The sequence below is a fragment of the Kocuria sp. CPCC 205297 genome (assembly GCF_040981035.1).
In the GTDB taxonomy this organism is placed as follows: domain Bacteria; phylum Actinomycetota; class Actinomycetes; order Actinomycetales; family Micrococcaceae; genus Kocuria; species Kocuria marina.
Window position 1 is genome coordinate 171,753 of sequence record NZ_JAVKPY010000006.1, and the last position, 57,671, is coordinate 229,423.

General features: G+C 69.4%; 51 protein-coding genes and 3 pseudogenes (2 of these 54 cut by a window edge). 33 read left to right on the forward strand and 21 right to left on the reverse strand.

The features are described from left to right. The 4 genes from alr to tsaD form a co-directional block, all read left to right on the forward strand. Window positions 1-928 carry the 3' end of an alanine racemase gene (alr, locus tag RF650_RS07435; protein WP_368814532.1) on the forward strand. The gene continues 1,025 nt to the left of window position 1, outside the view, so the window shows 928 of its 1,953 coding nt (coding positions 1,026-1,953); its start codon lies off the left edge, out of view; the stop codon is at window positions 926-928. A gap of 106 nt (window positions 929-1,034) precedes the next feature. Further along, window positions 1,035-1,721 (forward strand): tRNA (adenosine(37)-N6)-threonylcarbamoyltransferase complex dimerization subunit type 1 TsaB, encoded by a 687-nt coding sequence (gene tsaB, locus RF650_RS07440; RefSeq protein WP_368814533.1) that lies wholly within the window; start codon window positions 1,035-1,037, stop codon window positions 1,719-1,721. Window positions 1,722-1,732: 11 nt separating this feature from the next. Then, complete coding sequence (gene rimI / locus RF650_RS07445) at window positions 1,733-2,278, forward strand: ribosomal protein S18-alanine N-acetyltransferase (RefSeq protein ID WP_098054356.1); 546 nt, start codon at window positions 1,733-1,735, stop codon at window positions 2,276-2,278. Then, window positions 2,265-3,344, forward strand: a complete 1,080-nt coding sequence (gene tsaD, locus RF650_RS07450; RefSeq protein ID WP_368814534.1) for a tRNA (adenosine(37)-N6)-threonylcarbamoyltransferase complex transferase subunit TsaD — start codon at window positions 2,265-2,267, stop codon at window positions 3,342-3,344. The genes rimI and tsaD overlap by 14 nt, the downstream gene beginning before the upstream one ends. Window positions 3,345-3,365: 21 nt before the next feature. Here the strand turns inward: tsaD and RF650_RS07455 are convergent, their stop codons facing one another. Then, window positions 3,366-4,511: a glutamate--cysteine ligase gene (locus tag RF650_RS07455; RefSeq protein WP_131332491.1), complete on the reverse strand. Its 1,146-nt coding sequence runs from the start codon at window positions 4,509-4,511 to the stop codon at window positions 3,366-3,368. Between the two features lie 103 nt (window positions 4,512-4,614). After that, complete coding sequence (locus RF650_RS07460; RefSeq protein WP_368814535.1) at window positions 4,615-5,985, reverse strand: SAM-dependent methyltransferase; 1,371 nt, start codon at window positions 5,983-5,985, stop codon at window positions 4,615-4,617. A gap of 161 nt (window positions 5,986-6,146) precedes the next feature. On the opposite strand from RF650_RS07460, the gene RF650_RS07465 reads away from it, so the two are divergent. From RF650_RS07465 to RF650_RS07530, 14 genes are all read left to right on the forward strand, one after another. Then, a complete protein-coding gene (locus RF650_RS07465; RefSeq protein WP_368814536.1) occupies window positions 6,147-7,127 on the forward strand; it encodes a siderophore ABC transporter substrate-binding protein in 981 nt (326 codons plus the stop codon). 79 nt (window positions 7,128-7,206) lie between these two features. Next, window positions 7,207-8,184: an iron chelate uptake ABC transporter family permease subunit gene (locus RF650_RS07470; protein WP_312918207.1), complete on the forward strand. Its 978-nt coding sequence runs from the start codon at window positions 7,207-7,209 to the stop codon at window positions 8,182-8,184. Next, complete coding sequence (locus tag RF650_RS07475) at window positions 8,177-9,214, forward strand: iron chelate uptake ABC transporter family permease subunit (RefSeq protein ID WP_131332494.1); 1,038 nt, start codon at window positions 8,177-8,179, stop codon at window positions 9,212-9,214. Before RF650_RS07470 ends, RF650_RS07475 begins: the two co-directional genes overlap by 8 nt. Next, on the forward strand, window positions 9,211-9,966 hold the full coding sequence (locus tag RF650_RS07480) for an ABC transporter ATP-binding protein (RefSeq protein ID WP_144998357.1): 756 nt from the start codon (window positions 9,211-9,213) through the stop codon (window positions 9,964-9,966). Before RF650_RS07475 ends, RF650_RS07480 begins: the two co-directional genes overlap by 4 nt. Before the next feature lie 292 nt (window positions 9,967-10,258). Further along, window positions 10,259-10,555, forward strand: a complete 297-nt coding sequence (gene groES / locus RF650_RS07485; RefSeq protein ID WP_035959438.1) for a co-chaperone GroES — start codon at window positions 10,259-10,261, stop codon at window positions 10,553-10,555. Between the two features lie 107 nt (window positions 10,556-10,662). Further along, complete coding sequence (groL, locus tag RF650_RS07490; protein ID WP_064847323.1) at window positions 10,663-12,246, forward strand: chaperonin GroEL; 1,584 nt, start codon at window positions 10,663-10,665, stop codon at window positions 12,244-12,246. A 231-nt stretch (window positions 12,247-12,477) separates the two neighbouring features. Beyond that, the gene (locus tag RF650_RS07495) at window positions 12,478-14,589 is read left to right on the forward strand and encodes an acyltransferase family protein (protein ID WP_368814537.1); all 2,112 of its coding nucleotides are present in this window, start codon (window positions 12,478-12,480) and stop codon (window positions 14,587-14,589) included. Between the two features lie 83 nt (window positions 14,590-14,672). Next, entirely contained in the window at window positions 14,673-16,169 is a 1,497-nt protein-coding gene (gene guaB / locus RF650_RS07500; protein WP_368814566.1) for an IMP dehydrogenase, read from the forward strand. Between the two features lie 43 nt (window positions 16,170-16,212). Then, complete coding sequence (locus RF650_RS07505; RefSeq protein ID WP_131332497.1) at window positions 16,213-17,334, forward strand: GuaB3 family IMP dehydrogenase-related protein; 1,122 nt, start codon at window positions 16,213-16,215, stop codon at window positions 17,332-17,334. Window positions 17,335-17,486: 152 nt separating this feature from the next. Further along, window positions 17,487-18,464, forward strand: coding sequence for an SURF1 family protein (locus RF650_RS07510; RefSeq protein WP_312918996.1), 978 nt, complete (start codon window positions 17,487-17,489; stop codon window positions 18,462-18,464). Then, window positions 18,457-19,050, forward strand: coding sequence for a DUF3817 domain-containing protein (locus RF650_RS07515; protein ID WP_035965872.1), 594 nt, complete (start codon window positions 18,457-18,459; stop codon window positions 19,048-19,050). Before RF650_RS07510 ends, RF650_RS07515 begins: the two co-directional genes overlap by 8 nt. Before the next feature lie 42 nt (window positions 19,051-19,092). Then, a complete protein-coding gene (gene guaA / locus RF650_RS07520; protein ID WP_368814538.1) occupies window positions 19,093-20,691 on the forward strand; it encodes a glutamine-hydrolyzing GMP synthase in 1,599 nt (532 codons plus the stop codon). A 96-nt stretch (window positions 20,692-20,787) separates the two neighbouring features. Next, complete coding sequence (locus RF650_RS07525) at window positions 20,788-24,621, forward strand: hypothetical protein (protein ID WP_368814539.1); 3,834 nt, start codon at window positions 20,788-20,790, stop codon at window positions 24,619-24,621. Beyond that, complete coding sequence (locus tag RF650_RS07530) at window positions 24,611-25,012, forward strand: hypothetical protein (protein ID WP_368814540.1); 402 nt, start codon at window positions 24,611-24,613, stop codon at window positions 25,010-25,012. Before RF650_RS07525 ends, RF650_RS07530 begins: the two co-directional genes overlap by 11 nt. An 88-nt stretch (window positions 25,013-25,100) precedes the next feature. Here RF650_RS07530 and cpaB read toward each other — a convergent pair whose 3' ends face one another. The 3 genes from cpaB to RF650_RS07545 form a co-directional block, all read right to left on the reverse strand. After that, window positions 25,101-25,775, reverse strand: coding sequence for a Flp pilus assembly protein CpaB (gene cpaB, locus RF650_RS07535; RefSeq protein ID WP_098054052.1), 675 nt, complete (start codon window positions 25,773-25,775; stop codon window positions 25,101-25,103). 222 nt (window positions 25,776-25,997) lie between these two features. Next, window positions 25,998-26,351 carry an FmdB family zinc ribbon protein gene (locus RF650_RS07540; protein ID WP_131332502.1) on the reverse strand — a complete coding sequence of 118 codons (354 nt, stop codon included), beginning with the start codon at window positions 26,349-26,351 and terminating at the stop codon, window positions 25,998-26,000. A gap of 68 nt (window positions 26,352-26,419) precedes the next feature. Continuing rightward, window positions 26,420-27,058, reverse strand: a complete 639-nt coding sequence (locus RF650_RS07545; protein WP_312919007.1) for a 5-formyltetrahydrofolate cyclo-ligase — start codon at window positions 27,056-27,058, stop codon at window positions 26,420-26,422. A gap of 122 nt (window positions 27,059-27,180) precedes the next feature. Here RF650_RS07545 and galU point away from each other — a divergent pair, with 122 nt between their 5' ends. The 4 genes from galU (at window position 27,181) to RF650_RS07565 (ending at window position 31,762) form a co-directional block, all read left to right on the forward strand. Continuing rightward, window positions 27,181-28,089, forward strand: coding sequence for a UTP--glucose-1-phosphate uridylyltransferase GalU (gene galU, locus RF650_RS07550; protein WP_035965884.1), 909 nt, complete (start codon window positions 27,181-27,183; stop codon window positions 28,087-28,089). Between the two features lie 13 nt (window positions 28,090-28,102). Then, a complete protein-coding gene (locus RF650_RS07555) occupies window positions 28,103-28,747 on the forward strand; it encodes a GNAT family N-acetyltransferase (protein ID WP_368814541.1) in 645 nt (214 codons plus the stop codon). A 112-nt stretch (window positions 28,748-28,859) separates the two neighbouring features. After that, complete coding sequence (locus RF650_RS07560) at window positions 28,860-29,792, forward strand: hypothetical protein (RefSeq protein WP_368814542.1); 933 nt, start codon at window positions 28,860-28,862, stop codon at window positions 29,790-29,792. A gap of 80 nt (window positions 29,793-29,872) precedes the next feature. Then, window positions 29,873-31,762, forward strand: a complete 1,890-nt coding sequence (locus RF650_RS07565; protein WP_368814543.1) for a CHAD domain-containing protein — start codon at window positions 29,873-29,875, stop codon at window positions 31,760-31,762. Between the two features lie 187 nt (window positions 31,763-31,949). Here the strand turns inward: RF650_RS07565 and RF650_RS07570 are convergent, their stop codons facing one another. Continuing rightward, entirely contained in the window at window positions 31,950-33,728 is a 1,779-nt protein-coding gene (locus RF650_RS07570) for an MDR family MFS transporter (RefSeq protein WP_206399408.1), read from the reverse strand. Further along, window positions 33,725-34,345, reverse strand: coding sequence for a TetR/AcrR family transcriptional regulator (locus RF650_RS07575; protein ID WP_144931415.1), 621 nt, complete (start codon window positions 34,343-34,345; stop codon window positions 33,725-33,727). The genes RF650_RS07570 and RF650_RS07575 overlap by 4 nt, the downstream gene beginning before the upstream one ends. Before the next feature lie 305 nt (window positions 34,346-34,650). On the opposite strand from RF650_RS07575, the gene RF650_RS07580 reads away from it, so the two are divergent. The 6 genes and pseudogenes from RF650_RS07580 to RF650_RS07605 form a co-directional block, all read left to right on the forward strand. Beyond that, window positions 34,651-35,676 carry a hypothetical protein gene (locus RF650_RS07580; RefSeq protein WP_368814544.1) on the forward strand — a complete coding sequence of 342 codons (1,026 nt, stop codon included), beginning with the start codon at window positions 34,651-34,653 and terminating at the stop codon, window positions 35,674-35,676. Beyond that, the gene (locus RF650_RS07585; RefSeq protein WP_312919020.1) at window positions 35,673-36,896 is read left to right on the forward strand and encodes a glycosyltransferase; all 1,224 of its coding nucleotides are present in this window, start codon (window positions 35,673-35,675) and stop codon (window positions 36,894-36,896) included. Before RF650_RS07580 ends, RF650_RS07585 begins: the two co-directional genes overlap by 4 nt. Then, window positions 36,886-37,851 carry a WcbI family polysaccharide biosynthesis putative acetyltransferase gene (locus RF650_RS07590; RefSeq protein WP_368814545.1) on the forward strand — a complete coding sequence of 322 codons (966 nt, stop codon included), beginning with the start codon at window positions 36,886-36,888 and terminating at the stop codon, window positions 37,849-37,851. The genes RF650_RS07585 and RF650_RS07590 overlap by 11 nt, the downstream gene beginning before the upstream one ends. Next, window positions 37,848-38,099 (forward strand): hypothetical protein, encoded by a 252-nt coding sequence (locus RF650_RS07595; protein WP_368814546.1) that lies wholly within the window; start codon window positions 37,848-37,850, stop codon window positions 38,097-38,099. Before RF650_RS07590 ends, RF650_RS07595 begins: the two co-directional genes overlap by 4 nt. 21 nt (window positions 38,100-38,120) lie before the next feature. After that, window positions 38,121-38,390, forward strand: coding sequence for a DUF3253 domain-containing protein (locus RF650_RS07600; RefSeq protein ID WP_368814567.1), 270 nt, complete (start codon window positions 38,121-38,123; stop codon window positions 38,388-38,390). A gap of 28 nt (window positions 38,391-38,418) precedes the next feature. Continuing rightward, window positions 38,419-38,577: pseudogene (locus RF650_RS07605) on the forward strand (M20/M25/M40 family metallo-hydrolase); the annotation flags it as partial. 84 nt (window positions 38,578-38,661) lie between these two features. Here RF650_RS07605 and RF650_RS07610 read toward each other — a convergent pair. The 13 genes and pseudogenes from RF650_RS07610 to RF650_RS07670 form a co-directional block, all read right to left on the reverse strand. After that, on the reverse strand, window positions 38,662-39,021 hold the full coding sequence (locus RF650_RS07610; RefSeq protein ID WP_368814568.1) for an amidohydrolase family protein: 360 nt from the start codon (window positions 39,019-39,021) through the stop codon (window positions 38,662-38,664). A gap of 58 nt (window positions 39,022-39,079) precedes the next feature. Next, window positions 39,080-39,748 (reverse strand): annotated as a pseudogene (locus RF650_RS07615) (amidohydrolase family protein); the annotation flags it as partial. Window positions 39,749-39,758: 10 nt separating this feature from the next. Beyond that, window positions 39,759-40,691, reverse strand: coding sequence for a cation diffusion facilitator family transporter (locus tag RF650_RS07620; RefSeq protein WP_085106452.1), 933 nt, complete (start codon window positions 40,689-40,691; stop codon window positions 39,759-39,761). Continuing rightward, entirely contained in the window at window positions 40,691-41,119 is a 429-nt protein-coding gene (locus RF650_RS07625) for an ArsR/SmtB family transcription factor (protein ID WP_368814547.1), read from the reverse strand. Before RF650_RS07625 ends, RF650_RS07620 begins: the two co-directional genes overlap by 1 nt. A gap of 430 nt (window positions 41,120-41,549) precedes the next feature. Continuing rightward, entirely contained in the window at window positions 41,550-42,191 is a 642-nt protein-coding gene (locus RF650_RS07630) for a pyroglutamyl-peptidase I (protein WP_368814548.1), read from the reverse strand. 27 nt (window positions 42,192-42,218) lie between these two features. After that, window positions 42,219-42,461 carry a DUF2200 family protein gene (locus tag RF650_RS07635; RefSeq protein ID WP_368814569.1) on the reverse strand — a complete coding sequence of 81 codons (243 nt, stop codon included), beginning with the start codon at window positions 42,459-42,461 and terminating at the stop codon, window positions 42,219-42,221. A 32-nt stretch (window positions 42,462-42,493) separates the two neighbouring features. Beyond that, window positions 42,494-42,568 (reverse strand): annotated as a pseudogene (locus RF650_RS07640) (DUF2200 domain-containing protein); the annotation flags it as partial. A gap of 659 nt (window positions 42,569-43,227) precedes the next feature. After that, a complete protein-coding gene (locus tag RF650_RS07645; protein WP_368814549.1) occupies window positions 43,228-44,001 on the reverse strand; it encodes a TatD family hydrolase in 774 nt (257 codons plus the stop codon). Next, on the reverse strand, window positions 43,998-45,107 hold the full coding sequence (locus RF650_RS07650) for a hypothetical protein (protein WP_368814550.1): 1,110 nt from the start codon (window positions 45,105-45,107) through the stop codon (window positions 43,998-44,000). Before RF650_RS07650 ends, RF650_RS07645 begins: the two co-directional genes overlap by 4 nt. Window positions 45,108-45,284: 177 nt before the next feature. Next, window positions 45,285-45,899, reverse strand: coding sequence for a hypothetical protein (locus RF650_RS07655; RefSeq protein WP_368814551.1), 615 nt, complete (start codon window positions 45,897-45,899; stop codon window positions 45,285-45,287). A gap of 173 nt (window positions 45,900-46,072) precedes the next feature. Beyond that, on the reverse strand, window positions 46,073-48,076 hold the full coding sequence (locus RF650_RS07660; protein WP_368814552.1) for a P-loop NTPase fold protein: 2,004 nt from the start codon (window positions 48,074-48,076) through the stop codon (window positions 46,073-46,075). A 186-nt stretch (window positions 48,077-48,262) separates the two neighbouring features. Then, window positions 48,263-48,664: a recombinase family protein gene (locus tag RF650_RS07665; protein ID WP_368814553.1), complete on the reverse strand. Its 402-nt coding sequence runs from the start codon at window positions 48,662-48,664 to the stop codon at window positions 48,263-48,265. 121 nt (window positions 48,665-48,785) lie between these two features. Then, window positions 48,786-49,070, reverse strand: coding sequence for a hypothetical protein (locus RF650_RS07670; RefSeq protein ID WP_368814554.1), 285 nt, complete (start codon window positions 49,068-49,070; stop codon window positions 48,786-48,788). Window positions 49,071-49,284: 214 nt separating this feature from the next. Between RF650_RS07670 and RF650_RS07675 the strand changes: the two genes are divergently transcribed. Next, window positions 49,285-50,289: a DNA-processing protein DprA gene (locus RF650_RS07675; protein ID WP_368814555.1), complete on the forward strand. Its 1,005-nt coding sequence runs from the start codon at window positions 49,285-49,287 to the stop codon at window positions 50,287-50,289. Window positions 50,290-50,298: 9 nt separating this feature from the next. On the opposite strand, the gene mobF is transcribed toward RF650_RS07675, so the two are convergent. After that, on the reverse strand, window positions 50,299-53,865 hold the full coding sequence (mobF, locus tag RF650_RS07680) for a MobF family relaxase (RefSeq protein WP_368814556.1): 3,567 nt from the start codon (window positions 53,863-53,865) through the stop codon (window positions 50,299-50,301). 259 nt (window positions 53,866-54,124) lie between these two features. On the opposite strand from mobF, the gene RF650_RS07685 reads away from it, so the two are divergent. From RF650_RS07685 to RF650_RS07700, 4 genes are all read left to right on the forward strand, one after another. Continuing rightward, the gene (locus RF650_RS07685) at window positions 54,125-55,255 is read left to right on the forward strand and encodes a sensor histidine kinase (RefSeq protein ID WP_368814557.1); all 1,131 of its coding nucleotides are present in this window, start codon (window positions 54,125-54,127) and stop codon (window positions 55,253-55,255) included. Continuing rightward, on the forward strand, window positions 55,255-55,938 hold the full coding sequence (locus RF650_RS07690; RefSeq protein WP_368814558.1) for a response regulator: 684 nt from the start codon (window positions 55,255-55,257) through the stop codon (window positions 55,936-55,938). The genes RF650_RS07685 and RF650_RS07690 overlap by 1 nt, the downstream gene beginning before the upstream one ends. Before the next feature lie 123 nt (window positions 55,939-56,061). Then, window positions 56,062-56,970: an ABC transporter ATP-binding protein gene (locus tag RF650_RS07695; protein ID WP_368814559.1), complete on the forward strand. Its 909-nt coding sequence runs from the start codon at window positions 56,062-56,064 to the stop codon at window positions 56,968-56,970. Further along, window positions 56,967-57,671, forward strand: the 5' portion of a protein-coding gene (locus tag RF650_RS07700) for an ABC transporter permease (RefSeq protein ID WP_368814560.1). The gene runs 45 nt beyond the window's last position; the window shows 705 of its 750 coding nt (coding positions 1-705); the start codon lies at window positions 56,967-56,969; its stop codon lies beyond the right edge, outside the window. Before RF650_RS07695 ends, RF650_RS07700 begins: the two co-directional genes overlap by 4 nt.

Below are 57,671 nucleotides of genomic sequence, written 5' to 3' on the forward strand. Positions count from 1 at the left end.
GTCGTCCGGATCGGAACCGCCCGGAGTGGACTCGTCCGCGGCGGAACCGCCCGTGCGCGTGGGGGACGAGGCCGTGCTGTTCGGGGCGGGGGAGGACCCGTCCGCCACGCGGTGGGCGGATGCCGCGGGGACGATCAACTACGAGATCGTCACGAGGATCTCGCCGCGCGTACCCCGGGAGTACGTGAACGCTCCCGATGCCGACGGCGTCGGAACAGCCGGGAGCGCGACGGACAGTGCCGCCTGGACCGTGACTCGGCATCCCGACACCGCTCATGACACCCGGGTGCTCGGCGAGCGGGTGGCCGAGCACCTGCGGGCCGGGGACCTGGTCATGCTCAACGGTGACCTCGGCGCCGGGAAGACCACGTTCACCCAGGGGCTCGGCCGGGGCCTCGGCGTGCGCGACGGGATCATATCCCCCACGTTCGTGTTGAGCCGCGTGCACCCCAACGATCCGGACGGGCCCCGCCCGGGCGGACCCGATCTCGTGCACGTGGACGCCTATCGCTTGGACTCCGCGGCGGACGTGGACGACATCGACCTCGAGGACACCGTGGACACGTGCGTGACCGTCGTGGAGTGGGGGACCGGCAAGGTGGAACACCTCAGCGATTCCCGGTTGGTGATCGACATCGTCCGGGCGCGGGGTACGCAGGACGGGCCCGGCTCGGCGGATCCGGTGTCGGACGCGACGGGTGCGGAGTCCACCGTGGGGACCACGGACGGTGAGGACCCCGCGGATCTCCGTGGGGCGGTGCTCTCCGGCGGATCAGGTTCCGACGGAGAGGGCCATTCCCCCTCCGCGGCGGACGTGATCCGCGCCCTCAACGACGAGTGGAAATCCGCGGAGCAACTCAGCGATGAACCGCGCGCGGTGATCGTGCGCGGCTACGGACCCCGTTGGGCGGACCCCCTCCAGTTGTGACCTCGCCACGCAGCGCCGGGGCGAGGGGCGTCCGGAGCCCGGAGAGATGGCGGCGGGCGGTCGCCGGGGCCCGGAGCGGTTGCGGGGCCGGGCTTAGACTGTTCGGGTGCTTGTGCTGAGTCTGGATTCCTCGTCGATCGCGTCCGTGGCACTGTCCCGGGACGGTGAGGTCTTGAGCAGGTTCGACACCGTCGACACCCGATCCCACGCCGAGGCCCTGGCTCCCGCCGTGCACGACCTCATGGCGGAGGCGGGCCTCACCGGCACCGACCTGGACGCCGTTCTCGTGGGCACCGGTCCCGGACCGTTCACGGGTCTGCGCGCGGGACTTGTGACCGGTCGCACCTTGGGCTTTGCATGGGCCCTGCCTGTGCATGGGGTGTGTTCCCTGGACGCGGCGGCGTTCCACGTGGCCCCGGAGGCGCTCGCCGCGGGTCATGCGGAGTTCGTGGTGGTCACCGATGCGCGCCGCAAGGAGCTCTACCGCAGGAGCTACCGGGTGCGCGAGGACGAGCTCGGACCCGTGATCACCCCGCTGGGCGATCCCCGGGTTGGCCCCCCGGAGGACGTTCCCGCGCTGCCGTGCTACGGCTCCGGTGCGGGGCTCTACCCCGATCGGTTGTCGCACGCGGTCCCGGGATTCTCGGACCTGCACCCCTCCGCCGCAGATCTCGCCCGGGCGGCGTGGGCGATCACGAGCCGTGGTCAGGAACTGAGCACCGACACGTCCCCCCTGTACCTGCGCGATTCCGACGCCAAGGTGCCCGCAACCCCCAAGCGGGCCACCCGATGACGGGCCACCCCATGACGGGAGGGCACGCGGCTGCGGTGGGAGCGGCGTCGTCGTTACCGGCGGGCTACGCGCTGCGCCCCATGCAACCTGGGGACCTCGAGGACGTGTACGCGCTGGAGACCGTCCTGTTCCCCGAGGACGCCTGGCCCCGGCACATGTTCCACGAGGAACTGACCCACCCCACGCGGCAGTACTGGGTGCTCACCCGGGACCGGGAGATCGTGGGCTACGCGGGGATGATGAGCATCCCGCCGGTCGCGGATGTGCAGACCATCGCGGTCGCGAAGGACCACGAGGGCAAGGGCCTGGGCAGTGCCCTGCTGCGCGTGCTGCACGAGGCCGCGATCCGCAGCGGCGCCACCGAGATGATGCTCGAGGTGCGGGCGGACAATCCGCGGGCACAAGAGCTGTACCGCCACTTCGGCTATCACCACATCCACACCCGGGCGCACTACTACGGGCCCGGCCACGACGCGCTGATCATGCGCTGCGAACTGGTCCCCGCGAAGGAGCCCACCCGCAGCGCGGACGGAAGGACCATTCATGAACACCGCTGAACCGCTCGTCATGGGCATCGAGTCCTCGTGCGACGAGACGGGTATCGGGATCGTGCGGGGCACTGAGCTGCTCACCAACACGGTGTCCTCGTCCATGGCCGAACACGTGCGCTTCGGCGGGGTGATCCCCGAGATCGCCTCGCGCGCGCACCTCGAGGCGTTCGTCCCCGCGGTGCGTGCTGCGCTCGACGACGCCGGTGTGACCCTGGACCAGCTCGACGCGATCGCCGTGACCTCCGGGCCCGGGCTCGCCGGGGCGCTCATGGTAGGGGTCGCGGCGGCCAAGGCACTCGCGGTGGCCACGGGCAAACCCTTGTACGCGATCAACCACCTCGTGGCCCACGTGGGGGTGGGTCTGCTCGACGACCGCGGTGAGCTGCCCGACGGCCTGGGCGCGCTGCTCGTCTCCGGGGGCCACACCGAGATCCTGGCCGTCCCCGACATCACGAGTGACGTGCGGCTACTGGGCGCCACGATCGACGACGCCGCCGGCGAGGCCTACGACAAGGTCGCCCGCCTGCTCGGACTCTCCTACCCCGGTGGACCGGCGATCGACAAGGCCGCGAAGGACGGCGACCCGACGGCTTTCGCGTTCCCCCGGGGGCTGACGGCGGGCAAGTACATGGGGTCGGCCGAGAATCCCGGTCCGCACCGTTTCGACATGTCCTTCTCCGGCTTGAAGACGGCCGTGGCCCGCGTGGTCGAGGCGTTCGACGCCGCCGGTCAACCCGTCCCCGTGGCGGACGTGGCCGCAAGCTTCCAGGAGTCGGTCGTGGACGTGATCGCGCGCAAGACCGTGCTGGCGTGCACCGAACACGGGATCACCACGCTTCTCATGGGCGGGGGCGTGGCCGCCAATTCCCGGTTGCGGGAGGTCGTGACCGCGCGGTGCGGTGAGCACGGGATTCCCGTGGTGATCCCGCCGCTGTCCCTGTGCACCGACAACGGCGCGATGGTGGCCGCCCTGGGCTCCCGGTTGGTGTCACAGCGCCGTCAGCCCACCGGGATCTCGTTCACCGCGGACCCCGGTCTGCCGGTGTCCACGGTGTCGGTGCCCGCCGCGTAGCCCTGCCGGGCCGTATCCGGATCAGCGTTCCGAGCGGTTGCGCTCCACGATGTCCATGACCACGGCGCGCAGGTCCCCGCCGTTCTCCCGGGCCACGCGCCGTTGGCGCTGATAGCCCACGGCCCCGCTCATCATGGTCTCCACGTGGGCGAGCTCGCGGGTGCAGCCGAGCTCGTCCGCGAGGGGTTCCAGGTCGGTGAGCAGATCCGCGAGGTCCTCCGTGACCAGGCGCTCGCGATTGCGGGTGTCCCGGATCACCACGGCCTCGAGACCGTAGCGCGCGGCGCGCCACTTGTTCTCCTGGTGGTGCCACGGGGGCATCACGGGGATCGTCCCGCCGTCGTTGAGGGAACGGGAGAAGGACTCCACCAGGCACTGCGTCAGTGCGGCGATCGCGCCCACCTCCCGCAGGGTCGAGGGACCGTCGCACACGCGCATCTCCACGGTCCCGAAGCGGGGGACGGGGCGGATGTCCCAGCGGTTCTCGGAGATCTCCTCGATCACGCCGGTCTCGATGAGGTCGTTGACGTAGGACTCGTACTCGCCCCACGTGTCGAAGTGGAAGGGCAGCCCCGCCGTGGACAGCTGCTGGAAGATCAGTGCCCGGTGGGACGCGTACCCCGTGTCCTGGCCGCACCAGTACGGCGAGTTCGCGGACAGCGCGAGCAGGTGGGGGTAGTAGTTGAGCAGGCCCTCCAGGACGGGCAGGGCCTTGTCCCGGTGGTCGATGCCCACGTGCACGTGGGCCCCGAAGATCACCATCTGCCGGCCCCAGTACTGCGCGCGGTCCAGGACCTTGAAGTAGCGTTCCTTGTCCACCACGGGCTGGTCCGCCCACTGGGAGAACGGGTGGGTCCCCGCGCCGAAGATCTCGAGGGACCGAGGATCCGTGATTTCCCGGATCCGGTCCTGGGTGTCCGCGAGCTGGTCCACGGCCTCGCCCACGGTGTCGCACACACCGGTCACCATCTCCACGGTGTTCTGCAGGAACTCGCCCGTGACATGGGGGTGGTCCCCCTCCTCACCGAACTGCGGGTGCTGCGCCACGAGGGCATCAAGGACCTCCTGGCCGCGCGGGGCGAGCTCGCCGCTCTCGCGCTCGACCAGGGCGACCTCCCACTCCACACCCAGGGTGGAACGTTCGGAGCTGTGGAAATCAATCTGCACGGCGTGGTCCTCTCATGGGTGCACCGGGATCGGCGGTCGTGACCTGAACCGGGACGTCGTTGCCGACCACCGGGGTGTCGCGCGCGGTCCGAATACAGGGGTATCAGTGTACGAGGTTTACGGCGAGCACCACGCGCCGTTCCTTCCCCGCCTGCTCGAGTCGCGTCATGACCAGGGTCGCTCGCTGTGTGCCCCGGGGTGCAAGTTGCTTACGCAGTTGCTCGGGGGTCACGTCCGTGCCGCGTTTCTTGATCTCCAGCGTTCCCACGTCCTGCTCCCGCACCCACTTCTTGAGGGTCTTCACGGTGTGGGGCAGCACCTCGCGCACCTCGTACGCGGTGGCCAGCGGGGTGTGCACGAGCGTGTCCGAGCTCAGGTACGCGATCGCGGGATGGATCAGCCGCGCTCCGATGCGCTGCGCGAGATCGGTCACGAGCCCCGCGCGGATCACCGCGCCGTCGGGCTCGTAGAAGTACTGCCCCACCGCGCCCAGCAGATCCCCTTCCGCCGCGGGCGACTCCCACGTCGCGGAGGTCAGTTCGGCCGCCGCCGACGCCGCGGCACCGTCCCGGGATGCGTCACCGCTCCGGCCGTCCCCGGCACCCGGCGCGTCGCCACCCGGCACGAGCGTGTCGTCGGCGGCGCCGGGAAGGCGGGGTGCGCCGTCGTGTCCGAGGATCAGGGCGGCGCGCGCGACGTCCGGGCGGCGCACGGCGTTGAACCACAGCGCGGCCTCCACGACGTCACCGTGCTGTGAGATCCATTGGGCCTCCGCGGCGCGCGGGACGTGCTCGTGGGGGATGCCGGGACCGAGCTTGGCGCCCACGGCGAGCCCCCGGTCCGCGAGGTCCGTGACGAAGGACAGGGGAGGGGAGAAGTCCTCGGGGTCGAACAACCGCCGCGTGCGGCCGTGACCCGAGACCCGGCGCGCGGGGTCCAGCCACACGCCCTGCGCGGGACCGGACTCGAGGGCGTCCAGGTTCAAGGACTGCGCGTCCGCGCATACGACGCGAGCGCGCGGCCAGCCCGTGAGGTTGACGGTCGCCACGGCCGCGGTGACCGGGTCCCGCTCGACCGCGGTGACCGTGCGCTCGAGCGCGGCCAGGGCCAGCGAGTCCGCGCCGATCCCACATCCCAGGTCCACCACGTGCCCGATCCCCGCTTGCGCGAACCGCTGGGCGTGCAGGGCGGCCACCGGCCACCGGGTGGCCTGCTCCACACCGTCGCGCGTGAAGACCATGTGACGGGCGAAGTCCCCGAACTTGGCGTGGGCCTTGGCGCGCAACCGGGACTGGGTGAGGACCGCGGCCACGAGCTCCGGGTCATGGCCCTGTGCTCGCAGGGACTGGGAGAGCGCGAGCGTGGCGTCCGGGTCGTAGGGGCCCAGCGAATCCAGCAGCCGCATCCCCCGCGGGGTCAGCAGCTGGGCGAGGCTGCGGGTCTCGGCGTCGTCGGGGGCGGTGGAGGCGTTCACGCGTCCATCACATCACGGCGCGGGGAAGCCGCGGCGAACGCGCGGGCCGCGACGCCCGTCACAGAGCCATTTACATTACGATCCGCATCCCTAATTAGGTTAGGCTCACCTAGTGGCTGGCCGCCCGTAACAGACGACCCCGCGAGATTGCGAGAAGATCCATGTCCATGAACCGATTGCTCCCCGGTGTGGCGCTGAGTGCCGTGGCGGCGCTGGCCCTCGTGGGGTGCGGTGCCAACGCCCAGAACGCCTCCGACACCCAGGCGTCCTCGGCCACCGTGACCGTCACGGACAACAAGGGCGAGCAGACCGTTCCCGCACCGCCGCAGTCCGTGGTGGCCACCGACAACCGGGTGTTCGAGACGCTCGCGGACTGGGGCGTACAGCTCAAGGCCGCCCCCAAGCAGCTGATCCCGAACGGCATCTCCTATGCGAACGACGACGCCGTGGTGGACCTGGGTTCGCACCGTGAACCGAATCTCGAGGCGATCGCCGGGGTGGACCCGGACCTCGTGATCAACGGGCAGCGCTTCGCGCAGTACTACGACGACATCAAAAAGCTCGTCCCGGACGCCGCCATGCTGGAACTGGATCCGCGCGACGATCAGCCGCTGGACGAGGAACTCAAGCGCCAGACCACGGCCCTGGGTGAGGTCTTCGGCAAGCAGGAGGAAGCCCGCCGACTCACCGACGGGCTCGACCAGGCCGCCCAGCGCGCCAAGGACGCCTACGACGGCCAGTCCACGATGGGCGTGATCGTCTCCGGTGGTGACATCGGGTACGTGGCACCGAGCAAGGGACGCACGATCGGCCCGCTGTTCGACATGGTGGGGCTGCAGCCTGCGCTGAAGGTCGAGGGCTCCGACAACCACCAGGGGGACGACATCTCCGTGGAGGCCATCGCCCAGTCCCGCCCGGAACTGCTCATCGTGCTGGACCGTGACGCGGGCGTGAAGACCTCCGAGGGTGCCAGCCCGGCGTCCGAGGTGATCGAGAAGTCCGAGGCCCTCAAGGACGTCCCCGCGGTGAAGAACGGCAACGTGGTCTACCTGCCCGCGGACACCTACACGAACGAGGGGATCCAGACCTACACCGAGATCCTCGACGACATCGCGGAGAAACTGGGAGGCCGGAGCAACTGATCCCTCCCACCCCGCACGACCACCGACGCCCCGCGGGAGCCTCCCGCGGGGCTTCGGCATGATCCAGGAAGCACACGTGATGGTCTCCACTGCACAACGTCCGACCCGCACGGGGGTGGCCCGGGACTGGAAGTTCTGGCTCGCCCTGCTGGTGGTCCTGGGACTGCTCTGGCTGTCCCTGGTCACGGGGATGGCGGACCTTTCGGACGCCCAGGGTGAACAGTTCCTGGGTCTGACCCGGATTCCCCGCACGGTGGCCCTGGTCCTGGCCGGTGCCGCGATGGCCATGTCCGGGCTGGTCATGCAGTTGCTCACCCAGAACCGGTTCGTGGAACCCACGACCACGGGCACCACCGAGTGGGCCGGGCTGGGGTTGTTGCTCATGATGATCCTGGCCCCGGACGCCGGGTTGAGCGCGCGGATGATCGGCGCGATCGTGGCCGCGTTCGTGGGGACCATGGTGTTCTTCGCGTTCCTGCGCCGGGTTACGCTGCGTTCCTCCCTGATCGTGCCGATCGTGGGGATCATGCTCGGGGCCGTGGTGGGGTCGATCTCCACCTACCTGGCGCTCGTCACGGACCGGTTGCAGAACCTGGGCGTGTGGTTCGCCGGCAGTTTCACGTCCGTGCTGCGCGGCCAGTACGAGACCCTCTGGGTCGTGGCACTCGTGGCGGTGCTCGTGGTCATCACCGCGGACCGGCTCACCGTGGCGGGACTCGGCGAGGACATCGCGACCAACGTGGGATTGAACTACAACCGGATCATCCTGATCGGCACCGGACTCGTGGCCGCGGCCACCGGCGTGGTCACGGTGGTCGTGGGCAATCTGCCGTTCCTGGGGTTGATCGTGCCCAACGTGGTGTCCCTGTTCCGGGGCGACGACCTGCGCTCCAACCTGCCGTGGGTGTGCCTGCTCGGGATCGGCCTGGTCACGGTGTGTGACCTGATCGGGCGCACGATCATCGCGCCGTTCGAGGTCCCCGTGTCCCTGATCCTGGGCATCGTGGGCGCTGCGGTGTTCATCGCCCTGTTGCTGCGAAGCCGGCGCCATGTCTGAGGTGACCGCGCTGCGCCACGACCGGGCGCGCACTGGATCGGGGGCCTTCGTCTCCCCGGCCCACCGCCGCCGCTACTGGATCACCGCGCTGTCCCTGCTCGTGGCGGGACTCGTGTTCTGCGCGGGCATCCTCACGTGGGACAACCCCCTGCCGTTCGGCACCCCGGGGTTCTGGCGGATCGCCGAGTCCCGGGCCACGAGCGTGGTGGTGATCCTGATCGTGGCGGTGAGCCAAGCCATGGCCACGGTCGCGTTCCAGACCGCCGCGAACAACCGGATCATCACGCCGTCGATCATGGGTTTCGAGTCCCTGTACGTGCTCATCCAGACCTCGGCGGTCTACTTCCTGGGTGCGGTGGGGGTCAGTGCGGTGCAGGGGCTGCCGCAGTACGCCCTGCAGGTGAGCCTCATGATCGTGTTCGCGCTGGGGCTCTACAGTTGGCTGCTCTCGGGCAAGTACGCCAACGTGCAGGTGATGCTGCTGATCGGCATCGTCCTGGGCGGCGGGCTCGGCGCGGTGTCCACCTTCATGCAGCGCTTGCTCTCACCGAGCGAGTTCGACGTGCTCAGCGCCCGCTTGTTCGGCTCGGTGGCCAACGCGGATCCCGGGTACTTCCCGCTGGCCGTGCCGCTGTGCGTGGTGGCCACGGTGGCCCTGTACGTGCACTCCCGCACGCTCAATGTCATGGCTATGGGGCGGGACGTGGCCACGAACCTGGGCATGGACCACCGCCGGGAGCTGCTGCTCACCCTGTTCTGGGTGTCCATTCTGATGGCGGTCTCCACGTCCCTGATCGGGCCCATGACGTTCCTGGGGTTCCTCGTGGCGATCCTGGCGTACCAGTTCGCGGACACCCACGACCACCGCTACGTGTTCCCCATGGCCGCGCTGATCGGTTTCGCGGTGCTGTCCGGGGCCTATTTCGTCCTGAAGAACGTCTTCTATGCGGAGGGCGCTGTGTCCATCATCATCGAGCTGGTGGGTGGCAGTGTCTTCCTCTTCGTGATCCTGAGGAGGGGCAGACTGTGATCCAGTTGACCGGACTGGTCAAGGAGTACGGCACGGACTTGGCGATCGGGCCGGTGGATCTGCAGATCCCCGCCGGTGGCGTGACCGCGCTCGTGGGGCCCAACGGCGCGGGGAAGTCCACGCTGTTGACCATGATGGGTCACCTGCTGGGTCCCGAGGCCGGCACCGTGGAGATCGGCGGTCACGACGTGAGCAGGACGCCGCCGCGTGAACTCGCCAAGGTGGTCTCCACGCTGCGCCAGGAGAACCACTTCACCGCGCGGCTCACCGTGCGCCAGCTCGTGGCGCTGGGTCGCTTCCCCTACACGCGTGGGCGGATCACCCGGGACGACGAGCGGATCATCTCCGAGTCGATCGACTTCTTCGACCTGGGACCCCTGCAGAACCGCTACCTGGACCAGCTCTCGGGCGGTCAGCGCCAGCGCGCCTACGTGGCCATGGTGCTGTGCCAGGACACCGAGTACCTCCTGCTGGACGAGCCCCTGAACAACCTGGACATGCGCCACTCGGTGCACATGATGCATCACTTGCGCCGCGTCGCGGACGAGCTCGGACGCACCGTGCTGATCGTTCTGCACGACATCAACTTCGCGAGCCACTACTCGGACTGGATCTGTGCCGTGAAGGACGGTCGCGTGGTGGAGTTCGGCCCGCCCGAGCAGATCATGACGGACGAGACCCTCACGCGCGTGTTCGACACCCCGGTCACGTGCCACGACGGTCCCCACGGGCGGCTCGCGGTCTACTACTGACGCGGCACGGACGGCTCGCCGGCCGCGACTGACGCGGCCGCGGGGACGGCGGCGTCGTACCCGCGGATTGTGCCCAGAGACGAGCGCGGCGGGCGCGCCTTGACCGCGCGCGGCCCGTCTCCCTACAGTGATGATTAGCACTCTCATGGTGAGGGTGCTAAAGGCCAGGCGCTCAATCGGCACCGCGACGACGGTTGGCACGCCAACTGGCCTGTGGCGGACGCGGTCATGGGACCCCATGACACGGCGCGTTCGCACACCGTCTCACACGCCTAGAAGAAAGGGAGAGATCGTGTCGGTCTCCATCAAGCCTCTCGAGGATCGCATCGTGGTTCAGCCGCTGGCCGCTGAACAGACCACCGCTTCCGGTCTGGTCATCCCGGACACCGCCAAGGAGAAGCCGCAGGAAGGCACCGTCCTGGCCGTGGGCCCGGGCCGCGTGGACGACAAGGGCAACCGCATCCCCGTGGACGTCAAGGAGGGTGACGTGGTCATCTTCTCCAAGTACGGCGGGACCGAGGTCAAGTACAACGGCGAGGAGTACCTGGTGCTCCCCGCGCGGGACGTGCTGGCCGTGATCGAGAAGTAATCCCCGCAACGACTTTCGTGCGCGGTGCCCGGACGTTCGCCCGAGAACGGGCCACGGGGGCACCGCGCCGTCATTTCCACACCCTTCTCGTTTCGTAAGGAGCACACATGCCCAAGCAGTTGGTGTTCAACGACGCCGCTCGCAAAGCGCTCGAATCCGGTGTCAACCGACTGGCCGACACCGTCAAGGTCACGCTGGGCCCCCGCGGGCGCAACGTGGTACTGGACAAGAAGTGGGGCGCACCCACCATCACCAACGACGGCGTGACCATCGCCCGTGAGGTGGAGCTCGAGGATCCGTACGAGAACCTCGGCGCCCAGCTGGCCAAGGAAGTGGCCACCAAGACCAATGACGTCGCCGGTGACGGCACCACCACGGCGACCGTCCTCGCGCAGGCCATCGTCAAGGAGGGTCTGCGCAACGTGGCCGCCGGAGCGGCCCCGGGCGACATCAAGCGCGGCGTGGAAGCGGCCGTGGCCACCGTGGCCCAGCGTTTGCTCGACAACGCCCGCCCCGTGGAGGGCAAGGACGTGGCCCACGTGGCCGCGATCTCCGCGCAGTCCATGGAGATCGGCGAACTGATCGCCCGCGCCTTCGAGACCGTGGGCACGGACGGTGTGATCACCATCGAGGACGGTTCCTCCACCGAGGTGGAGCTGGACGTCACCGAGGGCATGCAGTTCGACAAGGGCTACCTGTCCCCGTCCTTCGTCACGGACCCGGAGCGCCAGGAAGCCGTCCTGGACGACACCTTCGTGCTGCTGTTCCAGGGCAAGATCTCCTCGGTCCAGGACCTCATGCCCGTGCTCGAGAAGGTGCTGCAGGCCAAGAAGCCGCTGACCATCATCGCCGAGGACGTCGAGGGCGAGGCCCTGTCCACCCTGGTGGTCAACAAGCTGCGCGGCACGCTCGACGTCGTGGCCCTGAAGGCCCCCGGTTTCGGTGACCGCCGCAAGGCGATCATGCAGGACCTGGCCGTGCTCACGGATGCGACCGTGATCACCCCCGAGCTCGGCATCTCGCTCGAGGGCGTGGACGTGTCCCAGCTGGGCAACGCCCGCCGGATCACCGTGACCAAGAACCAGACCACGCTCGTGGACGGTGCGGGCTCCTCGGAGGCCGTGGCCGAGCGCGTGGCGGAGATCAAGGCGGAGATCGCCCGCACGGACTCCGAGTGGGACCGTGAGAAGCTCCAGGAGCGCCTCGCGCGCCTGGCCGGTGGCATCTCGGTGATCAAGGTCGGTGCCGCGACCGAGGTCGAGCAGAAGGAACGCAAGCACCGCATCGAGGACGCCGTGTCCTCGACCCGCGCGGCCCTCGAGGAGGGCATCGTGGCAGGCGGCGGTTCCGCGCTGGTCCACGCTTCCAAGGCGCTCGACGGCACGGACCTCGGTCTGACCGGGGACGCGGCTACGGCCGTGACCATCGTGCGGCGCGCACTGACCCAGCCCCTGCGCTGGATCGCGGAGAACGCGGGCCAGGACGGCAACGTCGTCGCGGCGCGTGTGGCGGACCTCGAGCCCGGCAACGGCTACAACGCCCTGACGGACGAGTACGAGGACCTGCTCGCCGCGGGCATCATCGACCCCGTCAAGGTCACCCGTTCCGCTCTGCAGAACGCGGCGTCCATCGCCGCGCTCGTGCTCACCACGGAGACCCTCGTGGCGGAGAAGCAGGACGACGAGGACTGAGTCCTCCCGATCCTTCCGGCAATCGCTGAATGGCCGGCGGCCCGCCCCTTTCGGGGGGGTGGGCCGCCGGTCGTCTGTGGTGCTGCGACCGGCGACGGTGCTCGACGTCTGCCCCCGCGCGACCGGGTGGCTCAACTCGCAGGCCGTGCGCGCTGCCCACCCACGGAGACGGGTCGGGGCGGAACCGGGTGCGATGTGATCGGTGCGCCCCGCTGCGTTTAGGCCGACCAGATGCGCATTTCCCCAGCCTTGGATCCCGTTGCCGGTTCATCCCCGCTCCCGGTGGGGCAGCGACCCCGGTGGGCTGCCGGATCCTCCTCCGCGCAACGGGTGCAGCGGTACTCGGGGTTCCGCCCAGAGGTGCAGGGGTTGCGGGCGATCGCGGTGCTGCTCGTGGTCGTCTATCACGTGTTCATGGGCCGGGTGTCCGGTGGTGTGGACATCTTCCTGCTGATCTCGGCGTTCTTCATGACGCTGTCGTTCGTGCGGCGGATCGAGGGCGGCCGACCGTTGGGGCTGGGTCGGTACTGGCTGCACACGTTCAAACGCCTGCTGCCCCTGGCCACGGTGATCATCCTGTTCACCCTGGCGCTCATCTGGTTCGTGTTCCCGCGCACGGACGTCGCGGAGTTCCGGTCCCAGGGCGTGGCCTCGATCCTCTACCTGGAGAACTGGGCGCTCGCGGCGAACGAAGTCAACTACTACGCCGCGGATCATTCGACCGCTTCCCCGTTCCAGCACTTCTGGTCCCTGTCGGTGCAGGGTCAGGTGTTCCTGGTGTGGCCGCTCATTTTCGCCCTCGCGTGGTTCGTCAAACGGCGCACGGGGCGTAACAGCATCCCCGTGCTGGCCGTGTGCTTCGGTCTCGTCTTCGCCGCCTCGCTCGCGTTCTCGGTGGTGACGACGGCGACCCAGCAGGAATTCGCGTACTTCGACACCCGTGCCCGACTGTGGGAGTTCGCGCTGGGGTCGCTTATCGCGCTCGCGATCCCGTACCTGCACCCAGGCCGCGTGCTGCGCGTGGTGCTGGGCTGGCTCGGTTTCGTGAGCATGGTCTCGGTCGGTGTGCTCGTGGACGTGCAGGGCGCGTTCCCGGGATGGATCGCGTTGTGGCCGTTGCTCTCGGCGGCGGCGATCATCGTGGCGGGGCAGTCTGGGTCCCGGATCGGTTTCGACCGGTTCCTCTCGCGGGGCCCCATCGTGCGACTGGGGGATGCCGCGTACGCGCTGTACCTCGTCCACTGGCCGCTGCTCATCACCTACCTGGTGCTCCGTGAGCGCCCCGAAGCGGGGCCCCGGTCCGGTGTGGCACTCGTGGTGCTCTCGGTCGTACTGGCACTGCTGTTGACCCGGTGGATCGAGACCCCGTTGAAGCGGTGGGCGTGGCCCGAGGCCCGGACATGGCGCATGGGCCTCGTGATCGTGGTGTGCGTGGGGCTGGTCACCGCGACCGCCGCGAGTTGGGCCGCCATCGACCGGCACCGCGAGGCACAACTCGAGGCGCAGGCGGAACGGAACAACCCGGGGGCGCGCGTGCTCGACCCAGCGTTCGAGTTCACGGGGGACCCGAACGCCCCCGTCCTGCCACAGTCCATGGGGGACCAGTGGGTGGGACTGCCGCAGGAGTGCAGCGGGCTCTACCGCAGCCTCAACGCCACGGCCCAGGGGTTCTGCCGCCAGACGCCGGAGGTGCGGGACCCGGACACGGTCGTGGCCGTGGTGGGCAACTCCCACATGGAGCAGTACATGGGCGCGCTGATCCCCGTGGCGGAAGAGGAGAACTGGCAGTTGATCTTCGTGCTGCAACCGGGGTGCGGCTTCGGTGTGGAGGGCCAGTCCGCGGCGTGCCGTGAGGGCAACGAGGCCGCCCTGGAGTACCTCAAGGCCATGCAACCGGACGTGGTGGTCACCACGTCCACACGGTCCGAACTCATGTCCGGGGAGGACGAGCACGTGGTGACCGGTCTCGAACAGATCGTCCTGGAGCTCACAGCCGACGACATCACTGTCGTGGGGTTCCAGGACAACCCCCGGCTGGACTTCGACCCGACCCGGTGCGCGCAGGAACGCAGCTCCGACGACCCGTTGTGCTCGGTCTCGAGCAACGACGTGCTCGGGGACCACAACCCCGCCGAGGCGCTCGAGACCATCCCCGGGTCCGTGGGAGTGGACCCCACGCCGCTGGTCTGCCCGCGGGGCGAGTGCGTCCCGGTGATCGGCAACGTGGCGGTGTGGTTGGACTCCCACCACCTCACGTGGGACTACACGCGCAGCATGGCCCCGCTGTTGCACGACACCCTGGTCCGCGCGGTCCAGGTCACACCGGGGGTGGACACGGAGTGAGCCCTCGGCGGGCGCCGTAGACTGGTGGGGACATTCTCGCGTGAAAGGGATTATTCGTGTCTGAACCCGTGCCCACGGCCCTCATGGACGACCCGTTCGGCTTCACCGGACTGACCTACGACGACGTGCTGTTGCTGCCCGGCAACACGGACGTGATCCCGTCGGAGGCCTCCACGACCACGCGCCTGTCGCGCCGGATCACGCTGCAGGCCCCCGTGCTCTCCGCAGCCATGGACACCGTGACCGAGTCCTCCATGGCCATCTCCATGGCCCGCCAGGGCGGGATCGGCGTGATCCACCGCAACCTGTCCATCCAGGACCAGGCGGATCACGTGGACCGCGTCAAGCGCAGCGAGTCCGGGATGATCACCAACCCGGTCACGGTATCCCCGGAAGCCACGCTCGCGGAACTGGACCGGTTGTGCGGCTACTACAAGGTCTCCGGTCTGCCCGTGGTGGACGAGTCCCAGAAGCTGCTCGGGATCATCACCAACCGGGACACCCGCTACCTGCCCGAGAGCGATTTCGAGACTCGGCTCGTGCGGGACGTGATGACCCCCATGCCGCTGGTCACCGGCAAGGTGGGGATGAGCAAGGACGAGGCGCACGCGCTGCTCGCGAAGCACAAGATCGAGAAGCTGCCGCTCGTGGACGACCAGGACCGGCTGACCGGGCTGATCACGGTCAAGGACTTCACCAAGGCCGAGCAGTACCCGCTGGCCACCAAGGACGACGAGGGCCGGCTGCGCGTGGGCGCGGCCGTGGGCTTCTTCGGCGACGGCTACGAGCGCGCCATGGCGCTCGTGGAGGCCGGGGTGGACGCCCTGTTCATCGACACCGCCAACGGTCACTCCCAGGGCGTGCTGGACATGATCGCCCGGCTCAAGAAGGACTCCGCCGCCGCCCACGTGGACATCATCGGCGGGCAGGCCGCGACCCGCGCGGGCGCCCAGGCGATCGTGGATGCCGGCGCGGACGCCGTGAAGGTGGGTGTGGGCCCGGGTTCCATCTGCACGACCCGCGTGATCGCGGGCGTGGGCGTCCCGCAGATCACCGCGATCAACGAGGCCGCCCAGGTCACCATCCCCGCGGGCGTGCCACTGATCGCCGACGGCGGGCTGCAGTTCTCCGGGGACATCGGCAAGGCCCTCGTGGCCGGTGCGGACTCCGTGATGCTCGGCTCCCTGCTGGCCGGTTGCGACGAGTCCCCCGGAGAACTCGTGTTCGTGGGCGGCAAGCAGTTCAAGGCGTACCGCGGTATGGGCTCGCTCGGGGCCATGCAGTCGCGCGGCAAGAACACGTCCTACTCCAAGGACCGCTACTTCCAGGCGGACGTGGCCGACGACGAGAAGCTCATCCCCGAGGGCATCGAGGGCCAGGTGCCCTATCGCGGGCCGCTCGCGTCCGTGCTGCACCAGTTGGACGGTGGGCTGCGCCAGACCATGTTCTACGTGGGCGCGCACAGCATCGAGGAGCTCAAGCACAAGGGGCGGTTCGTGCGGATCACGCCGGCCGGGCTCAAGGAGTCCCACCCGCACGACATCACCATGACGGTGGAAGCCCCCAACTACAAGCGCTGATCGCGCCAGCCCCCGCGCTCTCCGCGCGGTGAAAGGATCCCTCGTGAGTTACGACATCGAAATAGGGCGCTCCAAGCGGGCACGCCGCACGTTCAGCCTGGACGAGATCGCCCTGGTGCCCTCCCGACGCACGCGCGACCCGCAGGACGTGAGCACCTCGTGGCAGATCGACGCCTACAACTTCGACATCCCCGTGGTGGGTGCGCCCATGGACTCCGTGATGTCCCCGGCCACGGTGATCGCCCTGGGCCGCTGCGGCGGTCTGGGTGTGCTGGACCTCGAGGGCCTGTGGACCCGCTACGAGGACCCGCAGCCCGTCCTGGACGAGATCGCGGACCTCAGCTCTGAAAACCTGCCGCAGTCCACGCGGCGGATGCAGGAGCTGTACTCCGCCCCGATCCAGCCCGAGTTGATCAAGGCCCGGTTGGCCGAGATCCGCGAGTCCGGGGTGATCGTCTCCGGCTCCCTGTCCCCGCAGCGCGTCGTGGAGCACTACCGCACCGTGCTCGAGGCGGGCGTGGACCTGTTCGTGATCCGCGGCACCACGGTCTCCGCCGAGCACGTCTCGCGCACCCAGGAGCCCCTGGACCTCAAGAAGTTCATCTATGACCTGGACGTTCCCGTGATCGTGGGCGGCGCCGCGGGCTACACCCCGGCCCTGCACCTCATGCGCACGGGTGCGGCGGGCGTGCTCGTGGGCTTCGGGGGCGGCGCGTCCCTGCGCACCGAATCCATCCTGGGCATCCACGCGGCCATGGCCTCGGCCATCTCCGACGTCGCCGCGGCCCGCCGCGACTACCTCGACGAGTCGGGCGGTCGGTACGTCCACGTGATCGCCGACGGCGGTCTGGGCACCTCGGGTGACATCGTCAAGGCCATCGCCATGGGCGCCGACGCCGTGATGCTCGGGACCCTGCTGGCCCGCGCGGAGGAGGCCCCGGGTCAGGGCTGGCTGTGGGGTCCCGAGGCCCACAACCCGCACTCACCGCGCGGTGTGCGCACCCACGTGGGGACCGTGGGTCCTCTGGGCGAGCTGCTCAACGGGCCCTCACGCCACGTGGACGGCTCCTCTAACGTGATCGGTGCCCTGCGCCGGGCCATGTCCACCACCGGCTACTCCGAGCTCAAGGAGTTCCAACGCGCGGACGTGGTGATCCGCAGCTGATCCCCCCGCGCCGGGCCGCGGGTACGCCCGCGCTTCCGGCCCGGAAACCGGCGGCCGTTACGGACCCGTGACCCGTGGCCGTCCCGTGATCGGGGCTGCCCGTACCCCCGCTGATTTGGGAAACGTCCAGCCCGGAGCACTAGGGTTGAGGGGTGCTCAAGACCGCCCTGCGCCCCCGCTCCCTGGCTTTCCTGGCGGTCGCGCTGATCGTGGCGGCACTGTTCGTGGTGTTGAGCATGTGGCAGTTGAACGCTTCCCTGCAGTCTTCCACGGTGGTGGATCCCGCCAAGGACCGGGTCTCGACCCTGGAAGACGTGGTCTCCCCGGGGGAGGCCACGACCGCTCAGCAAGCCGATCACATGGTATCCGCGGTCGGGCGCTACGTCCCCGATTCCACGGTGCTGGTCCCGGGACGGTTGCAGGACGGCAACCCTGGGTACTGGGTGGTCACCCAACTCGCGATCCCCGATTCGCAACAGCGCTGGGACGCCGCCGATAACGACGTCTCGATCGCGGTGGCCCGGGGCTGGGTCGCTTCCGCCGACCGGGTGCCGCGAGCGCCGTCGGACGAGATCCGGGTGATCGGCAGACTCCTGCCCACGGACTCCCCGCTACCGAGCGAGAACGCGCCGGCCGGGCAGGTCGCTTCCGTGGCGTCCGCGCAGCTGAGCAATCTGTGGGACGCGCCCCTGTACTCGGGGTACGTGGCCGCGTTCGCGGAGAACCCCGCGGCGGAACCGGCGCCCGTGACCCGGGAGGGTACGCTCGCGGTGTCGGCCGGGCTCATGGGGGAGGGGCTGGAACCCCTGCAGATCCAGCAGCAACCCGCGGACACCTCCGTGCACGCACTGAACCTGTTCTACGCGATCGAGTGGGTCGTGTTCGCGGGCTTCGCGTTCTTCATGTGGTGGCGTTTCGTGCGGGACGACTACCTGCGCCGGCAGGACCCCGAGAAGTACTTCTACTTCGACGGCGACTACTTCTGGGACGAGGCCGAGCAGTCCTACTACTACTGGGACGCCCAGGACCAGTGCTACTACTACTTCGACGACCAACCCGCGGTGCGCACGGAATCGCGCACCCCGCCCACGAGTTCCACCCCGCGATCCCACGGAGCCAGTCATGAGTGATCACACGCCGCAGCCCGATTCCCAGCCCCGCCCGGTGCGCCGCACCGACGGCGTGCGGGTCACCGCGCCCGAGGACGCGAGCCCCGAGCGCGCGACCGTCCCGGACAGCGTGCGCGCCAAGGCCGCCGCGCTGAAACCACGACGGCGCTTCGGCGGGACCGAGGCGCAGATCCGCGGCGCGCTGACCTTCTACAAGGTGTGCGCGTGGATCTCGGGTACCTTCCTGCTGCTGCTCGTCGCGGAGATGATCACCCGCTACGGCTTCGGCTACGACCTGATCGCGGGCGGCACGGACAAGGCCACGGGGCAGAGCGTGGCCCTGGGTTGGCAGGACCTCGAGCTCGAGAACCTGGCCGGGGGCGTGAACATCTCCACGTGGATCCTGATCATCCACGGTTGGTTCTACGTGATCTACCTGCTCTCATGCCTGCGCGTGTGGTCGCTCATGCGCTGGCCGTTCGCGCAGCTGGTCGTGATGGCCCTGGGCGGTGTGGTGCCGTTCCTCTCGTTCATCGTGGAACGCAAGATCCACCGCTCCACGGAGGCCGAACTCGTGGCCAATCCGCGCGCCGCCCGGCGCTACTGAGACCGGGCGAGGGTGTCCGAGCGGTGTTCTAGACTTGTCCGCGTGAGTGAATCCCCTGACACCCTGAGCGAACTGGAGCAACGTCCGGTACTCGTGGTCGACTACGGCGCGCAGTACGCGCAGCTGATCGCCCGCCGGGTACGCGAGGCGAACGTCTACTCCGAGATCGTCCCGCACACCTGGTCCACCGAGAAGATCCTGCAGCGCAACCCCGCCGCGCTGATCCTCTCCGGCGGCCCGGCGTCCGTGTACGCGCCCGGTGCGCCGCAACGGGACGCCGAACTGTTCGAAGCCGGCGTGCCCGTGCTGGGGATCTGCTACGGCTTTCAGATCATGGCCAACGCCCTGGGCGGGACCGTTGAGCGCACGGGTGTGCGCGAGTACGGGGCCACCGCCGCCTCGACCTCCGGGGACGGCGTGGGCACCATCCTGGACGGCACCCCGGACGTGCAGACAGTGTGGATGAGTCACGGTGACTCGGTCACCGCCGCACCCGAGGGTTTCACGACCCTGGCCACTACGGAGGGCGTCCCGGTGGCGGCCTTCGAGAACCGCGAGCGTAGGCTCTACGGCGTGCAGTGGCACCCCGAGGTCAAGCACTCCGCGTACGGGCAGAAGATCCTGGAGAACTTCCTCTTCGAGGGGGCCCAGCTCACGCCCACGTGGTCCACGGGCAACATCATCGAGGAGCAGGTGGCCGCGATCCGCGCCCAGGTGGGTGACGGCAAGGCCCTGTGCGGGCTCTCCGGCGGGGTGGACTCCGCGGTGGCTGCAGCCCTCGTGCAGCGCGCGATCGGGGACCGTCTCACGTGCGTGCTGGTAGATCACGGTCTGATGCGCCAGGACGAGGTCGCGCAGGTCGAGAAGGACTACGTGGCCACCACGGGCATCAAGCTCCACGTGGCCCGCGAGCAGGACCGCTTCCTCGCCGCGCTCAAGGGTGTCACCGACCCCGAGACCAAGCGCAAGAACATCGGCCGGGAATTCATTCGCGCGTTCGAGGCCGCCGAGCAAAAGGTGCTCAGCGACGAGGCCCAGGACGGCCAGCCCGTCCGGTTCCTCGTGCAGGGCACGCTGTACCCGGACGTCGTGGAATCCGGCGGCGGTGAGGGTGCCGCCAACATCAAGAGCCATCACAACGTGGGCGGGCTGCCCGAGGACCTGCAGTTCGAACTCGTGGAACCGCTGCGCGCCCTGTTCAAGGACGAGGTCCGCGCCGTGGGCCGCGAACTGGGACTGCCCGAGAACATCGTGGGCCGCCAGCCGTTCCCCGGTCCGGGTCTGGGGATCCGGATCATCGGTGAGGTCACCGAGGAGCGCCTGGACATCCTACGCCGCGCGGACGCGATCGCCCGCGAGGAGCTCACGCGCGCCGGTCTCGACGACGACGTGTGGCAGATGCCCGTGGTGCTGCTCGCGGATGTGCACTCGGTGGGCGTCCAGGGGGACGGTCGCACGTACGGCCACCCCGTGGTGCTGCGCCCGGTCAGCTCCGAGGACGCCATGACCGCTGACTGGTCCCGCTTGCCCTCCGAGCTGCTCGCCCGGATGTCCAACCGCATCACCAACGAGGTCGAGGAGATCAATCGGGTGGTCCTGGACGTCACGTCCAAGCCGCCGGGAACCATCGAGTGGGAGTGAACCCCACCGCGTAGAGAGCCATCGTCAGTTGCGGTGCGCCGGTCCGCCCCCATCCCCCGTGGTGAGCAGACCGGCGCACTCGTGAGTAGGAGCACCATGTCGACACCCGCCCCGGACCGTTCCCGAACAACCCCCCAGGACACGGGCGCCACGGGCGAGCGCGAACACCCCCGCGTGTCCCTGCGTTCCTGGACCCAACAGATGGACGCCTACACGGGCCCGGACACCCTGCTGGACTTCAACCAGGTGGACAACGTCTGCATCGATCTCACCGAGGCCAACTCCTCGGGGCAGGCACAGTTGCTCATGGGCCGTCCCACCCGGCTGTCCACGATGATCCACCAGGACAGCCCCGCGTACGAGCGCGCCGTGCGCTCGGCCCGGGCGCTGCGCACCAAGGTCCACGAGCTGTCGGTGATGCACGGTCTGGACGCTTCCTACTTGGCCGCGGGCACGGCGTCGTGGCTCGCCGATCCCGTGGCGGACGGGTTGCGCCGGTTCATCGCCCCGGTCCTGCTCGCCCCGGTCACGGTCAAGTTGCGCCCGGACCACAAGGACTTCGAATTGCACATCGTGGGTCCCGCCCACCTCAACCCGGCACTCGTGCGTCGGCTGCGCGAGGACCACGGCGTGGAACTGGCCACGGCGGAGATGTCCCGGCTCGCGTACGGCACCCGCAAGTTGGACCCCGCGCCCGTGCTGGAGACCCTGCGCCAGCTCGCGGCCCACGTCCCGGGCATGCACGTGGAACACCAGTTGCTGGTCTCCACGTTCGCGGATCTGCACGAACGTCCCGCGGACGAGCACGTGGTCGCGCACACCCAGTTGATCGAGGACCTCGCCCGGCTCAAGAACCCCGAGGTCGGCAAACTGCCAGTCGTGCGCCCCCTGACCGATCAGGCACCCGGTCTCGACGAGCGCGACCCCGCCCAGGAGCTGCTGCTCACGGACCTGGACGCCAATCAGCAGGAGATCGTGGACCTCGCCGAACAGGGTGAGAGCTTCGTGGTCGCTACACCCGTGGGCACCGCCGCGGTGGACACCGTGGTCTCCACGGTCGGCGCACTCGTGCACCGCGGCCGCAGCGTCCTGGTGCTCGGCGAGTCCCGCACCACGCTCGCCGCGTTCAACCGCGCGTGGAACCGCACCGGCCTGGACTCCCTCGTCCTGCCGCTGGGCTCCCACCTGAGCCCGGACGACGTCGCCGAGCGGCTCGTGCGCGCCGTCGCCCGCAACGAACGCGCCGAGCAGCCGCAGCTGGAACAGCACCTGGACGCCCTGCAGCGCAGCCGCGAACAGCTGCGGGTGCACGAGGAATCCCTGCACGCACTGCGTCCCCGCTGGCAGGCCTCGCCCTACGAGGCCATGCAGGCGCTCGCGGAACTGACCGCGCGCACCCCCGGACCGCAGACCGCCGTGCGGTTCCGCCGTTCCGTGCTGGACGCCGTGTCCCACCGCAGCGAGGTGCAGCGTCAGCTCCAGCGCGCCGCGACCCTCGGCGCGTTCGACGCTGCGGCGCTCACGAGCCCGTGGCACGGTGCGCGGCTCGTCAACGACGACGAGGCCCGTGAGGCCCACGACCTCGCCAAGTCCCTGCTGCTCGAACTGACCACCCTCAAGACGGCCATGCGCAACGTCCTGGGGGTCTCGGGGCTGCGCGTGGGCTCGACCATCGGCGAATGGGAGCAACAGCTCGAACTCGTGATCGAGGTCGGGGAGTCGCTCGAGTACCTCACACCGGACATCTACGACCGGCCCGTGACGGACCTGATCGCCGCGACGGCCTCAGCGTCCTGGCGGCGGGACCACGAGATCGAGCTGAGCGGGCTGCAGCGCTCCCGCCTGCGCAAGGCCGCCAAGGAATACCTCCGACCCGGCGTGCACCTCTCGGACCTGCACTCGGCGCTCGTGAAAGTGCAGTCCGAACGGGACAGGTGGCGCCAATGGGCCACCACGCTCGAACAGCCCGCCGTCTCGGACCGTGCCGGGGAGACCCTGCAGATCCATCGCCGGTTCCGAGAGGACCTCGAGGGGCTCGCGATCGCACTCGAGGGCTCCCGCACTGCCGCGCGCCTGGAGACGGCCGGGGTGGACGAACTCCAGGAAATCCTGGACGAACTGATCAACGACGAGGCCCACCTCGCGACCCTGCCCGAACGCACCGTGTTGCTCGACGACCTCCGGGCGCGCGGGCTGGGGGAGTTCCTGCAAGACCTCGAGACCCGCGCGGTACCCGCCGAGCGCGTGGGCGAGGAACTCGACCTCGCGTGGTGGCAGTCCGTGCTCGAGGCCATGATCAGCGGTGATGACTTCGTGGCCATGCCGGACGGTTCCGAGCTGCGCCGCACGGAATCCGTGTTCCGCCGCGCCGATTCCGCCCACATCGCGGCCGCACCGGCGCGACTCGAGTACGCGCTGGCCGAGCGCTGGGCGCGGGACACCAAGCGCAACCCCCGGGAGGCTCGCGCGCTGCGGGACATGCTGCGCAGCGGTCACGTGCGCACCGAGGAGCTGGACCGGGTCCAGCACCTCACGCCGTCGCTCGTGCCCGTGTGGACCGCGAGTCCGCTCGTACTCACCGCCACGCTGGGGGAGGAGCAGTCCGTGGACACCGTGGTGGTCCTGGACGCCGAGTCCACCCCGCTCGCGGCCACGCTGCCCGCGCTCGTGCGGGCGGATCAGGTCATCGCGTTCGGTGACCGCAACGCCGCGGGTCCTCAGCCCTTCACGGTGGCCCCGCACGTCGCGGTCCGGGACACTCCGCAGCCCGTCGCGGACATCGACTCGGCGTACGACGCACTGACCCGCGTGGTGGACTCCCGGTCCCTGACCTCGGTGCGCCGGCCCATGGACCCCCGCTTGTTCGACTACCTCAACGACGCGTTCTACGACGGCACCCTGACCCGCGTGCCGCAGGCCTCGGAACTGACGAGCGTGAGCACGGGGATGTCCGCCGAGTACGTCGTGAACGGCGTGGGCGTGCTCACCGCGGGCAGCGAAGGGGTGCAGGCACCCACCGCAGAGGTCCACCGCACCGTGGACCTGGTCTTCGCCCACGCCGAGCGGCACCCCGAGCGGTCCTTGGCCGTGGTCACCGCGAGTGCGATGCATGCCGCCCGCGTGGCCCAGGCCGTGCAGCGTCGACTGCGGGAGACCGGTGAGTCCGCCGAGTTCTTCGCCCCGGGGCGGGAGTCCTTCCGCGTGGTCGAGTTGCACCGGGCCGCGGGGATCGAGCGGGACACCGTGATCTTCTCGCTCGGCTTCGGGCGCACCACGTCCGGGCGCAGCACCCCGCAGTTGGGTGCACTGTCCGAGCGGGACGGGCGCCAGGCGTTCGTGCGCGGGATGACCCGCTCGCGTCGCCATACGCACATCGTCACGTCCATCCACCCCAAGGACACCGAGCCGCGGCGGCTGCAGAACGGCGCCAGGGACATGTACCACATGCTCGAAATCCTCTTTGGGGAAGACACCACGTCGGAGCGCGCGGTGGCTCCCGCCGAGGACACCGACGCCGCCCCGGATGCTTTGGTCGCTGATCTCGCCCGACGGCTGCGGGGCGCCGGAGCCACGGTCCACACCGGCTACGCCCACATGATCGACATGGCCGCGTACGCGGAGACCGAGTCCTTGTCCGCGGGGGCTGTCACCCAGCGTGCGGCCACGGGCGAGCCCGTACGCATCCCGGTGGCGCTGCGCTCCGACGGGTCCGAGCGCAGCCGCGCGCTGAGCGTGCGCGAACGCTCGCGGCTCATCCCGCAACAGCTCGAACGCGCGGGGTGGAACTACGTGAGCCTGTGGTCCGTGGAGGTCTTCACGGACCCGCAGACCGTGGCCGGTCTCGTCCAGCGCTACCTCGGCCTGGGGCCCGATGCGGGGTCCGGCTCGGAGACCGACGCGCGGAGAGTGAGCGGTTCGTGTGACGACTGATCGCCCGGCGGGCCGTCCTGAGTCCTCGCGGGACGGCTCGGACGCCGGGGACGGGCGCTCGCGGGACGAGGCGGCGCCGAAGGAGGTGGCTCCGGATCCTGCGCGGGGCCCAAGGCCCACGGATGGCGAGGACGCCCCGGGCGCAGCGGTCACCTCGTCCGAGGGCGCCCCGGATGGCGCCACTTCCGCCCAGCCCGGGGGACGACGCCGCCGCGGCCACCGCCGCGCGACGGGCGGAACCGCGCCGGACGCGGAGTGCGCGCTGCGCACCACTGAGTGGGGTGCGGGCTCCGACGAGCTGGGCGGCGACGCCCCGGACCCCCGGGAGGCTGCCGCGGAGAGCGGCCACGCGCAGTGGTTGAAACAGCAGCGCCCGCCCCACTGGGGGTGAACCGGCTGCCGGATGGATCCGGTGGTGATTCCACCCGAGTCCGTATGACCTCGACCCGGGGCAGGGTTTTGCATGATCCCGCGTTCCCTCACGACGACACCAGGACGAGGGACACCCGACCCGTCCCGTCGAGCGTGGCCAGTTCCGCGGCGGTCTCACGGGACGCCGCCAGGACCACGAGCCCGGCATCCCCGTCGGTGCCCGACGCGGAGAGCAGGGACGAGGTGTCGGGGGAGCGTGCGGTCGCGGCCCACAGCACGGTGACCGATTGGGCCACGGCGCGACCGCGCCCGTTCGAGGCATCGTCGGTGTGGTGCACCACGTCCACCACGTCACCCGGTCGGACATGTCGTAGCACCGCGGGATCGCTCACCCGCACCGTCGCAGCGGTGGTCCCCTGGGGCTGACCCGTGAGCACCCCGGGGCCCAGCACGGTGGACGGTGTCACGGGTTGCCCCGCGGTCAGGGCGATCGTGGTGGTCTGCCCCGCGGCGTCGTCGGGACTGCTGAAGGCTGACGCGGGGGTGAGGGCGGACGGGAACTCTGCGACCGTGAGGTCACCAGGCGCAAGGGACTGGCCCGCGGGGATCTCCCGGGCCGCCGTGACCACGGGTGTGGTCTGCGCGCTCGGCGGGGCGAGTCGCAGGATCACGAGCGTCAGGGCCAGGGCACACAGCGCCGCGGCCACGAGGCGGTGGCGGCGCCGCACCGCGGTGCGGACGCGCAAAGCCAGCGGATAGTGCGGACGGGATCGGGAGCGCATACCCGGACGCTAGGCGGGCGGCGGCGTCGTCCCGGAGCGGCGTGGTGGATCGGTGGAGACCGGGGGTGGGCTCAGCGCCGAACGCTCACCCGTGCAGTGCGCTCGCCGCGGTGAGAATCAGGCATGCGCCGGTCTGTCGACCCGGGTCCCGTCGTGCCGGGACGCCGCGCTGGTCCGGTCAGCAGCGGGCCCGGCGGAAGTGACCGTGGGAGCGACGTCGACTCAGGACGCGGAGGTCGACCCGCTCGCGGTCGAGGCGGAGGATGAGCTCGTGCCGCTGCCGGAGGTGGCGGACGCAGCGGTGCCGGAGTCCTTGCCTGCGCCCTTGTCCGCGGCCGGGGTCGCGGTGGCATCCGCCGATCCCGAGGTGCCGGAGGAACTCCCGCTCGAGGAGGAGTCCGAGCGCGAGTCGTTGCGGTAGAAACCGGAACCCTTGAACACCACGCCCACCGAGTTGAACTTCTTCCGCAACCGGCCGCCGCATTCCGGGCACACCGTCAGGGCGTCGTCGGAGAAGGACTGGCGGATGTCGAAAGCATGGCCGCAATCTTTGCAGGCATAGGCGTAAACGGGCACGGGTGTTCCTTCGAGGGGTGAGGGTGGTTTACCGACCTCACATCCTACTCGCCCGTCCAGGGCTGCGGTCACTGCCCGGAGGGCCCCAGGGGCACGACGCCGCGTTCCGTGAGGACGCTGCCGAGCACGGCATCGTGCGCTTCGCGGGGGACGGTCCCCGCCGGCAGCACCTCGTCCGCGTAGCAGCAGGCCATGGCCTCCAGCCGGTGCCGGGTCCCCGTAATGCGCGGCAGGAACCGGTCGTAGTACCCGCCCCCGAAGCCCAGCCGCACACCGGCCTCGTCCACCGCGACCACCGGCACGAGCAACACCCGCACCGCCGTGAACACCTCCGCCCCGTGTCGTTCCCCGGCGGGTTCGAGCAGCCCGGGCAACGCCCCCTGGACCAGAGGGGCATCCGGGTGCCACTGCACCCAGCTCAACTGCCGCAGGGGTTCCACCACGGGCAACCAGACCCGGTGGCCGCGGTGATGCGCCTGCGTGAGCGCGGACAGCAGGGGCGGCTCGTCCGGCAGCGGCAGGAACGCAGCGAGGTCACCCGTCCCGGTCCCGGCGAGGACGCGCGCCAGGTGCTCCGCGAACCCCGTCTCCGCCCGGTGCCGTGCGGCCGCCCCACGACGACGCCGCCGCGCCAGGATCCGTGCGCGCAATCGCGCCTTGTCCTCGGGGACCGGGGATGCGTCCGCGGGGGATGCCGTGGGGTCCATGCGTCGTCGACCGTCCTTCCCTGTTCACCGTTGGGAGTACATTTCCCGAGAATTCTCGCATTCCCGGTATCACACGGGCGTTGGAACGCGGGCGCCCGTGTGCGGTCGTTTACCCTGATCCCATGAGTCGTGAAGAGACCAAGCGCGTACACAAGGCCGTCATCCCCGCCGCGGGGTTGGGCACCCGATTCCTGCCCGCCACCAAGGCCATGCCCAAGGAAATGCTGCCCGTGGTGGACCGCCCGGCCATCCAGTACGTGGTGCAGGAAGCCGTGGACGCCGGCCTGGACGACGTCCTCATGATCACCGGCCGCTCCAAGCGTGCCCTCGAGGACCACTTCGACCGCGTCCCCGCCCTCGAGGCGCAACTGGATGCGTCCGGCAAGAAGGCCCTGTTGGCCGAGGTCGAGCACGCATCGGACCTGGGCGAGATCCACTACCTGCGGCAACAGGACCCCAAGGGGCTGGGACACGCGGTGTTGCGTGCCAAGACCCACGTGGGCGACGACCCGTTCGCGGTGCTGCTGGGCGACGACCTGATCGACGAGAAGGAAGACCTGCTCGCCCGGATGATCCGCGTGCAGGAGCGCACCGGCGGTTCCGTGGTGGCCCTCATGGAGGTGCCCCGCGAGAACATCAGCGCGTACGGCTGCGCAGACGTCACCGCCGTCGAGGGGGAGGACTACGTCCAGGTCAACGGCCTCGTGGAGAAGCCCGCACCGGAGGACGCCCCGTCCAACCTCGCGATCATCGGCCGCTACGTGCTGCACCCGGAGATCTTCGAGATCCTCGAGAACACGGCCCCCGGTCGCGGTGACGAGATCCAGCTCACGGATGCCATGCAGACCATCGCGGACCGCGGGGATGCTGCCCACGGCATGTACGGCGTGGTCTTCAAGGGCCGCCGCTTCGACACCGGGGACAAGCTGTCCTACCTCAAGGCGAACATCGAGCTCGCGTGCGAACGCGAGGACCTCGGTCCGGGCCTGCGCGCCTGGATCAAGGACTACGCCCGCGACCTCGAAGGCTGAGGTCCCCACCTTCGTGAACACGGCTGCCGAATGGCCGGTCACCCTTCAGTGGGCGCAGCTCGTGCTGCGCCCACTGGCCATGAGTGACCGCGGTGAATGGGACCGGGTGCGCTACCGCAATAAGCAGTGGCTCGAACCATGGGAGGCGAGCAACCCCGAGGCGGACGGCGCGGCGCCGTCGTTTCGTGGTTTCGTGCGCTCCATGACCAAGCAGGCGCGGGAGGGGCAGGCCCTGCCGTGGCTGATCACCGAGCAGGACCCCGAGACCCGGCGCCACGAACTCGTGGGGCAACTGACCGTCTCGGGTATCACCCTGGGCTCGTTCCGCTCCGCGACGTTGGGATACTGGGTGGACGGCGCGCAAGCCGGACGCGGGATCGCCCCCATGGCGGTGGCCATGGCCACCGACTACTGCTTCGAGCACCTGCGGTTGCACCGGATGGAGATCAACATCCGCCCGGAGAATGCCAAATCACTGCGGGTCGTGGAGAAACTCGGTTTCCGGGACGAGGGACTGCGGCGGCGGTTCCTGCACATCGCTGGGGACTGGGCGGACCACCGCAGCTTCGCGCTCACCGCGGAGGAAGCACCGGAGGGACTCGTCCGTCGCTTCACGGGGGAGGACCGCGGGATCACGGTCCGGCGCGCGTCCCGCTGACGGCTGCCTCGTGCGGTATCGGCCGGCGTCATGACAACATCGATTTACATTGATGTGAGCAACACGCGCCCCCGTTCCAAGGGATCACCATGCAGTGACCTACCCTGAAACGGTGGGATTGTCCTGGGTGAGCAGTTCGGCCGTGTTGGCCGTTATCATCGTGCTGTGCGTCGTGTGGTTCGCGCCGCGCGTGGCTCGGCGCACCAACGCTCCCGTACGTGCCCAGATGGAGGCCCCGGATCTGCAGACCGAAGCCGTGATCCACAGGCGGGAGCGCGTGGGCGCGGAGTCCACTACAGTGCACACAGTAGCCTCATCACACGTCCACGAACGGGAGACGACAGCCATGGAGACAACGGCACCCGCGCCGGCCGCGACCACAGTCCAGCGCGGTTCCCTGGCGGGGTTGCGGATCAAGTGGGACCGCACGATCATCTTCCTCACCGGTGTGCTGTTGCTCGTCGCCGCCGTGATGAGTGCCCTCGCGGCACCGTTGACCGCCGTGTCCTGGGCCGTGCCCGTGGTTCTGTTCCTGCTGGGTGCGGGTTGCGTGGCCGGTCTGCGCTACCTCGCCGTCACCGACCGTGAACAGCGCGCCGCCGCCCGTCCCGTCACCGCGGACGTCGCTCCCGTGCAGTACGCGATCTTCGACAACGAGGACGAGGACCGCCAGGAAGCCGCTCAGCACGACCGCGAGCTGCACGCGTCCCTGGATCTGCCCGTGGACGGTGAACAGCCCGCCACCGGAACCGCCGAACGTCCCGCGGAACCCGCCTACACGGTCGCCGAACTGCGCGCCGAGGCCCTCAAGGTCGCTCGCAGCACCGCATCGGCCGGGTCGAGCGCTGCCACATGGCAGCCGGTCCCCGTACCCAAGCCCCTGTACACGCAGGCGCCCGTGGTAGAGCGCAGCGAGCCGGAACCCCTCCGGGTGCCCGAGCGCCCGGCTGCGCGTTCCACGTCCCTCAAGGAAGCCGTGCGCGCCAGCGAGCAGGAACCCGCGGCGCTGAACCTCGACGACGTGTTGAAGCGACGTCGGGCCTGAGAGCTCTGCAGAACATTCGTTGACAGCAACGCGCCGCGGCACCCGACCAGGGCCGCGGCGCGTTCCACACAGGGAGCACCATGGTCACCCAACAGGTCGAGATCGAACGCAAGTACGATGTCGCGGGGCAGCGCACCCCCAGGCTCAAGCTGCACAAGCTCAAGAACTTCACCGTGGGTGATCCCGTGGAGCACGAGATGAGCGCCACGTACTACGACACCGCCGATCTCGCGCTCGCGCACGCGAAGGTGGCCGTGCGGCGTCGTACGGGCGGCAGCGACGACGGCTGGCACGTCAAGTACCAGGCTGGGCAGGTGCGCGGGGAACTGCACTACGAGCCGCTGAAGACCTCGGCGCAGCGGATCCCCGCGGCGCTGCGCAAGGTCCTCACGGGCCTGACCCTGGGTGAGGAGCTCACCCCGGTCGCGACCATCAACACCCACCGCACGGTGTACCCGGTGCTCGGCGAGGACGGGCAGTACGCGGAGCTGTGCCTGGACGAGGTCAGCGCGCGCGACGAGCGCGGCGGGGTCACGCGCGAGTGGTCCGAGTGCGAGGTCGAGCTCACGCGCGACGACCTCACCCAGAAGCAAGCCCGCACGGTGTTCGAGGCCGTGGAGGCCGTGCTGTACGCGGCGGGGGCGGCGCCGTCCTCGTCGGTCGCGAAGATCGCCCGGGCCCTGGGCCAGGACGGCGGGGACTCGGTGCGGGTCGTCGCCCCCGAGCACGCCGCACAAGCCGGTGCGCCCAACGACGCCGCCCTCCCGGAGCGCGCAGGTTCCGGTGCCGTCGATGCTGCGTCCTCGGACGGGGCCGAGGGCGCGGGCGGAGCCGACGGTGTGAAGGGCTCCGAGAAGAAGTCGGGCAAGAAGGCCAAGGCGGAGAAGTCCGGGAAGAAGTCGAAGAAAAAGACCGAGAAGAAACCGGGGAAGTCCTCGGACAAGGACTCTCAGGTCCCCGCTGCGGCGGAGCCGGAGCCCGAAACGGAGTCCGAGCCGACCGGAGCGGACGTTCTCGCGGCGATGCTCGCCCGCCTGACCGAGGAGCTGCAGCGGTGGGACTTCGCCGTGCGGATCGACGCCCCGGACTCGGTGCACCAGTTGCGGGTGCGCTCGCGGGCGTTGCGGGCCGTACTGCAGGCCGCGCGTGGGTTCGTGACCGAGGACGTCGTCGCGGATCTTGAACAGCGCCTCAAGGGTGTTGCCAGGGTCCTGGGTGATGCCCGCGATCAAGAGGTCGCCCGTCAGCGACTCGACGTGTTGCTCGAGGCCCAGCCCTCCGGCGTGGTGACGGAGCAGGCCAAGCAGGAACTGCGTGCCGCGGCCGACCAGCTCGGCGTGGTGGCGGGCCGCACCGTGCGCCGGGAACTCGACGGTGCCGCCTACCTGCAACTCGTGCGGGACCTGCGAGTGCTCGCGGCGGGCCAGGACATCACCGAGGACGCGGCGCAACTTTCGGCCAAGGACTTCGCCAAGACCGTGCTGGGTGCCGCGTTGAACCGTGTGCTCGTCTCCGCCAACGCCAAGGTCCCGGACGCCGATGTGGCCACCGACGTCAGCGACATGGCTGTCGAAGTGGGTCGACGCATCACCCTCCCGGGTCTGGACGCAATGCAGACCGCCGCGGCGTTCGACGTGGTCCACGAGACCCGCAAGGCCGCCAAGTCCGCGCGGTACGTGTCCGAGGCACTGGGGCACGCCCACGCCACGGCGGGCAAGAAGCGGGTCCGTGCGGCCGCGGTGGCCAAGGACTACCAGGACGATCTGGGCGTGATCACGGACACCGCCGTCATGGAGGAGTGGTTGGCCCGGGCCAGCCGGTCCTTCCAGCGCACGGGCAAGGACCGCTACGCGGTGGGCCTGCTGCACGGGATGGAGTTGTCCAACCTGCGGGACGGGATGCTCGAGGCGCCGGAGATCCTCGAGGATCTGGTGGAGGACCTGTGCGAGGTACTGCCGTCGGAGGACTGACGAGCACCGCCCCGCCCCTGGGGTGGTTCCCAGGGGCAGGGCGGTGCTGTCGCGCGGTTGCGGGCCCGTGATGTCGGGCACTGCATTCGTGGCGGGGCCGTCTCGCCTCAGCGCCCGCCCGGTCAACGCGGAGCGGCTGGTCCCGGGGTGCGAACGGCGTGCATCACTCGGATCCCGGAGCGCTCTTTCAGGCCCGGTGGCGCGGCGCCGGGCGGCCACCGCGTCGGCCTCTGCGCGGCGGGCGGGCCGCGGTCTGCGTGGCTGCCGACGCCTGCGAGGTCTCCCGGGTTCGCGGGGACTCAGAGGCGGCACTGTCCGTCACGGTCCCCGGCTGACGAGGGGATTCTGCGGGGCGGTCCGAGGCGCCCACTGCCGCCTGCGACTCGGTGGCGGTGGCCTCGACCGTGGAGATCTCGCCCGTGCTCAGGTCCACGCGGGTGGCCAGGGGCTTTTCCTCCACGAACAGCAGCAGCACGAACGCGAGCACCGCGAGCGGGATCATGAACAGGAAGATGGGCAGCAGGGCGTCGTTGTAGGACTGGATCACCGGGTCGCGGAACATGGCCGGCAGCCCGTGCACGCTCTGCGGGGTGAAGGAGTTGGCGTCCATCGCCCCGGCGGACTTGCCCGGGATCTTGGGCAGGTTCTCCGCCAGCAGGTCCTTCAGCCGGGAGATGAACAGCGAGCCCACCACGGCGGAGCCCACGGTGGCTCCCACCTGGCGGAAGAAGTTGCTGGAGGCGGTGGCGGTGCCCACGATCCGGTTGGGCACCGAGTTCTGCACGATGAGCACCAGGATCTGCATGCTCAGCCCGATGCCCGCGCCGAACACGGCGAGGAACACGCACATCCGCACGGTGGAGTCCGAGACCTCCAGGGTGGACAGCAGCCACAGGCCGATGCCCATGATCACCATGCCCACCAGGGGGAACAGCTTGTACCGGCCCGTGCGGGAGACGATCTGGCCCGAGACGATCGAGGTGATCAGCAGGGACGCCATCATGGGGGTCATGAGCAGACCGGCCTGGGTGGCGTCCACGCCCCTGACCATCTGGATGTAGGTGGGCATGTAGCCGATCGCGCCGAACATGGCCACGCCCACCGCGAGCCCGGACACGGTGGTCAGGGTGAAGTTGCGGTCCTTGAACAGGGACAGGGGGATCACGGGGCTGCTCGCGCGGGTCTCGGCGATCACGAAGGCGATGGCCCCGGCCAGGGTGGTGGCGCACAGCAGCAGGATCTGCGGGGAGTTCCAGTCGTACTGGGTCCCGCCCCACGTGCACACCAGGATCAGGCACGTGGTGGCACCGGCCAGCAGGATCATGCCCAAATAGTCGATGCGTTCGCGCTCCTCACGGGGCCGCCGGGGCAGCTTGAGGAACACGGCCACCGCGATGATGGCCAGGATGCCGAGTGGGATGTTGAAGGAAAACGCCCAGCGCCAGCCGGGGCCCTCCGTGATCCAGCCGCCCAGCAGCGGCCCGGCCACCGAGGACACGGCGAACACGGCGCCCATCACGCCCATGTACTTGCCGCGCTCACGGGCGGGGACCACGTCCGCGATGGAGGTCTGGGCGAGGATCATCAGACCACCGCCGCCCAGGCCCTGCACCACGCGGGCGGTGATGAGCCAGCTCATGGTCCCGGCCGCCGCACCCAGGGCGGAGCCCGCGATGAACAGCACGATGGCCGCGATCAGCACGGGCTTGCGGCCGAGGAGATCGGAGATGCGGCCGTAGACCGGCATCATCACGGTGGACGCCAGGATGAAGCCGGTGATGACCCAGCTCATGTGGTCCACACCGCCGAGGTCCCCCACGATGGTGGGCAGGGCGGTGGAGAGGATGGTCTGCCCGAGGGACGCGAGCAGCATGACGACCATGAGGCTCGCGAACAGCAGTCCGAGGTGGGGTGGTTTCTCGTCCACAGGAGGGCTGGATGCAGCCCGGGTGGCGGTGGCGGTCATGAGATCTCCTTGAGAGCGGTGCGGAAGACGCCGATGGCGTGGTCGAGCGCGCGCTGGATGGCGGCGTCGTCGGGTGTGGTGGCCAGATGCGTGTTGGTACGGAACACGAACTTGATGACCGAGCCGGCCAGCAGGACGAACGCGTGGGTCGTCTCCTCCGAGCGGGGAGGGGTGTCGCGCGCGGAGTGTTCGGTGACCGTGGAGACCACGAGGTTCTCCACCGCGGTGATGTGCATCCCAATGCGCCGTTTGAGTTCGGGGTGGGCGCACACCAGTTCACGACGGCGCGTGGCCAGTTCCGGGGGTCCTGTGGCGTCCCGGAGGACGTCTACGAACAGGCGCACGGTGCGAGCGAACTCGTCCCCGGCGTCAGGATCCGTATAGCGCTCGCGAGCGGCCTCGGACAGTCGCGGCGGGGTGAGCCCCAGCATCGCGTCCTCCTTGGACGAGTAGTAGTTGAAGAACGTCCTGCGGGAGACCCCGGCACGTTCGGCGATCGCTTCCACGGCGGTGTCGGCGTAATTCCCCGACGTCGCGAGCTCCAGCGCGGCGCGATGGATCTCCGCGAGGGTGCGAACACGGTGGCGTTCACGCAGGGAGAGATGGGATTCAGGCACGACGAAAATCCTATGCACGAGTGTAAACTTGCACAAGTGCAACGAGTGCACGGGTGAAGTGAGTTCCGCCACGACGTGCGGGGTGTGACCGGCAGCCACCCCGGGTCCTTTAAGACGCATGCGATGCCCACCCGGGCCCTCTCGGACGCACCCGGTACCCACCCGCCCGCCCGCTCCTGACCGCCGCGGCAGCCGGGCTGCACAACACCTGAGGCCCGAAAATGCACGGATTCTCGAATCCACGTGTTGTTCCGGGACACAGATGTTGGGGGCCGGATGGATGGCCGGGTCGATACAGTGGGGCGGTGACAGTTCCCCTCCTCGCCTGTGTGGGCCCGGCCCAGCACGGTGTACGCATGCATGCCGAGGCACTCGCGCGGCACACCCTGGAAGCCCGATCGGTGTCCGGCACGGTCGACGAACTCCTGCCCGGCCTGCTCCGCGACGACGCCCCCGTGCACCTGCACTTCACCGACCGCGTGTTCGGCGATTCCACCACGGCCGCCGCGGACACGATCGCCCGGTTGGCTCGGGTCCGGCCCGTCTCGGTGACCCTGCACGACATTCCCCAGCCGTCGGACGGCCACGCCTTCGAGGCGCGACGTGCCGCCTATGCGCGCGTCGCGGACCTCGCGCGCACCGTGATCGTGAGCAGCGCGTCGGAACGTCGCCAGCTCGAGCGGTTCGTCGCAGCCGATGTCACCGCCGTTTTCGTGGACCCGCTGCCCATCGATCCGCCGGAGCCGGGGGAGTGGGCGGCCGCGCGACGTCACCCGGCGAACGGCACTCCGAGCGTGGCGATGCTCGGCTTCCTGTATCCGGGCAAGGGCCACGACCGTGTGGTCGCGGCCCTCGAAGGTGTGCTCACCCCGGTTGACGTCGTGGCGCTGGGCCGCCCCTCGGACGGTCACGACGACCTCGTCCCGGCCCTGGACGCCGCGGCCCGTGCGCTCGGGCATTCGTTCAGCGCCACGGGATTCCTGCCCGACGCCGCCCTGACCCGCGCCGCGCAAGAGATCACGGTCCCGGTGGTTGCACCGTCCCACGTGTCGGCCTCCGGATCGGTGGGCCGGTGGATCGCGAGCGGGCGCAAACCCCTCGTGACGCCCCACCCGTTCTTCGAGGAACTCGCGGCGCGGGCCCCATGGGCGCTTACGCTCACCGATGACCTCCCGACGGCGCTTGCTCGCGCACTGGAGGATCCCGCCGCCACGTGGATCGATCCCGCCGCGTGGGATGTAGCTCAGGTCCCCGGCACGGCTGCTGCCGCCGCAATGCAATGGGAGCGGATCACAGGGGATCGACTCACACCTCGGCGAGGTGCGCTGTGAGCGCGCCGTCGATGAGCGTCATCGTCCCGTACTTCGAGAACCAGCGCGGCCTGGACCGTCTGCTCGCCGCATTGGCGCAGCAGGACCACCCGGTAGAAGAGGTGGAGGTTGTGGTCGCCGACGACGGCTCCGCAGAGGCCCCCACGATCCCGCCCGTCCCGTTCACATGCACCGTGGTGCGCCAGGAGGACCGGGGCTTCCGTGCGGGCGCGGCGCGCAATCTCGGGGCGCGCACTGCGCGGGGTGATGTGCTCGTGTTCCTGGACGGGGACATGATCCCCGAGCCGGGGTTCGTCTCCGCGATGCTCACCGGGCTCACCCGTGCGGATGACGGCCACGGCGCGCTCGCGGTGGGCGCTCGCCATCACGCGGCGCTCGACGGCCTCAACGTGCCCGCCGTGCTGCGCTGGGTCGCGGGCGAGGACGTCCCCGGCGCACGTCGGCTGCAGGATCCCGTGTGGCTCGCGGACGGCTACGCCCGCACGGCGGATCTGGCGGACGCGGGGACCGAGGACTTCCGGCTCGTGATCAGCGCGCTGCTCGCGATGGACCGCGCACTCTTCGAGCGCTGCGGTGGCTTCGACGAGACCCTCGTGGGCTACGGCGGCGAGGACTGGGACCTGGCGTACCGCTGCTGGCAAGCGGGGGCGCGCTTCACCCACGTACCGGGGGCCGGGGCGTGGCACGACGGTCCCGACCTCGCCGGCCGCAGTGCCACGCGCGCGGTCAAGGACGCCGAAACTCTCGCCCTCGCCCGGCGGATCCCACTGCGCAGCACGCGCGGGTCGGGTGTCGCGTTCGGCCAACCGTGGGCGGTCGTGCAAGTGCACGGGCACGACGACGCCGCCGAGGCCTACCTCACCGCAGCCCACGTCCTGCGCGACACGGATGCCGGGGTGTGGTTCGTGGACCGCGCGGAGGTCCCGGACGCGCTCGCCGAGGACCCCCGGATCCGGATCGGTGCACCACCGCAGAACGTGCTCGACCGGGCCGTGGTCCTCGCCGATGTCCACGCGCCCCTCACACTGGACGTGCCCCTGCGTCGGTGGAGCGAACGCGGGGAGACTCATGTGCCGGGGCTGCTCACGGTGCGTTCCGTGCGTGCCGTGAACCGGGCAGAATCGAATCCGGTGGACGTGGACCCGGACGATCCGCAGGTCCCGGTCCACGCCGCGGACACCGCACGACGACTCGAGGACAGGGTGGGACATGACCACTGAACCGACGAACGACGCACACATCGCGGGCCGCCGGGTGCACTACGGGGACTTCTACGGGCTCAACGGACTCCCCGACGTCCCGCTGTTCGCGGTGTACGGCAACTGTCAGGCCGAGTCCCTGCGCGTCCTGCTCCACGGCGCACTGGCCGGTGCGTGGTACGGCGTGCGCCTGCCACCCGTGCACGAACTGACCGAGCAGGACCTGCCCCACCTGCACGCCCTGTTGCCGCGGCTCGCCCTGTTCGTGACCCAACCGGTCGTGGCCGGATACCGCAGCCTGCCCCTGGGTAACGACGACGTCCTCCCGCGCTTGGCCGACGACGCCCGGATCGTGCGCATCCCGGTCATGCGCTGGACCGCGCTCATGCCCACGCTTGCGATCGTGCGGGCCCCAGGCGTGGGGGACCCTCCCGTGGCCCCGTACCACGACCTGCGGGTGCTGACCGCCGCGGCCCGGGGTGAGTCCACGGTGGAGCTGACCCGCCCGACCCCGGAGGCAGTGTGGGCGGCACGGGAAGAGTCGCTGCGACAGCTGCGGGTGCGGCAGGACGCGCACCATGCCCTCGATGCCGCCTCGATCCTGGATGCCGCCGGCCCCAATGCCGTGCACGTGATCAATCACCCGGGTAACGGTGTGCTCACGGAGGTCGCTGCGGCGATCCTGGCGGAGGCCGGCCTCAGCGCGACCGTCCCCGATCCCGGGCGGGTACTGCTCGGTGGGATCCGCGCTCCCATATACGCGAGCACGCTCGAAGCCCTCGGTCACGATCCCGACGACTTGATCGGGGGTCCGCACGACGACTGGATCATCCACGGGGAACACATCCCGGAACAGGACATCGCGGCCGAACACCTGCGCTGGTACGCCCAGAACCCTTCCGTGGTCACGGCCGGTCTGGCGCGCCACGAACTACTCATCTCCCGCCTGGGACTGGATGGGGGGCTGCGCCGATGACCCCGGAAAAGAAAGACGCGGCGACCGCGGCGTCGTCGGGCCCCGAACGCACTGCGGACGGGCACCACATCGTGGTCAACGGGCGCACATGGCGCGCCACGGACCCGTGCATCCCCGAGAAGTTCCGGGAGGAACTCGTCCGCGAACTCATGAGCGCCCGGCGAGCCGTGAAGTCCAAGGACGAACACGCGCGCGAGCGGGTCCAGGACGCGAAGGTCGCGCTGGGGGAGCGAGGTGACCCGTGGTAGGAGAGCCCCTCGGAGCCCGGGCTGCGGGAACGGCGTGCGGCCACGATCCGTGCGTTGCTGCGGCACCGAGCGGGCACGACGATCTGCCCGTCCGACGTCGCCCGGACCCTGGGCGGGGACGAATGGCGGGACGACATGCCCGGGGTGCGGGCGGTGGCCCGGGAACTGGCGGACGTGGGGGAGATCACGGTGCAGCAAAAAGGTGAGGCAGTGGACATCACAACAGCCCGTGGCCCGGTTCGGCTCGCGCCGGGACCAGAACTCACGGGGATACCCGCGGACGGGGACTGAAACCGCTCGCCCGGACCGAGGAGGTCGCGTGACGTTCCTGGACGACGCGACATCACTGCGGCCCGACCTGCACACCGCTGGTCTCGTGGGCGCGGCCACACCGCTGAGCGCTCGCCGGGACGACCTGGCGGGCCACGTCGTGTTCATGTTCCAGCCCGGCGAGGAGGGACCCGGCGGAGCGGTGCCCAGGCCGCGGCCCTCGCCGAACTCGCGTGGGAGCGTCTGGCGCGCGCCTGACGTTCCGGCCGGGGGCCGGGGCGGTGCGCCCCGCTCAGCGCACCCGTTCCCCGGCCTGCCACACCCCGCGGACCCGGCCGCGCAGTTGCGTGACGCCCTCGCGGTGAAGATCACCCTGGAGTAGGACCAGATCCGCCGTGGCGCCACGCTCGAGGTTGCCCAGGCACGGTTCCTCGATGAGCTGCGCGGCCGTGGATGTCGCGGCACGCAACGCGTGCACCGTGGACATTCCGTTGGCCGCCATGAGCTCGATCTCCTCGAGGTTCTCGCCGTGGGCGCCCACGCCCGCATCCGTGCCCATGGCGATCTTCACGCCAGCGTCGTGGGCCTTGGCCACGGACGCGCTGTGGGCTTGCGCCACGCGGCGGGCCTTCTCGACCACGCCCGGGGGCACCCTGCGCGTGGGACATCACGTAGGCACCCTGTGCGCGGGCCTCGGCCACGATGACCTCGATCTCGTCCGGGCCGAACTGCGAGTGCTGCGGATCGTCGTCGGGGGACAACACGCCGCCCGTGGAGCAGATCTTGATCTGGTCTGCACCGGCCCGCAGGATCTCGCGGGCCTTGCGCCGCACGCCCTCGGGACCGTCGGCCACGCCGTCGGGGCGGCCGGTGTGCGGCGCGAGCATGGGCGAGCACGCACCCGAGAGCAACCAGCTGTCCCCGTGGCCCCCGGTCTGGGACATGATGCTCACCGAGAGTTTCACGCGTGGTCCGCGGACCAGCCCGGTGGCCAGGGAATGCTTGAGGCCGGCGTCCGCACCACCGGCATCGCGCACGGTGGTCACACCGGCGTCGAGCGTGCGGCGCATGTTGTCCACCGAGCGGTAGAACTGCGTGGAGAACGGTTCCGCGAAACCCGCGAGGGACCCCGCGTTGCTCACGGTCAGGTGTACGTGGCAGTCGATGAACCCCGGGGTGAGCGTGTGTCCCGAACCGTTCACCGTGCGCGTGTCCTGCGAGGCCTGGATCTCACCGTGCGAGGCCACCCGCTCGATGCGTCCCTCGCGCACCAGGACGTCCCTGGTCCCGGAGTGGAAGTCCGTGCCGTCGAAGACGACGACGTCCGTGAACAGCGTGCTGGTGGGTTCCCTCATGGTGTCCCCCCGGGGTGTGGGCATTGCGGCGGAGTCAGGCGTGCAAAACCTCGTGGGATTCCGAATCGCGAATGTCCGCCGTTTCGATCTGGAACGTGGAGTGGTGTACCGACACGTCGAAGTGTTCCGCGACACACGTCTTCACGTCCCGGAGCAAGTCTGCCGCATGCCCATCCCGGAAGCACTCGTCCTCCACGACCACGTGCGCGCTGATGGTGGGCAAGCCCGTGGCGACCGTGGAGGCGTGGACGTCGTGCACGTCCACCACGTGGTGCAGCGCCATGATGTGCTCACGGAACAGGTCCAGATCCAGGCCGCGCGGCGTGAACTCCATGAGCACCGCTGCGGTCTCGCGCATGATCCGCACGGCGCGGGGGAGGATGAGCGCGGCGATGAACAGTGCCGCCACGGTGTCCGCGCGCTGGAACCCGGTGGTCGCGATCACCACGGCGGCCACGATCACGCCCAGCGAGCCCAGGGCGTCGTTGACGACCTCCAGGAACGCGGCACGCATGTTGAAGTTGCTCTCCCGACTCGAGGACAGCACCAGGATGGCCACCACGTTGCACGCCAACCCCACGGCACCGAAGACCAACAGCTCCGTGGGCGGTACCTCGCGCGGTTCCACGAGCCGCCGGACACCCTCCACAGCGGCGAAGATCCCCACGCCCAGCAGGAGGGTGGCCTGGCCGAGGGCCGCGATCACCTCCACGCGCCGGAAGCCCCACGTGTGCTTGGAACTGGCCGGGCGCGTCATCAGGTGCGCCGCGACGAGCGCTACGAGCAGCCCGATCGCATCCGTCAAGGCGTGGACGGTGTCGGTCAGCAGGGCCAAGCTCCCCGTGATCACCGCCCCCGCCGCCTGGGCCACGACCATCCCCGCGGTCAATCCGAAGGCCACCCGCAGTCGCCCCGGGTGTCCCGTGGCCCCCGCGTGGGTGTGCCCGTGTACGTGTCCGGCGCCCATTACTCGGCCTCCCGTCCCGACGACGACGCCGCCCCGCCCCGCGCTGCCGCGGTCCCGGTGGCGGGTCCCTGCGGGGGATGACGCAAGTGAGCGCACAGCACCGCGTCGGTGCCGGTGGCGTGCAGGATGCGTTCCGCGGCTGCGATCAGGGCCGCGAGTTCATGGGGGCGGGTGAGCGAGTACCACGTGGCGCGCCCCTCCGGCCGTGCCTGGATCAGGTGGCACTCCACGAGGAAGCTCAGGTGCTTGCTCACCGTGGACTGGGCCAGGCCCATGTGCTCCACGAGGTCCCGGACCCGGTGTTCCCCCGAGGCCAGGTGCTGCACCACGGCCAGCCGGGTCGGTTCACTCAGCGCCTGGAACAGGTGCGCGTACGCCGCGGTGGCTCGTGCATCCAGCGTGGGGAGCTCACTCACTTCAATCGCCATGGAGCGATGATATCGCTCCACACCGCATGCGGGAAAGCGTGGGACGATGTGTCGCCCTGGCCGCCGCGACATGACCACGCCGGATACATCCGTGCTGCGGTACGACGCCGCGAACGACGCCCACCCCGCGAGCCTGCCCGGCGTCGTCGAGCTCCAGAATCCTGGCTGAGTCGCGCTTGCTGACCAGGGGAGTGCCCCCGTGGAAGGCAATGGGCCACGGCGCGTCCAAGTTTTCGGTCACGGTCCGGGGCTCACCCAACGACGACGCCGCGGCCGTTTCGCTCGGGTCGGCTCGGACGTCCGGTCGCCGTTGCACGAGGTCAGAAGGAAAAGGCCAGACACAAGGAACGCGGTGGCTGCGGGACGTGATGTGGAAACCCTGCTGAGCTCCTTTCGGGGCCGTGGCGTGGATCCGGCCTACCGGGGCTGGTCAGGCCGACTGCGATCCTGACTCGAGGGCGACGGCGTGGACAGCGGCCGCCAGCGCGTGTGCGAGGTCATCGAAACTCAGCGCTGAATCCGCGGGGGTGTGATCCGGGTCGGTCTCGGCACCGATCCCCGCTGATCCTCTCGACCTGACCGCGGGTACGTGAATGAACGCGGCGGGCAGATCCGTGCGGTGCAGCGCGGTCCAGAAGACGGCGTTGCACAGGAAAGCGCCTGCGTCGTCGGAGACCTCGGCCGGGATGCCCGCGTCCCGGACGGCATGGGCGAGCGCGGAAGGGTCAATGCGGGACTCGAGGCGGTCGGGACCCTCGGCCAGGGGAGCGGCGCCGCGGACCCCGCCGTCGTTGTCCGGGATGCGCCCGTGCCCCACGTTCCTGGCCCACCGCTCAGGGGTGACGGCCGTTCGGCCGCCCGCTTCACCCACGGCCACGACGGCGTCGGGCCGGTGTTCCTCGAGGGCCCGCAGCAGCGCGGGACCCGCGCCGGACCACGTGACGGGGAGGATCGCCGTGGCGATGCATACGCCGTCGCTCGGCGCGAACTCGCGGAGCATGTCGACAGCGACGCCGCTCGCGTTCTCCGTCTCTCCACCGAAGGGCTCGAAGCCGGTCACGAGGATCTTCATGGGCTCACAGTATCCGCGCGCGACGGGTCAGCCTCGGAGGATCTTCTCCATGGCCTTGCCCTTGGCGAGCTCGTCGACGAGCTTGTCCAGGCAGCGGATCTCCCGCAGGAGGGGGTCCTCGACCTCCTCGCCGCGCACGCCGCAGACCACACCCGTGATGAGGCAGCGTTTGCTGTCCATGGCAGGGGCGTCGGTGAAGGAGGTCTGGAAATCGACGTTGTTATCGAGCTGGCTCCGCAGCTGCTCGGGGGAGTTTCGGTGAGCCAGCAGATGATCTGGTCCACCTCGTCCTTGGTGCGACTCTTCTTCCCCGCCTTGGTCACGTAGTGCGGGTACACGTTGGCGACGCTCGTCGTGTAGCTGCGGGGCTGGGGCATGGGGCCCTTCTTCCGGGGGCAATGGGTGGCGATGCACGTGTGCCCCGAAAAAACATGTCCTTGGCGAATCGCATGTCTTCACGGGGCACAGATATTCGCGACGGTCCGGCGGCCGCGCTCCCGCCTCCATCGATCAGGAGCGCGGCGCGCGGACAGCAAAGATCCCGTGCCCTTCCGGACACGGGATCTGAGAAAAATGTGGAGGTAGCGCGACAGTGTTCGAACCTTGCCCCGGCGCTGACGCGGGCCGTGTCGTCGCATCACGCGATTCGGCGTCGGCACTCGTTGGTTCACCAGGCGTCTTTGGAGCAGTTGCCGCGCCCGGTGACGCGCTTGACGGAAACGATGCTGCTTGAGGCCGCGCGGAGGTATCGGGGTGGGGAGATCCTGCGGACCATCGCGAAGGATCTGGGGGTGAGTCGTGAACGCCTCTCAAGCCATTTGCGCGAGCGAGGGGTCCGGCTCCGTCGAGAGAAGCCCTCTCCTGCGCTGGTGCTTGAGATGTGCCGCCGTTACGAACAGGGCGAGTCGTTGGCTAGCGTGGGCGCGCGCCTTGGATTCAACCCCAGTTCCGTGCGTGTCGCGCTCCTCGCTGCGGGGGTGAAGCTTCGGGACACTCATGGGCGAGTGCGGTGAGTCTCGACGCCCCTGTCGGGGTGTTACTCGATAGCCCCGAGGATTGCTGCGATTCGGGGTGGCAGCAGAGACTTCGTACCAGTGATGTTCACAAGCGTGGCGAGGTTGCTCCAGGCATGGGCGCGGATCTGAGCGGTGGTGACTCCGCGCTGCTTGGCGAGAGCTGCTTCGACGTCGCGGACGTTGCCCGGTTGATGCGGGCGGGCTCCGCTGCGGTTCCCATCGGGGTGGTCTGTTTCTAGGAGGAGACGGTCCGTGGGGATGAGGTCGATGGCGTCGCTTCGGCGCAGGGTGGCGGTGTTGATCGAGAAGTAGGCTCCGAGTTCAACTGCGCGCCTTGTGGTGGATCGATCGCCGAGCCACCAGTGCAGGATCGCACCCGTGATCGGGGTGCGTTCGAGATGCTCCACGACTTCGTTGGTTGCCCGGTAGCTGTGGATCGACGTTAGTCGGGGCTTCGCTTGGAGTTGCGTGAGCAGCGAGGCCAACACCTCGTGCTGTTTGGCGAGGCGGGATGGGACTTTTGCGTCAAGTCCGATTTCGCCGACGTAGGGGGTGCGGGCGATCAGACGCTCGAACTCCTCGGGGTCGTAGCCGTCGAGTGCGGTCTTCATTCCTGGGTGAACGCCGACACCCCAGATCGCGAGCAGGTCGTGGTGCTGGCGATCGAGGGCGAGACGCGACTCGGCGAGGCTTCGGCTTGCCGCGAAGATCACGGCTCGGAGGTTCAGCAGGTCCCGAGGGGTGATCGTCGGGTCGATGTGGGCGTGGAGGTCAACGGCCGGGAAGTTGGTCATGTCAGCGTTTCCAGCTCGCGTGCGCCGCGGACGCAGAGGTCACGGGCGTCGGATGCGGAGTACCCGTCGGGCAGGCGCATCGCTGCGATGTCGCTGACCCGGATTCCGCGGGCCACGAATCCGCGGATGCTGGGAAGGATCGACGCCTTTTCGAGTTGAGATCTCGCGGCCTCGCTGGGAGGGGCGTCGATCACGTAGGTGCTTCGGTCGGTGAGTTCCGCGGCCGCAAACGATGCCCGGCGCACCAGGCACCCGAAGCACGTTCCGCAATGATCGGTCGCTGTCACGCCGAGCCATCGTCGGTTGGTGAACGCGCACGAGTTGGTGGCGCTGAGCAGGTCCGAGGCCGGGCCATCGCCGACCTGGTCCGCCAGCCACCGGAACATCTCGCCCTTCGTCTGCGCCGCGAATGGATTGGACAGGGTTCCCCATGCGCCAGCGGCGGAGACGAGTCTGGACAGTTCGGTGAGGAACCATGGGTGGGTGGTGCGGGTGGAGAGACTGCCGAGCTGGTCAGGGCCCAGGGGTGGGTTCAGTGACGCGAACCCGTTCTCGGGGATCCAGAGCTCCACCTCGTTGACCGAAGCAAGGGCGAGGCCGAGCGCAAGGAACAGGAACGATCGAGTTCGCGTGGTGTTCTCATTCTTGAACCGGTGGCCTCCGGGTTGCGTCTGGCGTCGGGTGAAGCGGATCTGCGCGTGCTGCTGCGTGCTGCCCTCGGGGCAGAGGTTTCGGATGCGTTCGGCGACGTCCTGCTGAATGGGTGAGATCGATGTCGCCCCGACGTGAGATACGAGCAGGTGCGGTTCGGGCCGGGTATGCGCCAGGAATGCACCGGTGGCGGAGTCGGCGCCGCCGCTCATGAGCACGACGCGCTGCACGTCGGGATACCCGTTGGGCGCGATGTCCTCACGAGGGATGCGTGCTGCACGGAAGGCGAGCGTCCACCGGTCACCCGACAAGAAGTCGAGGAGCTGCTGCAGCTGGTTCGTTATGGCGTTCCAGGGTGCCGGGTCGTGGACGGGGACGCTCAGAGCGATGTGGCGTTGGGTCCAGTTGACGCGGCCGGCCCGGCGCGGGACGGAGCGGTCTGCGGCGTAGACCATCGCGGCGAGGCGGAACAGTTCGATGTTCTCGCGTCGAACCGGGCCGAGCTTGCCCAGCCGGGCCCCAGGGAGGTGTTGAAGGTGCCGGCCCCAGCGGAGGGCCAGTAGAAGGTTCGCTCGGCGGATTCGGGAGTGAGTGCCGATGGGACGTGGAAACGAAGGTCGAACTGCGCCATCTCAATCCGCCTCGTGGATGGTTCTGAGATATTCCAGTCCGTCTTCGATCGCGCGCGTGAACTCCTCGGCGCTGGGCCCGCTGGGCGAGAGGTCCGCGTGCGCGGCAAGCTCTTCCGCGGCCTGACGGATCCCGTCCTCGAACGCCGCGCGTTCGGCCCCTGACATGTCCTTGGTGTTCAGACTGGATGCAGTCTCCACAAGGTATGCCTCGGCCAGGATCAGGGCGACCGCTTCCTCCGCGATCTGCCCGAGCGACACGTCCGTTCCCATGCTGTCGCTCTCAACGAGCCATTCGGCGAGCCTGCCGACGACCTCCATCTGCTCCGCAGTTTCGATCGTTCCCGCGGGGAGATCCTCACAGACTTTCTGTGCGATCTGGTGGGCGACGTCGAAGATGTTCGGGTTGGCTCGCAGTGCGTCGTAGTCCAGGCCGAGATCGCGGAGAGTCTGCGCGTCGCCGCTGCGGTACGCGTATGCCGCTGCGGCTCCACGGCCGGCGGAACGCGCGGAGGCTGCCGTCGATCGAGTGAGGCTCTCGCTGCTCCGGCGGCCACCACCCCCGCCCCTTCCCCCTCCGCCGCGGGAGGAACGGAAGAGCGCGGCCGTGGGCAGCACCCTGCCGGCTGGCGAGCTCGGGGACGGCTTCAGCGGGGAGAGAAGCGAGGGCTGGCTGCCTGAGGGTGGCGGGGCCTGGCCGTCAGCTCCAGGGAGGCTGGCCAGCCAGTCGTCGAGTCCGTCGCGCAGGTCACCCCCGGCGGCGCTGCCGGAGTAGGAGCCTTTTGTTCCCATCAGCGCTTGCCGCCCTTCGGTGGCGGCGTGGTGAGCGCCTTCTTGATGTTGCCGTCTGGGAGCTGCGCGGCCAACGCGTTGATGACGTCTTTCATCCCGGGGATATCGACCCCGGCGAGGATGACGGCGGTACCGGGCTGCAGGTCGGAGGCCGGGAGCCGGCGAAACGCGTCAAGCGTGGCCGGTTGCACGGCGACATGTGCGGTGGCGAGTCTGACGATCCCGGCGACCGCACCGCGCTGCTCCTGGACGCGGTCTCGTGCACGCAGCCCCAGGTGCCGCAGCAGCTGATCGACATCGTCAGTCGTGAGCGCTCGCAGGCTCTCGTCGGTGAGTTGCCGCCTGTCCACCGTCCGGGTCGAGGCCAGCTGTGCGGCCAGATCGCGGAGATGTTGGGGGAGCTCTGCACTGACCAGGAGGTCACCGCGGAAGGATGCCGCCAGATGCAGGTACGGGCTCAGGTCGAGGTCATGAAGGTCCGGTGGGAGCTTGGCCCATCGGATCATGTCCTCGGCGAAGTGCGGGGCGACCGCGGCTGCTGACGCTGCTTGGGTCGGCGCTTCCTCCGCTTCGGGTGGTCGGGCGTCTTCGGCTGTGTCGGGCGGTTCCGCTCCGGCCGCGTCCGCAGCCGTCTCGGGTTCATCCGGTGCGCGGTCGGCCAGGTCAGCTGGCGGAGCGGGAACTGGAGGTTCTTTCGGCCGGTTGGCTTGCGCTTCCAGCGACTCCAGTCGATCTCGAAGCTCACCGGTTCGCAGCCATGACAGCACGGACTGGAACTGATCCGGTAGGAGGACCTCAAGAACCATGAGCTTGGCGACGACGTCGAAGTCGAGCTCGATGCCCCGCCGCGCGGCGATGGATCGACGGATGTTCAGGTCGTTGAGGAATCGCTTGATGCGCCGCGGGTTGCCCCGGAGCTTCTCGTAAAGGATCGTGGTGAGCCGTCGCGCGAAAGACAGCTCTCGCTGGACGTCGAGCCCGTCAGGCGCCTGGAGGTCGTCGAGAGCACCGGCCATGCGGAGCCGGTGGCATTCGGTGATGACCTTTTCCAGTTGCTTATCGGTGAGACGCTGGTCAACGCGATTCTGTAGCTGCAGCAAGAGCACATACGACTCGGTGTCGAAGGCACCCAGAGCCGGCAGTGGGACGGTGGTCTGGACGATCTTGTGCAGGTAGAGCTTGGACGGGGGCTCTGCCGGGAGAGCGTCTTCGTCCTCGGGGCGCTCCGTGGGCATGCTCGAATCTGGCAGGCGTGTGCGGATCGCGTCGGCAACCCGGTCCTCGTCTGCCGCGATGACGAACGCCATGCCCTCAACGCTCAGGAAGAGACGGATCGCTTCCAGGGTCTCCACGACGGTATCCACCAGGCACCGGTCGAGGTCATCGACCAGCACCGCCACCCGGCGCACGTGAGCCATCTCCTCGGCCCCCAACAGCTCAGCGAACTCAGCCTTGAAACCGGCCAGCCCCCGCGGCTGGTCCCCGGCGTCACTCCCCTCGGACGCCGGTTCGCGGATGAGATCCAGCACGTCGCTGACACCGGGGATCTGCAAGGTGAGCGAAGACTTGGCGGCGAGCTTGACCGCCTTGGCCCAGTCGACCCGATCAGAGAGCCTCTTGAGGAGCTTCTTGATCTTCTCGCCCTTGGACTCCTCGACGTCCTTGAGGCGTTCGGTGAGTTCGGCCGCGATGGCGTCGAGGACCTCACCGATCAGGCTTTCCTTCGCGCCCACGGCAGGGTCGTAACGCCAGGGGTCGGTGCGGACGGTGATGATCTTGGCGTTCTCGGGGTCGCTGCGGGAGTCAAGATCGGCCTTGATGAGTTCAAGGACGGTGGTTTTGCCGCTGCCCCACGGGCCGGACAGTCCGATCGCCAGCGGATCGAGCGCGTCATCGAGCACGGCGTCGGAGACCGTTTCCGCGATGGCCCGCGCCGCGAGGAAGTCCACTTTCGACGGCTCATCGGACCAGAGGCGACCCCGAAGATCCTCGATCGTGGACATCACGCCTCCTCACGTTCAGCTGCGAAGGCGGTTCTGTGAGACCTGCCGCGAGCTCGCCCGCCGTCGGGGCGGTGCGCGAAGCGCACACAAGCATCCGACCACCCAAGTTTTCCGTTCAGGATCTCACGTTTGCCCTCCCATTCGGGGCCGACACGCAGGGAGCCCTCGGCAGGCGGCTGTAGCAGGTCAGTCCGTGGAGTCGTTGCCACCGGAGGGGAACGGCCGCCGGGCCTGGGCATCGAGGTGCGCCTGCTTGACTGCGATCAGGTTCTCCTCGACGGAGCTCGTCGTGCGGTCATTTGTGACGTGGATGTCGACTCCGGCGTCGGGGAGCGGCTGGACGACGGCGACGTGATCGGCGTACTTGGAGCCGAGCCGAGCAAGATCGGTGACGATGAGCCCGGTCACGTCCTCCCGCGCGACGGCATCGAGGACGCCTTGCAGACCGTAGCGACTGCGCCCGACGTCGGTGAAGACCTGGATGACGGTCATGCCGTGCTCGTCGGCGTAGCGGCGGCAGTCGGCTTCTTGCTGATCCAGCCAGGTCGGGTTCTCTGCCGCGCTGTACCGGTAGGTGACGGCCTTCATGACGCACCTCCGGCCGTGACCACAACCTCATCCGACGTAGTACCGCGCGACTCGGCTTCGCGGCGGGCGTTGCGGCGCTGGACGTGCTCTCGGTAGCGGACGCGGGCGAGGGCGATGAGGCTCATCGGGCCGAGCCAGAGCATCTTGAGCGCGTTCCATGCGCACAGCAGGACGACCAGGTGGAGCCAACCGGGCCGCCCTGCTCGATGTGGTCGGTCAGGAGCTTGACGGCTGCGATGTAGGGGGCGGCGAGCAGCATCGCGGGAACGCCCCATTTGAGTCCGCGGCGGGCGTAGACGGCATCGCGGATGCGGTTCGTCGGGAAGAGCCGGCGGGCCGGTTCCAGGTTCTGGGCGGTGTTCTCACTCTGGCGCCAGCGGCGTCGGACGCGGTCGCTGAGGAACATCGGTGGGCCTCCATTCAACACGGTTCGAATGATCGAGAAGCGGCGTGTTGGTGGTGGCCCCGGAAGGGGCAATCCCGAAGGACCCTGCAGATGGAATGCCTGCGCTTCACCTCCTAGTTTACGCCGGGGCCTGGCGAAGGGGAAGGTCTCGGGTCTCGTCGCGGTGCCGGGTTCACCTGCGCTGGTAGTGCCTGGTGAGTGGAAGGACCCGGTCATGGTTGCTCTGGCTGACTACGCCTCCGATGAGCGGACGGCCCGCGTGATGCTCTCGATGATGATCGAGCCGGCCGACCGCACCGTCGGCCGCCTGCTGCGCCGCGAAGGCGCCGTCGAGACCCTCCGGCTCCTCGACGTGGGCGGATCGATGCTCGGCGTCCGGGCCGAGGAAGCGTCGATTCTGCACCACACCGCGCAGGAGTTCGCTTCACGGGGCGGCCTCGGCGATGATCTGGCGGGGGTGCTGGACGGGTCGTATGCGCCGCTGATTCCTGGCGATGCGCATTGGCCGGTCTCGGTGGATGCGCTGGGCGATCGTGCCCCGTACGTGCTGTGGGCGAAGGGGGCGACCTCGTTCCTCGCGAACGGGCAGGAGGATCGGGTGACGGTCACCGGGTCTCGGGCCTCGACGAGTTACGGCGATCACGTCGCCGGCGAGCTCGCCCACGATGCGTCGCACGCGGAGCAGATCGTAGTCTCCGGCGGCGCCTACGGCATCGACGATGCCGCCCACCGCGCTGCACTGAGTAGCGGCGGGCAGACGATCGCGGTGATGCCCGCCGGCCTGGACCGGCTCTACCCGGCGGGGCATCGGGACATGCTCGAACAGGTTGGCGATGTGGGGTTGTTGATGAGTGAGATGCCGCCCGGGGCGGCGCCGACCCGGCACCGGTTCATCGCCCGCGGCCGGCTCCTGGCGGCACTGTCCTCGGCGACGGTGATCGTGGAAGCCGGGGCACGCTCCGGCTCCCTGCACGTCGCCCGCGAAGCGCATGCCCTCGGTCGTAGCGTTGGGGCGGTGCCCGGCCCGGTCACGTCCGCGGCGAGCACCGGCACGCATCTGCTGCTGAGCGAGGGCACCGCCGCCCTCGTGACCGGCCACCACGACCTCGCCACCCTCACCAGCGACCGACGACGCCAGGCCCCGACACGAACCACGGGCCTGAGCGCCGCGCGCGATCTCGATGCCGTCGATCAGAACCGGCCCGGCCGCTCCCTCTGATCCGCCGGGTCAGAGCGCGCGCCCCTGCCGGGCCTCCATGGTGAGGTCCGGCTGCTCGGTGTTCGGGGTGTGGCGGCTGAGCTGCTGGGCCCGGGTTAGCGCGGCGGTGGCGCGGGCGGCGTCGAGCTTCTGCGCATCCGACCCGGGCCCTGGGCCGAGCGGGGTGTCGCCGGTGATCTGGTACCGGTCGCGATAGGCGGCCACGACCCGGCCTGCTTCCCGCCACCGCTGAGCCGCACGTGCGTCTGCGGGCTTGGTTCCGAGCGCGGCCGTCCATGGTTCACCCTCGTTCAGGTCGCGGTCGAGGACCGCGGATGCGCGGTGTTCGATCAGCTCTTCGCGTTCGGTGAGGGCGTGGTACATCTCGGGGTCGGTGACGCCGGAGGCATACGGGATGAGCCCGGCGATCAGCCGCGGTGACCGGCGGGTGCGTCCGGACCCGGCGGGGCGGGCGGTGGCGCGGGCGAGGCGGTGATGCAGGACCGAGGCGATGTCGTCGGCATCGGCGAAGCCCCGCGCCGCCACCAGTCGCGGGAACAGGGCGTCGAGGTCGTGATGGTTGGCCTCGGCGCGACGCAGCTCGGCGGAAAGGGCACCGTAGGCGTCTGAGCCCAGCACGTCATCGACCTGTTTCTCGTCCAGGCCCGAAGCGGTGAGCAGCTGAGACCAGCGGTCGTGCTGGCCGGCTTGGGCGATGGTCTCGTACTCCGCCGCCAACTGGGCCATGGACCCCCAGCGTTCGTGTTCGGCGGTGATGGTCTCGTGCGCGGACAGTTCCGCGCCGACGTGCTGGAGCACCCCGTACAGCACGCTGCGGGCGGTGGCGTCGGGGTTGTCGGAGGGGTGCGGGGCGACATGGGCGTCGTCGGCAGTGTCGGTGGCGACGTAGGCGTAGTTCCCGTGCCGGCCGCGGGTCATCGCGACGTAGAAGTTCTCCCGCGTCGTCGTCGCCGTCACGACCGTGTGCGCGGTATCGACCGTGACGCCCTGGGCGCGATGCCCGGTGATCGCATACCCCAGCTCGACCTGCTCCGCCACATAGGCGGTCGGCAGCACGAGCGATCCGCCGAAGCGTCGCCCGGCAGGGCGGACGGTGATCGACCCGTCCCCGGCGACGGCGGTGATCGTCCACCGGTCGCCGTTGCGCACCCAGTTCTTGCCGTTCTTCGACCGCAGCCGCCGGTCGTTCTCCCGTGTGATGACCCGATCCCCCTTGGATGCCTGGGTGCCGTCGTGCAGGGTGACCTCTCGGCCGGGGGTGATGGTTCCGTCGAGGATGAGGTCGGCGCGGGCACGCTCGTTGAGCTGCGTGACGGTGTCGCGGGTTTCGGCGACGAGGATCGACGCCCGCCCCGCCTGCACGTCGGCCCGCCAGGCGGTGTAGGCGGCATCGACCATCGCGTCCCGTTCCCCGCCGCGCACCCGGTCGTGCTCGATGAGCGTGTCGATCGCCGGGGTACGACCGTGCCGCAGGGCCAGCGAGTTGGCCTTCTCCCACGCCTGCGTGAACCGGTGCACGTCGATCAGTTCGGGGGCGTCGTCGCGGTCGTGGACGAGCATCCCGAACGCCCCGCCCGCATCCACAGCTTGCAGTTGCGACCAGTCACCGACCAAAAGGACTTTCGCGCCGGCTTGTTCGGCGAGGTCGGTGATGCGGTCGAGGGAGCCGGTGCCGGCGAGGGATGCCTCGTCGAGGATCACGAGCTGGTCCTTGTCGAACGTGGTCCCGTGGAGGAGGTGCATCTGCCACCAGCGGGCCGTGTTCTCCGTCTCGATTCCCAGCTCCTCGCCGAGCACCTGCGCCGCGTTCTCCGACGGCGCCAACCCCACCACGGATCCGGCGCCGTGCTGCTTCTCCCACGCCCGCTTCAACGCGCTCATCGCCGTCGTCTTCCCCGCACCGGCCGGCCCGACGAGCACGTCCACGACCCGGCCCGACACGGCGATTCGCTGGAGGGCTTCGGTCTGATCCGGTCCGAGCCGCCGTCCCTCCGCGTCGGGTTTGCTGGTGATCTTTTCGACGGTGGCAAGGCCGACGGTCGGCCCCGTCGTCGCGTGCGAGCGGTACAGGAGGCGGTCTTCCGCGGCGAGCACTTCCTCGGTCGAGTACAGCACCGCGCTGGGGCGGCGAAAGCGGCTCGATCCGTCGGCGCGGCGGAACAGCAGCGGGCTCGATGCCAGCTCTGGTGGCGTGAGCCGCAGCGATGCCTGTTCGGCGGCGTCGGTGACCATCCCGGTGATCGCTTCCCGATCCTCCGCCGACGCGAACCGCACACCCATGAGTTGGCGGGAGGCTTCGGAGTGGAGGTTCCAGCGCCGCCACGTCGACCGCTTCTCACCCACCGCAGCGACGACCGACTGGCCGAGGTCGGTGACGGTGTCCAGGGGTACGTCGTCGGCCCGCAACAGCGCCGTCTGCTGCTCGGTCGCGGTGGTGAGCGTGCGCGCCCAGCTGCTCGCGTCCTCGCCGAGGACCTCGCCGGCGCGGTGGCGCCAGTTGGCGGTGAGGGCAGCGAGCGCCTGCACCCGCTTCTCCGGACGGGTCGCGAGAGTCGCCTGGGCGCGGAGCTTCAGGATCGTCTTCGCCGACGGCTCACGGCCGTGCTTGGCCCGGTAGGCGTCGATCAGGCGGGTCTTCTCCTCCTCGATCTGCCGCGTGCGGGACGAGAACTCCGAGATCAGCTCGTCGGGCACCGGGGCGAGCTCCCATGCCGGGTTCCGATCCCGGCCCCGCTCCCTGGCCTCCCACTCGATCCCGAACATGCCCGTGATGCGGTCGGCAAGGGTCGCGTTGTACAGCTCGGATAGGGCGACGACCGAGGCGTGCACCGGCCGTCCGGCGAGGGTGCGCCATTTCTGGTCTTGCACCGTGAGCACCTTGTTGCTGACCACGACGTGCGTGTGCAACTGCGGATCACCACTGCGCGAGTCGTAGTGGTCGAACGCCGTCGCCACGACGCCGGCGACATCGACATGCGCGACCGCTCCCTCGGGGCCGGCGGCGCCAACGCGGGTGGTCGCAACCTCGCGTTCGAGGAACGCAACCACCTCCGCAACCGCCTGATGATGCGCGTCCGCAATCAGGGATTGCGTGCCTCCGTCCGCGACACCCCACCACGCCGATAGCGACTTCGGCACCGAAAACGTCAAGTCATACCCCGCGACCGCGCGACGGGTGCCACGCTCAGCCTCCTCCGCCTCGATCGCCGCGACCTGCTCCGCACGCGACACCGGCCCCAGCTCCGGGCCAAGATCAGCGACGCGCCGGTCGACGCGGTCCTGCACGCTCGCGTACTGCCGATACGCCTCACCCAGCGGCTCACCCGTGATCGGGTCGCGGCCCATCCCGACGAGAAGCTGGAGCTGCGCCTCGGAGACCTGCCCGCCCTCGGTGAGCTCACCTGTGCCGAGGTACGGCAGACCCGACCCCATCCAAAAGCCGGGAGGTGTTCCCTCCTCCGTGTAATACCTCGTCAACGGAGTGGAAAGGTCCCGGTCGCCATCACCGGCGGCGACAGTGCGCAGCAGGTACTCGTAGCCGTCCCCGGCGCTCATCACCCGCATCGAGACCGTCATACCTAGCAGGTGAGCACCCGAGATTCCGCGCTACGGCGCCACACCGAGGATGGGGTGCCAAGCGGAATCTGGTCGGGTGGCGGCGCTGTCGAAGTGATCGAGGGCGTGGTGGCGAGGGCAGCCCGTCCAGGTTTCGGCGGTAGCGTTGGGAGGCATGAAGGCTCCGGGTTCCCTGCGTGCAGCAACAGCTGCTGGGGCCTCACACGCGCCTGGGGCAGTTCCGGGACCCGGTTCGTGGCTGCGGGAGCGGGCATGGCTGATGGACCTGCTGGTCGCGGTTGGCGTCTTCCTGTACAACCTGCCGATCATCCCGATTTATGCTGACGATGCCGCGACGGCGATCGGGTTGCTCGTGACCTCGGCAGCGCTCTGCGTCCCGCATCTGTTGCGTCGCCGGTATCCGCTACTCGTGCTCGGGGTCATGTTGACGGCGGCCTTTCTGCAGCTGCTGTTCAACGCGCCGGTTCTCGCCGTGGACGCCATGCTCCTGTTCGCCGTCTACAACATCGCCACCCTCTATCTCTGGTGGATCTCGCTGACGGGTGCGCTGTTGACGGTCGGGTGGCTGTTGGTTGCGGTCATTCCGCATCTCGGCGACGCGTTCCTCAATGTCGGCCAGCTCGGCGTGCTGGTCGTGGTCACGCTGTGGGTATGGACGTGGGGCACGCTGGTGCGCGTCCGCCGGCAGTACATCGCCGGACTCCGGGAGCGGGCAGAGCAAGCCGAACGGGAGCGGGAGACGAACGCCAGGATCGCGGTCGCAGACGAGCGGGCGCGGATCGCGAGGGAAATCCATGACATTGTCTCGCACAGCCTCAGCGTCGTCGTCGTGATGTCTGACGGTGCGGCAACGAAAGTCGATGCCGAGCCCGAGCAGGCAAAGACCGCCATGCTGAGGGTGCGAGACACGGGGCGGACGGCGTTGGCGGAAATGCGACGCATGCTGGGCGTGCTGCGCGATGACGAGCCAGGATCGCACGCTCCCCAGCCGGGCCTCGACCAGCTCGACGCCCTGGTCGAGCAGTCCCGCGCGGCGGGCATGCCAGTCGCCCTCACCGTGAGCGGCGAGTCGTCACCACTGTCGCAGGGTGTGGAGTTGACGGTGTATCGGGTGGTGCAGGAGGCTCTGACGAATGTGCGCAAGCACGCGGGCCCCGCTGTAAGGCGCGTCGACGTGACGCTGATGTACCGGCCGGATGAGGTCGAGGTGCGCGTGGCGGACGACGGCGCGGGCTCTGCCGGTGACGCGCTCTCGGGCCCGGGCGGGCACGGCCTGGTCGGGATGCGCGAGCGGGTCGCCGCGCACGGCGGCACACTCACCACGAGTCCGCGTACGGACGGTGGGTTCGAGGTGGTCGCCGTGCTGCCGCGAGAGGAAGGAACAGGCTGATGGTGCGGGTGGTGCTGGTCGATGACCAGGAGATGATCCGGATGGGGCTGCGGATGGTGCTGGAGTCCCAGCCGGGTATCGAGATCGTGGGTGAGGCCGAGGACGGCGACACCGCCCTGAGCCTGCTGGAGCAGACACCGGCGGATGTGGTGCTGATGGATGTGCGGATGCCGCGGATGAGCGGCGTCGAGGCCACCCGCCGTCTGCGGGAACAACCGGACGCGCCGAGCGTGCTGATCCTGACGACCTTCGATCTGGATGAGTACGCCTACGACGCCCTCCAGGCTGGTGCGTCCGGCTTCCTGCTCAAAGACACCCCGGTGGAGGATGTCGCCGCCGCGATCCACCACGTGCACGCCGGGGACGCGGTCGTCGCACCGAGCACGACCCGCCGCTTGCTGGACCATTTCACTCGCTCCCGTCCGGCTACTGAGGGCCCGGATTCCACGCCGCGGGGCGAGACGAGCGTGCGGCTGGACCAGTTGACGCCGCGCGAGCACGAGGTGCTCCAACTGGTCGCGGGCGGCCTGTCAAACGCAGAGATCGCAGCCGAGCTCGTGCTCGCGGAGGGCACCGTGAAGGTGCATGTCGGGCGCATCCTCACCAAGCTCGGGCTGCGCGACCGCGTGCAGGCGGTCGTGCTGGCCTATGAGACCGGCTTGGTCGCCGCCGGCGAAAACTGAATATCGGGCCGCGCCCGCTATCACCTCAGGGATACGCGAGCGGTCGCGTATGCCTGAAGTGATACGCGGAAGATATGCCGCGGGCGAGACGATCCGCAGGCTTGTTTTCGGGATCGTGGAGGCATGTCTTCCACGATCGTCGAAACCTCGAATCTGACCAAGCGCTACGGCGGGCGGACCGTCGTCGAGAACTTGAACCTGCGCGTCCCGACGGGGAGCGTGTACGGGTTCCTCGGCCCCAACGGGGCCGGGAAGTCCACGACGATGAAGATGCTGCTCTCGCTCATCCAGCCCACCAGCGGTGAGGTGCGCATCATGGGACAGCCCATGACGCGGGGCACCCGGCGCGAGCTGCTCGGTGGCATCGGCTCGCTGATCGAGGCGCCTCCCGGCTACGCGCACCTGAACGGGGCCGACAACATGCGCCTGGTGCAACGCATGCTCGGCCTGAAGCGGCAGCAGATCGACTACGCGATCCGCGCCGTGCGGCTGCAGGATCAGATGGAGAAGAAGGTCCGCAATTACTCGCTGGGCATGAAGCAGCGCCTGGGCATCGCGATGGCGCTCGCTCGGCAGCCGAAACTGTTGATCCTGGACGAGCCGACGAACGGGCTCGACCCGGCCGGGATCGAGGAGATGCGCACCCTGCTGCGCCGTCTGGCGAACGACGGGGTGACCGTGATGGTGTCGTCGCACCTGCTCGGCGAAATCGACAAGACCGCGAACGTGCTCGGCATCCTTTCGGGCGGCCGGATGATCTTCCAGGGCTCCCGTTCGGAGCTGATGGTCGCCTCCAACCCGGACGTGCTCATCACCTGCTCGAACCCGCACGCCGCCGCCGTCACGCTGCAGTCGTTCAGCGCCCGTCTCACCGAGACGGGCGAGGTCGCCGTCCCCGGCCTGGATGACCGGCAGACCGCCGGGATCGTCGCAGCCCTCGTGGGCGAGAAGGTCGGCATCTACGGCGTGCGGCGTCAGGAGCAGACGCTCGAGGACGTGTTCATGAGCCTCACCGCCGGAGGCGGACTGTGATCGCCCGGGCCGTGGCGAACGAGTTCGCCAAGATGCGCCATCTGAAAGTCGGGCTGATCGCGACGATCATGGTCCTGGGCGTGCTGGCCCTGTCTTTGTTCGCACTTGTATCCAGCCCGGACTTCAACCCCGACACGCCTGGGGCGTGGAACGCACTCTTGGCCGGAATGTCACTCGGCATCCCGCTGCTCTCGCCGCTGCTGCTCGCCGTGCTCGCCTCCCGGCAGACCGACATCGAGCACCAGGGCAACGGGTGGCTCCTGCAGTCCACCTCCGGGATCACCCCCGGCGGAGTCTGCCGGGCCAAGTTCGCCGCGCTCGGCGTGATCGTCACCGCCGTCACCGTGGGTACGAGCCTGATCGTGCTCGCGTTCGGAAAGGTGCTCGCCGGGATCCTGCCTCCGGCCCCGCTCGGGCATTGGGCCGGGTTCACGCTGTGCATGCTCGTGGTCAACCTCGCCGTGCTCGCGCTGCACATCCTGCTGTCGGCGAAGGTGGAGAACCAGCTCGTCGCTCTCGGCGTCGGCGTGCTCGGCTGCATCCTCGCCGTGTTCTCCCAGGGGCTCCCAGCCGCCGCCGCGCACATCACCCCGTGGGGCTACTACGCGCTCGCCCAAGCTGCGGGCTACCAGGGCGATGCGATCCAGGCGCTGCCGATCGCGTACCCGAGCATTGCCGCCCTCGCCGTGATCGTCGCCGGC

Coding starts and splice junctions, on each gene's coding strand:
- rimI (WP_098054356.1), top strand. CDS start 1,733: ATGACGGGAGGGCACGCGGCTGCGGTGGGAGCGGCGTCGTCGTTACCG.
- tsaD (WP_368814534.1), top strand. CDS start 2,265: ATGAACACCGCTGAACCGCTCGTCATGGGCATCGAGTCCTCGTGCGAC.
- RF650_RS07465 (WP_368814536.1), top strand. CDS start 6,147: ATGTCCATGAACCGATTGCTCCCCGGTGTGGCGCTGAGTGCCGTGGCG.
- RF650_RS07470 (WP_312918207.1), top strand. CDS start 7,207: ATGGTCTCCACTGCACAACGTCCGACCCGCACGGGGGTGGCCCGGGAC.
- RF650_RS07475 (WP_131332494.1), top strand. CDS start 8,177: ATGTCTGAGGTGACCGCGCTGCGCCACGACCGGGCGCGCACTGGATCG.
- groL (WP_064847323.1), top strand. CDS start 10,663: ATGCCCAAGCAGTTGGTGTTCAACGACGCCGCTCGCAAAGCGCTCGAA.
- RF650_RS07495 (WP_368814537.1), top strand. CDS start 12,478: ATGCGCATTTCCCCAGCCTTGGATCCCGTTGCCGGTTCATCCCCGCTC.
- guaB (WP_368814566.1), top strand. CDS start 14,673: ATGGACGACCCGTTCGGCTTCACCGGACTGACCTACGACGACGTGCTG.
- RF650_RS07515 (WP_035965872.1), top strand. CDS start 18,457: ATGAGTGATCACACGCCGCAGCCCGATTCCCAGCCCCGCCCGGTGCGC.
- RF650_RS07525 (WP_368814539.1), top strand. CDS start 20,788: ATGTCGACACCCGCCCCGGACCGTTCCCGAACAACCCCCCAGGACACG.
- cpaB (WP_098054052.1), bottom strand. CDS start 25,775: ATGCGCTCCCGATCCCGTCCGCACTATCCGCTGGCTTTGCGCGTCCGC.
- RF650_RS07545 (WP_312919007.1), bottom strand. CDS start 27,058: ATGGACCCCACGGCATCCCCCGCGGACGCATCCCCGGTCCCCGAGGAC.
- galU (WP_035965884.1), top strand. CDS start 27,181: ATGAGTCGTGAAGAGACCAAGCGCGTACACAAGGCCGTCATCCCCGCC.
- RF650_RS07565 (WP_368814543.1), top strand. CDS start 29,873: ATGGTCACCCAACAGGTCGAGATCGAACGCAAGTACGATGTCGCGGGG.
- RF650_RS07570 (WP_206399408.1), bottom strand. CDS start 33,728: ATGACCGCCACCGCCACCCGGGCTGCATCCAGCCCTCCTGTGGACGAG.
- RF650_RS07590 (WP_368814545.1), top strand. CDS start 36,886: ATGACCACTGAACCGACGAACGACGCACACATCGCGGGCCGCCGGGTG.
- RF650_RS07595 (WP_368814546.1), top strand. CDS start 37,848: ATGACCCCGGAAAAGAAAGACGCGGCGACCGCGGCGTCGTCGGGCCCC.
- RF650_RS07620 (WP_085106452.1), bottom strand. CDS start 40,691: ATGGGCGCCGGACACGTACACGGGCACACCCACGCGGGGGCCACGGGA.
- RF650_RS07625 (WP_368814547.1), bottom strand. CDS start 41,119: ATGGCGATTGAAGTGAGTGAGCTCCCCACGCTGGATGCACGAGCCACC.
- RF650_RS07630 (WP_368814548.1), bottom strand. CDS start 42,191: ATGAAGATCCTCGTGACCGGCTTCGAGCCCTTCGGTGGAGAGACGGAG.
- RF650_RS07645 (WP_368814549.1), bottom strand. CDS start 44,001: ATGACCAACTTCCCGGCCGTTGACCTCCACGCCCACATCGACCCGACG.
- RF650_RS07650 (WP_368814550.1), bottom strand. CDS start 45,107: ATGGTCTACGCCGCAGACCGCTCCGTCCCGCGCCGGGCCGGCCGCGTC.
- RF650_RS07660 (WP_368814552.1), bottom strand. CDS start 48,076: ATGTCCACGATCGAGGATCTTCGGGGTCGCCTCTGGTCCGATGAGCCG.
- RF650_RS07665 (WP_368814553.1), bottom strand. CDS start 48,664: ATGAAGGCCGTCACCTACCGGTACAGCGCGGCAGAGAACCCGACCTGG.
- RF650_RS07670 (WP_368814554.1), bottom strand. CDS start 49,070: ATGTTCCTCAGCGACCGCGTCCGACGCCGCTGGCGCCAGAGTGAGAAC.
- RF650_RS07675 (WP_368814555.1), top strand. CDS start 49,285: ATGGTTGCTCTGGCTGACTACGCCTCCGATGAGCGGACGGCCCGCGTG.
- mobF (WP_368814556.1), bottom strand. CDS start 53,865: ATGACGGTCTCGATGCGGGTGATGAGCGCCGGGGACGGCTACGAGTAC.
- RF650_RS07685 (WP_368814557.1), top strand. CDS start 54,125: ATGGACCTGCTGGTCGCGGTTGGCGTCTTCCTGTACAACCTGCCGATC.
- RF650_RS07690 (WP_368814558.1), top strand. CDS start 55,255: ATGGTGCGGGTGGTGCTGGTCGATGACCAGGAGATGATCCGGATGGGG.
- RF650_RS07695 (WP_368814559.1), top strand. CDS start 56,062: ATGTCTTCCACGATCGTCGAAACCTCGAATCTGACCAAGCGCTACGGC.